The organism is Aquitalea sp. ASV15, assembly GCF_016429115.1.
GTDB classification, from domain to species: domain Bacteria; phylum Pseudomonadota; class Gammaproteobacteria; order Burkholderiales; family Chromobacteriaceae; genus Aquitalea; species Aquitalea magnusonii.
Genome location: NZ_JAELTZ010000007.1, coordinates 1 through 53,873, shown reverse-complemented (window position 1 = coordinate 53,873; position 53,873 = coordinate 1). Strand labels below are relative to the sequence as shown.

Annotated in this window: 66 protein-coding genes, 3 tRNA genes, 1 other RNA gene and 1 pseudogene (1 of these 71 running past the window's edge); 14 read left to right on the top strand and 57 right to left on the bottom strand. The window is 58.2% G+C overall.

Annotation, left to right across the window (positions count from 1 at the left end):
• On the top strand, window positions 1-486 hold the 3' portion of the coding sequence (locus tag JHD64_RS04695; RefSeq protein ID WP_199052434.1) for a dihydroorotate oxidase. It extends 453 nt beyond the left edge of the window; 486 of the gene's 939 nt are visible here — the last part of the coding sequence; its start codon lies beyond the left edge, outside the window; it ends in the stop codon at window positions 484-486.
• Window positions 487-543: 57 nt separating this feature from the next.
• Here JHD64_RS04695 and JHD64_RS04690 read toward each other — a convergent pair whose 3' ends face one another.
• From JHD64_RS04690 to JHD64_RS04680, 3 genes are all read right to left on the bottom strand, one after another.
• Window positions 544-1,323, bottom strand: a complete 780-nt coding sequence (locus JHD64_RS04690; RefSeq protein WP_199052433.1) for a class III extradiol ring-cleavage dioxygenase — start codon at window positions 1,321-1,323, stop codon at window positions 544-546.
• Window positions 1,324-1,981: 658 nt separating this feature from the next.
• A complete protein-coding gene (katG, locus tag JHD64_RS04685) occupies window positions 1,982-4,159 on the bottom strand; it encodes a catalase/peroxidase HPI (protein WP_199052432.1) in 2,178 nt (725 codons plus the stop codon).
• A gap of 509 nt (window positions 4,160-4,668) precedes the next feature.
• Entirely contained in the window at window positions 4,669-5,652 is a 984-nt protein-coding gene (locus JHD64_RS04680) for a recombination-associated protein RdgC (RefSeq protein WP_199052431.1), read from the bottom strand.
• A gap of 93 nt (window positions 5,653-5,745) precedes the next feature.
• Here JHD64_RS04680 and JHD64_RS04675 point away from each other — a divergent pair.
• The 3 genes from JHD64_RS04675 (at window position 5,746) to JHD64_RS04665 (ending at window position 6,115) form a co-directional block, all read left to right on the top strand.
• Window positions 5,746-5,822 (top strand) — tRNA-Pro (locus JHD64_RS04675).
• A gap of 79 nt (window positions 5,823-5,901) precedes the next feature.
• Window positions 5,902-5,978, top strand: a tRNA-Pro gene (locus tag JHD64_RS04670).
• A 61-nt stretch (window positions 5,979-6,039) separates the two neighbouring features.
• Window positions 6,040-6,115 (top strand) — tRNA-Thr (locus tag JHD64_RS04665).
• Between the two features lie 166 nt (window positions 6,116-6,281).
• On the opposite strand, the gene JHD64_RS04660 is transcribed toward JHD64_RS04665, so the two are convergent.
• The 17 genes from JHD64_RS04660 to JHD64_RS04580 form a co-directional block, all read right to left on the bottom strand.
• Window positions 6,282-6,428, bottom strand: a complete 147-nt coding sequence (locus JHD64_RS04660) for a hypothetical protein (RefSeq protein WP_199052430.1) — start codon at window positions 6,426-6,428, stop codon at window positions 6,282-6,284.
• Window positions 6,428-9,304, bottom strand: coding sequence for a pyocin knob domain-containing protein (locus tag JHD64_RS04655; RefSeq protein ID WP_199052429.1), 2,877 nt, complete (start codon window positions 9,302-9,304; stop codon window positions 6,428-6,430). The genes JHD64_RS04660 and JHD64_RS04655 overlap by 1 nt, the downstream gene beginning before the upstream one ends.
• Complete coding sequence (locus JHD64_RS04650; protein ID WP_199052428.1) at window positions 9,305-9,793, bottom strand: hypothetical protein; 489 nt, start codon at window positions 9,791-9,793, stop codon at window positions 9,305-9,307.
• Between the two features lie 8 nt (window positions 9,794-9,801).
• Window positions 9,802-9,972, bottom strand: coding sequence for a hypothetical protein (locus tag JHD64_RS04645; protein WP_199052427.1), 171 nt, complete (start codon window positions 9,970-9,972; stop codon window positions 9,802-9,804).
• Window positions 9,969-10,325, bottom strand: a complete 357-nt coding sequence (locus JHD64_RS04640; RefSeq protein WP_199052426.1) for a hypothetical protein — start codon at window positions 10,323-10,325, stop codon at window positions 9,969-9,971. The genes JHD64_RS04645 and JHD64_RS04640 overlap by 4 nt, the downstream gene beginning before the upstream one ends.
• 84 nt (window positions 10,326-10,409) lie before the next feature.
• Complete coding sequence (locus tag JHD64_RS04635) at window positions 10,410-11,096, bottom strand: hypothetical protein (RefSeq protein ID WP_199052425.1); 687 nt, start codon at window positions 11,094-11,096, stop codon at window positions 10,410-10,412.
• A gap of 12 nt (window positions 11,097-11,108) precedes the next feature.
• Entirely contained in the window at window positions 11,109-12,416 is a 1,308-nt protein-coding gene (locus tag JHD64_RS04630) for a hypothetical protein (protein ID WP_199052424.1), read from the bottom strand.
• A gap of 79 nt (window positions 12,417-12,495) precedes the next feature.
• Entirely contained in the window at window positions 12,496-12,813 is a 318-nt protein-coding gene (locus tag JHD64_RS04625; protein WP_199052423.1) for a hypothetical protein, read from the bottom strand.
• 5 nt (window positions 12,814-12,818) lie between these two features.
• A complete protein-coding gene (locus JHD64_RS04620) occupies window positions 12,819-13,208 on the bottom strand; it encodes a hypothetical protein (protein WP_199052422.1) in 390 nt (129 codons plus the stop codon).
• A gap of 2 nt (window positions 13,209-13,210) precedes the next feature.
• Window positions 13,211-15,439: an Ig-like domain-containing protein gene (locus tag JHD64_RS04615; RefSeq protein WP_199052421.1), complete on the bottom strand. Its 2,229-nt coding sequence runs from the start codon at window positions 15,437-15,439 to the stop codon at window positions 13,211-13,213.
• A 1-nt stretch (window position 15,440) separates the two neighbouring features.
• Window positions 15,441-15,962: a hypothetical protein gene (locus tag JHD64_RS04610; protein WP_199052420.1), complete on the bottom strand. Its 522-nt coding sequence runs from the start codon at window positions 15,960-15,962 to the stop codon at window positions 15,441-15,443.
• Window positions 15,963-15,965: 3 nt separating this feature from the next.
• Window positions 15,966-20,093 (bottom strand): tape measure protein, encoded by a 4,128-nt coding sequence (locus JHD64_RS04605; protein ID WP_199052419.1) that lies wholly within the window; start codon window positions 20,091-20,093, stop codon window positions 15,966-15,968.
• 115 nt (window positions 20,094-20,208) lie between these two features.
• Complete coding sequence (locus tag JHD64_RS04600) at window positions 20,209-20,568, bottom strand: hypothetical protein (RefSeq protein ID WP_199052418.1); 360 nt, start codon at window positions 20,566-20,568, stop codon at window positions 20,209-20,211.
• A 49-nt stretch (window positions 20,569-20,617) separates the two neighbouring features.
• On the bottom strand, window positions 20,618-21,370 hold the full coding sequence (locus JHD64_RS04595; protein ID WP_199052417.1) for a hypothetical protein: 753 nt from the start codon (window positions 21,368-21,370) through the stop codon (window positions 20,618-20,620).
• A complete protein-coding gene (locus JHD64_RS04590) occupies window positions 21,367-21,552 on the bottom strand; it encodes a hypothetical protein (protein ID WP_199052416.1) in 186 nt (61 codons plus the stop codon). The genes JHD64_RS04595 and JHD64_RS04590 overlap by 4 nt, the downstream gene beginning before the upstream one ends.
• Before the next feature lie 11 nt (window positions 21,553-21,563).
• Window positions 21,564-21,983 (bottom strand): hypothetical protein, encoded by a 420-nt coding sequence (locus tag JHD64_RS04585; protein ID WP_199052415.1) that lies wholly within the window; start codon window positions 21,981-21,983, stop codon window positions 21,564-21,566.
• Window positions 21,983-22,414, bottom strand: coding sequence for a gp436 family protein (locus JHD64_RS04580; RefSeq protein ID WP_199052414.1), 432 nt, complete (start codon window positions 22,412-22,414; stop codon window positions 21,983-21,985). The genes JHD64_RS04585 and JHD64_RS04580 overlap by 1 nt, the downstream gene beginning before the upstream one ends.
• A gap of 122 nt (window positions 22,415-22,536) precedes the next feature.
• Here JHD64_RS04580 and JHD64_RS04575 point away from each other — a divergent pair, with 122 nt between their 5' ends.
• Complete coding sequence (locus JHD64_RS04575) at window positions 22,537-22,977, top strand: hypothetical protein (RefSeq protein WP_199052413.1); 441 nt, start codon at window positions 22,537-22,539, stop codon at window positions 22,975-22,977.
• A 45-nt stretch (window positions 22,978-23,022) separates the two neighbouring features.
• On the opposite strand, the gene JHD64_RS04570 is transcribed toward JHD64_RS04575, so the two are convergent.
• The 8 genes from JHD64_RS04570 to JHD64_RS04535 all read right to left on the bottom strand — a co-directional run bounded on the left by JHD64_RS04570 (window position 23,023) and on the right by JHD64_RS04535 (window position 30,631).
• A complete protein-coding gene (locus tag JHD64_RS04570) occupies window positions 23,023-23,784 on the bottom strand; it encodes a DNA adenine methylase (protein ID WP_199052412.1) in 762 nt (253 codons plus the stop codon).
• Window positions 23,747-23,944: a Com family DNA-binding transcriptional regulator gene (locus JHD64_RS04565; protein WP_199052411.1), complete on the bottom strand. Its 198-nt coding sequence runs from the start codon at window positions 23,942-23,944 to the stop codon at window positions 23,747-23,749. Before JHD64_RS04565 ends, JHD64_RS04570 begins: the two co-directional genes overlap by 38 nt.
• Window positions 23,945-24,102: 158 nt before the next feature.
• Window positions 24,103-25,131, bottom strand: coding sequence for a major capsid protein (locus tag JHD64_RS04560; RefSeq protein ID WP_199052410.1), 1,029 nt, complete (start codon window positions 25,129-25,131; stop codon window positions 24,103-24,105).
• A 42-nt stretch (window positions 25,132-25,173) separates the two neighbouring features.
• Window positions 25,174-25,569 carry a hypothetical protein gene (locus JHD64_RS04555; protein ID WP_199052409.1) on the bottom strand — a complete coding sequence of 132 codons (396 nt, stop codon included), beginning with the start codon at window positions 25,567-25,569 and terminating at the stop codon, window positions 25,174-25,176.
• 33 nt (window positions 25,570-25,602) lie between these two features.
• Window positions 25,603-26,661, bottom strand: a complete 1,059-nt coding sequence (locus tag JHD64_RS04550) for a phage protease (protein WP_199052408.1) — start codon at window positions 26,659-26,661, stop codon at window positions 25,603-25,605.
• A gap of 480 nt (window positions 26,662-27,141) precedes the next feature.
• A complete protein-coding gene (locus JHD64_RS04545; RefSeq protein ID WP_199052407.1) occupies window positions 27,142-27,693 on the bottom strand; it encodes a phage virion morphogenesis protein in 552 nt (183 codons plus the stop codon).
• Window positions 27,694-27,801: 108 nt separating this feature from the next.
• The gene (locus JHD64_RS04540; protein ID WP_199052406.1) at window positions 27,802-29,097 is read right to left on the bottom strand and encodes a phage minor head protein; all 1,296 of its coding nucleotides are present in this window, start codon (window positions 29,095-29,097) and stop codon (window positions 27,802-27,804) included.
• Window positions 29,087-30,631, bottom strand: coding sequence for a DUF935 domain-containing protein (locus tag JHD64_RS04535; protein ID WP_199052405.1), 1,545 nt, complete (start codon window positions 30,629-30,631; stop codon window positions 29,087-29,089). The genes JHD64_RS04540 and JHD64_RS04535 overlap by 11 nt, the downstream gene beginning before the upstream one ends.
• 72 nt (window positions 30,632-30,703) lie before the next feature.
• On the opposite strand from JHD64_RS04535, the gene JHD64_RS04530 reads away from it, so the two are divergent.
• Complete coding sequence (locus JHD64_RS04530) at window positions 30,704-30,934, top strand: hypothetical protein (protein WP_199052404.1); 231 nt, start codon at window positions 30,704-30,706, stop codon at window positions 30,932-30,934.
• On the opposite strand, the gene JHD64_RS04525 is transcribed toward JHD64_RS04530, so the two are convergent.
• The 28 genes from JHD64_RS04525 to JHD64_RS04390 form a co-directional block, all read right to left on the bottom strand.
• A complete protein-coding gene (locus JHD64_RS04525; RefSeq protein ID WP_233170328.1) occupies window positions 30,906-32,537 on the bottom strand; it encodes a hypothetical protein in 1,632 nt (543 codons plus the stop codon). The genes JHD64_RS04530 and JHD64_RS04525 overlap by 29 nt on opposite strands.
• On the bottom strand, window positions 32,537-33,106 hold the full coding sequence (locus tag JHD64_RS04520; protein WP_181835004.1) for a DUF3486 family protein: 570 nt from the start codon (window positions 33,104-33,106) through the stop codon (window positions 32,537-32,539). The genes JHD64_RS04525 and JHD64_RS04520 overlap by 1 nt, the downstream gene beginning before the upstream one ends.
• A 1-nt stretch (window position 33,107) precedes the next feature.
• On the bottom strand, window positions 33,108-33,419 hold the full coding sequence (locus JHD64_RS04515; RefSeq protein WP_199052403.1) for a hypothetical protein: 312 nt from the start codon (window positions 33,417-33,419) through the stop codon (window positions 33,108-33,110).
• Entirely contained in the window at window positions 33,416-33,844 is a 429-nt protein-coding gene (locus JHD64_RS04510) for a hypothetical protein (protein ID WP_199052402.1), read from the bottom strand. Before JHD64_RS04510 ends, JHD64_RS04515 begins: the two co-directional genes overlap by 4 nt.
• A 195-nt stretch (window positions 33,845-34,039) precedes the next feature.
• A complete protein-coding gene (locus JHD64_RS04505; protein ID WP_199052401.1) occupies window positions 34,040-34,240 on the bottom strand; it encodes a hypothetical protein in 201 nt (66 codons plus the stop codon).
• Complete coding sequence (locus JHD64_RS04500) at window positions 34,240-34,398, bottom strand: hypothetical protein (RefSeq protein ID WP_199052400.1); 159 nt, start codon at window positions 34,396-34,398, stop codon at window positions 34,240-34,242. The genes JHD64_RS04505 and JHD64_RS04500 overlap by 1 nt, the downstream gene beginning before the upstream one ends.
• The gene (locus tag JHD64_RS04495; RefSeq protein ID WP_199052399.1) at window positions 34,395-35,003 is read right to left on the bottom strand and encodes a hypothetical protein; all 609 of its coding nucleotides are present in this window, start codon (window positions 35,001-35,003) and stop codon (window positions 34,395-34,397) included. The genes JHD64_RS04500 and JHD64_RS04495 overlap by 4 nt, the downstream gene beginning before the upstream one ends.
• The gene (locus JHD64_RS04490; RefSeq protein WP_199052398.1) at window positions 35,000-35,242 is read right to left on the bottom strand and encodes a hypothetical protein; all 243 of its coding nucleotides are present in this window, start codon (window positions 35,240-35,242) and stop codon (window positions 35,000-35,002) included. The genes JHD64_RS04495 and JHD64_RS04490 overlap by 4 nt, the downstream gene beginning before the upstream one ends.
• Window positions 35,243-35,407: 165 nt before the next feature.
• Complete coding sequence (locus JHD64_RS04485) at window positions 35,408-35,929, bottom strand: N-acetylmuramoyl-L-alanine amidase (RefSeq protein ID WP_199052397.1); 522 nt, start codon at window positions 35,927-35,929, stop codon at window positions 35,408-35,410.
• A gap of 110 nt (window positions 35,930-36,039) precedes the next feature.
• A complete protein-coding gene (locus tag JHD64_RS04480) occupies window positions 36,040-36,627 on the bottom strand; it encodes a hypothetical protein (protein ID WP_199052396.1) in 588 nt (195 codons plus the stop codon).
• A 9-nt stretch (window positions 36,628-36,636) separates the two neighbouring features.
• Window positions 36,637-37,095 (bottom strand): Mor transcription activator family protein, encoded by a 459-nt coding sequence (locus JHD64_RS04475; protein WP_199052395.1) that lies wholly within the window; start codon window positions 37,093-37,095, stop codon window positions 36,637-36,639.
• On the bottom strand, window positions 37,092-37,574 hold the full coding sequence (locus tag JHD64_RS04470; RefSeq protein ID WP_370540932.1) for a gp16 family protein: 483 nt from the start codon (window positions 37,572-37,574) through the stop codon (window positions 37,092-37,094). The genes JHD64_RS04475 and JHD64_RS04470 overlap by 4 nt, the downstream gene beginning before the upstream one ends.
• Before the next feature lie 89 nt (window positions 37,575-37,663).
• Window positions 37,664-38,119, bottom strand: coding sequence for a hypothetical protein (locus JHD64_RS04465; protein WP_199052394.1), 456 nt, complete (start codon window positions 38,117-38,119; stop codon window positions 37,664-37,666).
• On the bottom strand, window positions 38,119-38,367 hold the full coding sequence (locus tag JHD64_RS04460; RefSeq protein WP_199052393.1) for a hypothetical protein: 249 nt from the start codon (window positions 38,365-38,367) through the stop codon (window positions 38,119-38,121). The genes JHD64_RS04465 and JHD64_RS04460 overlap by 1 nt, the downstream gene beginning before the upstream one ends.
• Before the next feature lie 7 nt (window positions 38,368-38,374).
• Window positions 38,375-38,439, bottom strand: an RNA gene (locus JHD64_RS04455) — hammerhead ribozyme type II.
• Between the two features lie 3 nt (window positions 38,440-38,442).
• Window positions 38,443-38,823 carry an HU family DNA-binding protein gene (locus JHD64_RS04450; protein ID WP_199052392.1) on the bottom strand — a complete coding sequence of 127 codons (381 nt, stop codon included), beginning with the start codon at window positions 38,821-38,823 and terminating at the stop codon, window positions 38,443-38,445.
• Between the two features lies 1 nt (window position 38,824).
• Window positions 38,825-38,974, bottom strand: a complete 150-nt coding sequence (locus JHD64_RS04445; RefSeq protein ID WP_199052391.1) for a hypothetical protein — start codon at window positions 38,972-38,974, stop codon at window positions 38,825-38,827.
• Between the two features lie 12 nt (window positions 38,975-38,986).
• Complete coding sequence (locus JHD64_RS04440) at window positions 38,987-39,271, bottom strand: hypothetical protein (RefSeq protein WP_199052390.1); 285 nt, start codon at window positions 39,269-39,271, stop codon at window positions 38,987-38,989.
• Window position 39,272: 1 nt separating this feature from the next.
• Window positions 39,273-39,896, bottom strand: coding sequence for a DUF3164 family protein (locus tag JHD64_RS04435; RefSeq protein WP_199052389.1), 624 nt, complete (start codon window positions 39,894-39,896; stop codon window positions 39,273-39,275).
• Window positions 39,897-40,257: 361 nt separating this feature from the next.
• Complete coding sequence (locus JHD64_RS04430; RefSeq protein WP_199052388.1) at window positions 40,258-40,995, bottom strand: hypothetical protein; 738 nt, start codon at window positions 40,993-40,995, stop codon at window positions 40,258-40,260.
• Window positions 40,982-41,371, bottom strand: a complete 390-nt coding sequence (locus JHD64_RS04425; RefSeq protein ID WP_199052387.1) for a DNA-binding transcriptional regulator — start codon at window positions 41,369-41,371, stop codon at window positions 40,982-40,984. Before JHD64_RS04425 ends, JHD64_RS04430 begins: the two co-directional genes overlap by 14 nt.
• 20 nt (window positions 41,372-41,391) lie before the next feature.
• Window positions 41,392-41,706, bottom strand: coding sequence for a hypothetical protein (locus JHD64_RS04420; RefSeq protein WP_199052386.1), 315 nt, complete (start codon window positions 41,704-41,706; stop codon window positions 41,392-41,394).
• 1 nt (window position 41,707) lies between these two features.
• Window positions 41,708-42,022, bottom strand: a complete 315-nt coding sequence (locus tag JHD64_RS04415) for an XRE family transcriptional regulator (RefSeq protein ID WP_199052385.1) — start codon at window positions 42,020-42,022, stop codon at window positions 41,708-41,710.
• A complete protein-coding gene (locus JHD64_RS04410; protein ID WP_199052384.1) occupies window positions 42,012-42,644 on the bottom strand; it encodes a hypothetical protein in 633 nt (210 codons plus the stop codon). Before JHD64_RS04410 ends, JHD64_RS04415 begins: the two co-directional genes overlap by 11 nt.
• Before the next feature lie 2 nt (window positions 42,645-42,646).
• Entirely contained in the window at window positions 42,647-43,360 is a 714-nt protein-coding gene (locus JHD64_RS04405) for an AAA family ATPase (protein WP_370540931.1), read from the bottom strand.
• A gap of 25 nt (window positions 43,361-43,385) precedes the next feature.
• Window positions 43,386-45,488 carry a Mu transposase C-terminal domain-containing protein gene (locus JHD64_RS04400; RefSeq protein ID WP_199052382.1) on the bottom strand — a complete coding sequence of 701 codons (2,103 nt, stop codon included), beginning with the start codon at window positions 45,486-45,488 and terminating at the stop codon, window positions 43,386-43,388.
• A gap of 3 nt (window positions 45,489-45,491) precedes the next feature.
• Window positions 45,492-45,965, bottom strand: a complete 474-nt coding sequence (locus tag JHD64_RS04395) for a hypothetical protein (RefSeq protein WP_199052476.1) — start codon at window positions 45,963-45,965, stop codon at window positions 45,492-45,494.
• A gap of 61 nt (window positions 45,966-46,026) precedes the next feature.
• The gene (locus JHD64_RS04390; RefSeq protein WP_181834983.1) at window positions 46,027-46,344 is read right to left on the bottom strand and encodes a helix-turn-helix domain-containing protein; all 318 of its coding nucleotides are present in this window, start codon (window positions 46,342-46,344) and stop codon (window positions 46,027-46,029) included.
• A 266-nt stretch (window positions 46,345-46,610) separates the two neighbouring features.
• On the opposite strand from JHD64_RS04390, the gene JHD64_RS04385 reads away from it, so the two are divergent.
• Complete coding sequence (locus JHD64_RS04385) at window positions 46,611-47,273, top strand: helix-turn-helix transcriptional regulator (protein ID WP_255524308.1); 663 nt, start codon at window positions 46,611-46,613, stop codon at window positions 47,271-47,273.
• A gap of 197 nt (window positions 47,274-47,470) precedes the next feature.
• Here the strand turns inward: JHD64_RS04385 and JHD64_RS04380 are convergent.
• Window positions 47,471-47,956 (bottom strand): annotated as a pseudogene (locus tag JHD64_RS04380) (IS3 family transposase); the annotation flags it as partial.
• 231 nt (window positions 47,957-48,187) lie between these two features.
• On the opposite strand from JHD64_RS04380, the gene JHD64_RS04375 reads away from it, so the two are divergent.
• From JHD64_RS04375 to JHD64_RS04345, 7 genes are all read left to right on the top strand, one after another.
• Window positions 48,188-48,436: a FeoA family protein gene (locus JHD64_RS04375; RefSeq protein ID WP_059286519.1), complete on the top strand. Its 249-nt coding sequence runs from the start codon at window positions 48,188-48,190 to the stop codon at window positions 48,434-48,436.
• Window positions 48,429-50,264 (top strand): ferrous iron transporter B, encoded by a 1,836-nt coding sequence (locus JHD64_RS04370; RefSeq protein WP_370540930.1) that lies wholly within the window; start codon window positions 48,429-48,431, stop codon window positions 50,262-50,264. Before JHD64_RS04375 ends, JHD64_RS04370 begins: the two co-directional genes overlap by 8 nt.
• Window positions 50,261-50,479, top strand: a complete 219-nt coding sequence (locus tag JHD64_RS04365; RefSeq protein WP_059286521.1) for a FeoB-associated Cys-rich membrane protein — start codon at window positions 50,261-50,263, stop codon at window positions 50,477-50,479. The genes JHD64_RS04370 and JHD64_RS04365 overlap by 4 nt, the downstream gene beginning before the upstream one ends.
• A gap of 280 nt (window positions 50,480-50,759) precedes the next feature.
• Window positions 50,760-51,599: an iron uptake transporter permease EfeU gene (gene efeU / locus JHD64_RS04360; protein WP_199052380.1), complete on the top strand. Its 840-nt coding sequence runs from the start codon at window positions 50,760-50,762 to the stop codon at window positions 51,597-51,599.
• 37 nt (window positions 51,600-51,636) lie between these two features.
• Complete coding sequence (efeO, locus tag JHD64_RS04355) at window positions 51,637-52,530, top strand: iron uptake system protein EfeO (RefSeq protein WP_199052379.1); 894 nt, start codon at window positions 51,637-51,639, stop codon at window positions 52,528-52,530.
• A gap of 74 nt (window positions 52,531-52,604) precedes the next feature.
• The gene (locus tag JHD64_RS04350) at window positions 52,605-52,967 is read left to right on the top strand and encodes a cupredoxin domain-containing protein (RefSeq protein WP_059287164.1); all 363 of its coding nucleotides are present in this window, start codon (window positions 52,605-52,607) and stop codon (window positions 52,965-52,967) included.
• Between the two features lie 40 nt (window positions 52,968-53,007).
• A partial coding sequence (locus JHD64_RS04345) for a Dyp-type peroxidase (protein ID WP_199052378.1) occupies window positions 53,008-53,873 on the top strand: 866 nt, incomplete at its 3' end.

Here is a 53,873-nt window from a genome sequence, read left to right as displayed (position 1 = left end):
ACGCAGATGGCGCGTGTCTACCACGGCCCGTTCGGCGTCAAGTTGCCACCGTATTTCGATCCGGTGCATTTTGCCCGGATGGCCGCCGTGCTCAATGCCTTCCCCGCATTGCGCTTTGTCACCTGCATCAACTCCATCGGCAATGGCCTGGTGATCGATGTCGAGCGTGAAAGCGTGGTGATCAAGCCCAAGGACGGGCTGGGTGGTCTGGGGGGCAGCTATGTATTGCCGACGGCGCTGGCCAATGTCCGTGAGTTTTACCGCCTGTTGCCTGGCAAGCATGTGGTGGGCTGTGGCGGTATCAACAGTGGTCGTGAGGCCTTCATGCATATCCTGGCCGGAGCGACGGCGGTACAGATCGGCACCTGCCTGTACGAAGAAGGCGAAGGGGCGTTTGCCCGCATTCTGGATGAATTGCGGGCGTTGATGGCGCACAAGGGATACCAGCGGCTGGATGATTTCCGTGGCAAATTGAAAACGCTGTGAGCTGAGAAGCGTACTTGGACAGTAACAGGGCCATCTTGAAGATGGCCCTGCTGCATGTCAGTCGAAGCGCCAGCAGGCCATGGACAATGAGCCCATGCGCCAGTCATCGTGCAGCTTGTGCGGTGGCGTATCATCCGATGCCGCCCCCATGGCTACCAGCAGTGGATTGAAATGCTCGTCGCTGGGATGGTTTTCACGGGCGTGCGGTGCCAGCTGCTTCCAGTTGAGGATGTCCTGCGGCCGGTTATCACTCAAGGCATGGTCCATCCACTGGGCAAAATCTTCGGCCCAAGAGGGCGGGGCACTGCCATCGCGGCCAAGCTGCCACAGATTATGGGTATAGCTGCCCGAGCCCACAATCATCACATTATCATCACGCAGTGCGCGCAAGGCGCGCCCCATCCGGTAATAGGTGTCGGCTGTCGCCGCATGCGGTAGCGACACCATGACCAGGGGAATATCCGCTTGCGGATACATCAACATCAATGGTGTCCACATGCCGTGGTCCAGGCCACGCTGATCGGTGCTGCCCACACGGAAGCCAGACTGGCGCAACAGGTCCGTCGCCTCTGCGGCCAGGGTCAGATCGGTGCTGGCAGGATAGCGCAGGGTGTAGAGAATGGGCGGAAAGCCGCCAAAGTCGTACAGTGTGCCCGGTTTCTCAGCCAGATTGACCATGGGCAGCGTACTTTCCCAGTGGGCGGACAGTACCACGATGGCACGTGGGCGGGGGAGCTGCTGCCCAAGCTGCTGCAGAAAGTCACGGGTGGCGCTGTGCTCGATGGGGAGCGTCGGGGCGCCATGAGAAATAAACAGGGCGGGTTGTCGCGTGGTCATGGTGGTATTGCCTGCAGTGATTGCCATGTAAACAGCTTAACCAGCTTTCCCTGTTAAAAAAACCGTGAATTTCTCATTATATTGTTTACCAATGGTGAATAGTTTGCCAGCCTTGTGCGGCTGGATATGGCCCAGGCCAAGCGCTTGTCGCGCATTCCGCCGGGCAGCCTGCGACTAGGTGAAAACGACTGAGCCGGCGCAGTTTCCCAGGCATCCATAAGCCTGCCGCAGGCCCGGTTCACCCGGCATCACTGGCGCGCCACGGAGCAGCCACCGTTGCTCATGCTAAGCCGGGTGACTGGCAACAGGCTGCTTCGCCATGCTGTGGTGCCCTGTTGGCTGCAGTATCAGGGCCCAACCAGCGCAGACGATGGCCAGGCCAAGCAGTCGGCGGGTCATCAGGCGCAAACGGCTGCGCTGTAATGGGGTGTGCAGTTGTTTCATACGGTTCTCCCAATTAATGATGTCATTTTAATGAGAATAATTCTCAAGTAAAATTAATCTTTTAAAATTCGCGATTTGTTTTGGCAATGACAGGACAGGTGCCGGCGCCCGCAGGACCTGCCTGAAAAGCGGATAGGCTGTAAAAAAAACCGGACAGCATGTGCTGTCCGGTTGGGTTGGCCTGTTCGTGATGACGCGCCGTGCGTCAGGACGGTCAGTTCAGATCAAAGCGATCTGCATTCATCACCTTGGTCCAGGCTGCGACGAAATCCTTGACGAATTTCTCCTGGGCATCGTCCTGCGCATACACCTCGGCGTAAGCGCGCAGCACCGAGTTGGAGCCGAATACCAGATCGACACGGCTTGCGGTCCACTTGACGGCGCCGCTCTTGCGATCACGCAACTCGTAAAGATTGTGCGCAGCCGGTTTCCAGGTATTGGCCATATCGGTCAGATTGACAAAGAAATCATTGGTCAATTGTCCGACACGGTTGGTGAACACGCCGTGCTGGCTGCCGCCATGATTGGTACCCAGCACGCGCAGGCCACCCACCAGTACGGTCATTTCGCAGGCGGTCAGGCGCATCAGCTGTGCACGGTCGAGCAGCATTTCCTCGGCGCTGACCACGTAATCCTGTTTCTGCCAGTTACGGAAACCGTCGGCAAGCGGTTCCAGCACATCAAAGGACTCGACATCGGTCATCTCGGCAGTGGCATCACCACGACCGGGTGCGAATGGCACCGTGATGGCATGGCCTGCAGCCTTGGCGGCCTGCTCGATACCGACATTACCGGCCAGGACAATCACGTCAGCCACGCTGGCACCGGATTCGGCGGCGATTTTTTCCAATACCGCCAACACCTTGGCCAGGCGCGCCGGCTCATTACCGGCCCAGTCCTTTTGCGGAGCCAGGCGGATACGTGCACCATTGGCACCGCCGCGCTTGTCCGAACCGCGGAAGGTGCGGGCACTATCCCAGGCGGTGCTGACCATTTCGGCCAAGCTCAGGCCGCTGGCGGCAATCTTCGCCTTGACGGCGTCGATATCGTAGCCGGTGGGGCCGGCCGGAACCGGATCTTGCCAGATCAGGTCTTCCTGCGGCACATCGGGGCCGATGTAGCGGGCCTTCGGGCCCATGTCACGGTGCGTCAGCTTGAACCAGGCGCGGGCGAATACTTCCGAGAAGTAGGCCGGGTCCTTCTGGAAGCGTTCGCAGATGGCACGGTAGACCGGGTCCATCTTCATGGCCATGTCGGCGTCGGTCATCATCAGGCGGGTACGCTTGGACGGGTCGTTTTCCACGTCGGCCGGGTAAGCCTCGGGCTTGGCATTGGTGGGTTCCCACTGCCAGGCGCCTGCCGGGCTCTTGCGGCTCTCCCACTCATGGTTGAGCAGCATGTCGAAGTAGTCGTTGTCCCAGCGGGTCGGGTGAGTAGTCCAGGCACCTTCCAGGCCGCTGGTGACGGCATCGCGGCCAATGCCACGGCTGCTGTGGTTGAGCCAGCCAAGCCCCTGGTCTTGCAGCTCGGCACCCTCGGGAGCGGGGCCCAGTTTGCTGGCATCGCCGTTGCCGTGCGTCTTGCCGACGGTGTGGCCGCCAGCCGTCAAGGCTACGGTTTCTTCGTCATTCATCGCCATGCGGGCAAAGGTGACACGCACATCATAGGCGGTCTTGAGCGGATCGGGCTTGCCGTCCACGCCTTCCGGGTTTACATAGATCAGACCCATCATGACGGCGGCCAGCGGGTTTTCCAGATCGCGCTCACCGGAGTAGCGGCTGCCTTCGCTGCCGCTGGGGGCCAGCCATTCCTTTTCCGAACCCCAGTAGATGTCTTTCTCGGGGCCCCAGATGTCTTCGCGGCCAAAGGCGAAACCATAGGACTTGAGGCCCATGGACTCGTAAGCCATGGTACCGGCCAGCACGATCAGATCGGCCCAGCTGATCTTGTTGCCGTATTTTTTCTTGATCGGCCACAGCAGGCGGCGGGCCTTGTCGAGGTTGCCGTTGTCGGGCCAGGAGTTCAGGGGGGCAAAACGCTGGTTGCCGGTGCCGGCGCCGCCACGGCCGTCCGCAATGCGGTAAGTGCCGGCCGCGTGCCAGGCCATGCGAATCATCAGTCCGCCATAATGGCCCCAGTCAGCCGGCCACCAGTCCTGGCTGTCTGTCATCAGGGCCTTGATATCATTTTTCAGTGCTTCAACATCCAGCTTTTTCAGTTCTTCGCGATAGCTGAAACCACCACCCAGCGGATTGGTCTTGCTGTCGTGCTGGTGCAGGATGTCCAGGTTCAGGGCTTTGGGCCACCAGTCCATGTTCGACATGCTGGTCTGGGTCATTCCGCCATGCATGACCGGGCACTTGCCTGCAGAACTTGCGTTATTGTTCGCCATCACTTGCTCCTGTTGCGTGGGTTATGGATTGTTGCGGGGTGTTCCCGCGAACAGATAGAGGTTTTCAAGAATCCAGTGCAGGGGATAGTGCCCGTTTGCACTTTCAAGGCAGACTCCGGCAGGCAGCTACCAGAGGGATTGCACCTGATCGTACTATTGCAAGCCTGCGAATGCGGCCAGCATGTCGAGCAGGACTTCCTGCCATGTCTGATTGTTTTGCATGACGTTCTCCCGGTGTACTGGATTGATAGCCTAATTTGTACTGCATCACCTGTTCTTTGTTACTGGGATAATTCCTTAATATTGATAAGAAAAATCTTATCTAGTGCTAGGGCAGTAAAGTAGCCGTCAAGTTCAAGCCTTTGCTGCTCATCCCGTAGCAGGGTGATGGGCTTAGTATGGTCATGACTGATAGTTTTGTTAAATTGATTGTTGTTAATCGATTGTTAGTTTTGTGCTATCAAAAAAAAAGAGCCCGCAGGCTCTTGGTCAATCCGGATGTGATGGGCTTAGTCCCAGGGCAGCTTCTCGTCGCTGCCATGCTCTGCCGGCGCCGCAAGGTGCTGTGCCGGTGCCGGGGCAGGCGATGCCTGGCTGTCTTCCAGGCCGCCAAGCGCTTCGATCAAGGCTTCTACCAATTCCCCCAGCTCTTCACTCATCAGGGTGAAGGTGGCTTCAAACAGGCTTTCCCGGTCATCACCCGCCTGACTGGCTTCTTCTTGCAGAATATCCAGAAACTGGATGCGCTTGAGTTGCAGGGTATCCGTCAGCATGAAACGAACTTTTTCCTGCCAGATCAGGCCAACGCGGGTCACCTGCTTGCCGGTCGCGATATGCTGACGGATTTCCTCCGCGGTCAGGTCCATGCGCGTGCAGCGAATGACTGCGCCATTCTCGCTGCCATCTTTCAACTCACAGTCGGCATCCAGTTCGAAGCCGTAAGGTGCCTCGCCAGCTGCCAACCAGTCGGTCATGGCCGTATGTGGAGCCAGTTTGGTACGGGGCAGGGCGGCGGGGAAGGGGGGCAGGGCCTCGCGCAGTTTGGAAACCAGGGCTTCGGCCTTGCTGGCCGTACCCGAATCCACCATCATCCAGCCGCGGCGGCAATCCAGATAGGCGGTAGTACGATGACTGCGTACAAAGGCGCGTGGCAGCAAATCGTCGGTGACCTGCTCTTTCAGTGCCAGCTTTTCCTTGCGGCCAACCTTGCGCAGCTCCTTATCCTCGATCTCCTGCACTTTCTGTTCGACAAAATCGCGGATCACGCCAGCGGGCAATACCTTGTCTTCCCGCTTGAGCGACAGCAACTGGCAATCGCGGGCGGTAAACACCGGGCTGTCCAGATGTGAGGCAGGTGCGACCCAGCCTTCGGCAAACCAGTCCAGCCCGCCACAATGCTGAAAGGGGCTTTTCTCCAGCGCGGCGGCCAGTTTGTCGCTTGCGTGGATGGATTCGGAAGTCAGGCGATAAAAAGATAGTTGCTTAAACCACATAATTGTTCCATAATGCGCGTCCTCTGATGCCGCTGATTGTAACCCGGAAACGGGCCGCGCAGCAGACAACAGATTGCAGATATTAGTGGGAAGCGGAGTGTAGCTTAGCCTGGTAGAGCGCTACGTTCGGGACGTAGAGGCCGGAGGTTCGAATCCTCTCACTCCGACCAAAAATATCGCAAAAGTATTGTGAAATACTTGGATTTGAGTTAAATTGCTGTTCTCGCGCTGATGCGCGAAAACACAAATCGGAGTGTAGCTTAGCCTGGTAGAGCGCTACGTTCGGGACGTAGAGGCCGGAGGTTCGAATCCTCTCACTCCGACCAGATTCAAAAAAGCCTTGAATTTCTTCATAAGAGACTCAAGGCTTTTTTACCAAGTTGGTTCGCCGGTATAGCTCAGTTGGTAGAGCAGCGCATTCGTAATGCGAAGGTCGGGGGTTCGACTCCTCTTACCGGCACCATGTAAGTCAAGCACTTGAAGCCAGCCCTGCGGGGCTGGCTTTTTGCTTTTCTGTAACTTGTAAGACTGGCTAGTGTAACGGCGCGGATTCTTTTGCACAGTTTCGCGCAGACTTTTGCACTAGATAATTTTTCCGCCAGTGCAAATCACCCTGCAAATTAATCCACCTAATCACTCACTTCTGGCTGGTTGCCTGCATTAACCCACTCCGCATAAGCGGCATAGTCCGGGTCATCAACAGACTGGCAAGGTGCCACGACTTTACCGTCCGACAACCGCGTCACTTCGCCCGTACTCAAATTGATCGTGTACATCAGAACTCCGTCTCAGAATACATAGAGTGCATATCAAGCCCGACTGCGAGCGCGGTAGCGTTGTTGCAGCGCCATGCGCGAGGGGCGAGTAGTGTCGTGTTAGCCGGCAACGTAGTGCCGGCAGTGCCTGGGCCTACGGCCCCTTCCACGAAAGTACCGGTGTCCCTGCGCTCAAGGCGGTAGTACACAACACCGTTGGCACTCGACGGGCTGTATAGCGTGAAATCGTAGATCGGGCCGCCAGTGATGCCGGTACTAGCCATCGGTGGGAATCCTATGCCCAAAGCGATTGCCGTCTGTGCCGCACTGCCGCCGTACACGATGTACAGCTGCGTGGCGTCGGTGGACAGCTGCGCGAGGCCGATAGAGTTTGTAAGCGTATTTGCTTCTACGTTTGTCGGCGGCGACACGTTGCTGGACATGCCCACGAATGCACGCGCCCCAGACACAGCCGCAGGATCAGAGAAATTCAGCCGCCAAGTGAACTGGAACCCGCCATAACTTCCATTGCCCAGCGCATACTGTGCTGTCGCGGTGTATGTGCCCGACAATGAGCCGGCGGTCGTAGCGCTGGCATAGCCGAGCCGGGTAGCCATACCCACCATGGTTCCTGCTGTGACAGTGCGTGGCGTTGCTGTGCCGACGCGAGTCTGCGACGGGAAGTTGCCGGAGAACACGCCGCTGGAGTCAACATTGCCGGAAATCCAGCCACCTATCTTGCGGTCCCATTGGGCTACTTGTGATATGGCGCGCTGACCCATGCTAGGCAGGTTTGCGTCGAGCGTGCGGCCGGCTATCGTCTGCCCGTATGTAAGCGCGCTGCCGGCGGCAGGAGCTGTCGGATTCGATGCCGCAAAGCGCACGGCGGAAGTCGCCGCGCTGCCGTTGACTTGCAGCTTGTCAGTTCCGTTGTCAGTCGTGGTTCCTATCAGCACCCGACCGACCCTGATCCGCATGCACTCCGTTCCGTTGGCGTAGAAACGGATTTGGCTACCATCCGTAGCTCCGTAGCCTTGTAGGTCGATAGCTGCCTTCTGAGCCAGCGTAGTGCCGCCGCCGGCTGACAGGCGGAGGAAACCGTAATCAGCGGTGTACGAACCTACAGAAGCATTGGGGTTACCAGTTATTTCGCCGGTAACGAGAGAGCTGCTAAGAGCAGGAACTGTGTCATAGTACGCGGCAATGCCGATGCCTGACGCACTGTATATACGGCCATTGACTTGCAGCTTGTCAGTTCCGTTGTCAGTAGTAGTGTTCAGCAGCAGATTACCGTTCGCGCTAAACGAGCCGGCCCGCACCCCAGCTGTGTAGAAAACGATTTGACGACCATCAGTGCCGCCAGTGTAGCCTACCAAGTCTATGGCTGTTTTTTGGATCAAAGTTAGCGAACCGCCCGCGGACAGCCGCAGCACGCCGTAATCGGTGGACTGGTTCAAGCAGCCGGTTATCTCCCCCGCCAGCATCGATGTGGAAAGAGCCGGTAACGAAGCGGGACCGTAAAGCGCAATATAGCCTGCTGACGCGCTAATAAGCCCAGTCGTGCTGAGCGCAGCTGTTGTCGTGGTGCCTGTAAAAGTGGGGCTTGCGGTCGTAGCTACTTGCTTCCACGCGGTCCAGGTACTGCCCCCATTGGCGCTAGAGCGGGTGTAAACGGTGTTGGACGTTATTGTGTAGAATTGCTGGGCGATGATGCCGCCGCTGTTCTCTACGAGCAAAATGCCGCCGGAAACCCCAGTGGGGTTGTTGGTGGTAGCGGAAGTAAACGACACTCCGGAAGTCAGCATTGCATTAAAGTCTGTGGCGGCATTGTTATACCAGCACAGCGCATTGGCGTTCACCCATGCTGTATTAGCGGACTTGTTTGAATTGTCCAGGTTTGCCGGAGACGTGTGGTACACCGTGCCGTTTACCTGCAGCTTGTCGGTTCCGTTGTCCGCTGTGTACCCGATCAGCAAGTTTCCGGCATAGCTTAGCGACATCGGTGACGACCACGAAATAGCACTACCGGCAGTGCCCGACGCAGCAGTGTTCCAGTAGTGCCAGCCGCCATAGACAGAATACAGCGCTGCGTAAGTATTGTACTTGTACACCCAGCCGGAGGCGGTTAAAACTGCGTTCTGCGCTACTTGCATCACACCGGTAGATTGCGAAATTACCGCGCCGCCTTGAAACTCTGCTCCGTAGTTCTGACTTCCCCACGCACTGGCCGCCGCGCCAACGCTGACAAACCTTGCCGAAGTAGAGAGCGCACTTGCGTCTCCGTCGTGCGAAAGTACCCCGTCTATACCCAGCACGGCAGGGTTCACTAACGTGACGTTGCCAGTGGCCCTGGTTTCTACGGTTATCGAAACGCTGTATGGGTTAACATTGTTTGTGCTTACTTTGACAACACCGGAGCTAACTTGCAGCCGTGGTTTATTTGAATCGGTTCCGTTGTTGGCTACCAACCTGGCAACCCATGTCGAGGCTGCAGTCTGGTAGACCTGATACGTAGCGCCAGTATTGGTCCCGGTGCTGGGGACAGTTAGCCGGAATGTATAAATGTAGCCGGCGACCAGTGCGGCGTTTCCACCACTATCAAGCGGCACATTAACCCAGCTGGCACTGGACACATTTGCAACAATTGTGTTGTACAGAGCGACGCTTGCCAGCTTTGCAGTGCCAGTAATATTCAGATCAGGCAGGGTACTAGGATATGGATGAACATGGTCAGCACGAGATGCTGCCGTAGATGAACCCGGAGATGCTGCAGCAGCAAGAGAAGCCGGCGTAGTGCTAGATACTGAGGCTTTAAGTGCAACCGCCGCCAGTAATGCCTTGATATCAGCACCGACTGCTTGCGCTAGTGCAGTGACCTTTGCTGTAACGCCCGCCATTTAGGACTTCGCTGCAGTATAAGCGGCAACAAAATCTGTCGTAGGATCACCGATACCAAGATTGGTGCATGCCTGAAGCTGCTGCGCAGCCGTCAGTGACTGGGCATCGGCAAAGCTGATCCGGTTACCGACAGCGGTCAACAGGTTGGCTAGGGCAGTGTCGTCGCTCCCCAGCTTGGCTTCGATTTCCTGTAGCGTGTCATAGGCAGCTGACGCACCACCCAATATCTGATTTTTAAGATCAGCCAGTAGCCCCGTGATCTTGGTAGACGAGTATGTTTTGGTATTGCTTGCGGCAGTGTCGTCAATGGATGCGCCAGCAGCGCCTGCGGCCGCCTGGGCCAACTGCAGCACCTCGTTGATAGCTGCAACCAAGCTATTCTTGGCTGTGGTATTCAAGACGGACAAATTGCCCTGATTTGCCTTCAGCAACTTGATGTCAGCTGCGATGCTCTGAGCCAGTTCGGTAATACGTGTTTGCAGAGACATTTGCACTCCTAGAGTTTGGCGATCTGATAGATCAGGTTGAGGTCTACATCAAAGCCTGCGTCACCTGGCGGTCCCGGCGGTCCCTGCCGGGCGACTTCAACAATCGTTTCACGCTCGGTAACAACGACCTCCAGCACCTCTCGAACCGGGGTCGGGATCAGTTCAATCACCTCGGTCATACCAACACCCCTGGGCGGACCTCAATCCGGCCCGTCATGAATGGATCGACCCTGCGCGGCTCTGCGCCGGGCCACGTCACCCGCAAATCAAAAACGGCATTACGCCAGGTGTATGCGCGGGTGATGTCCTCCTCGATGCGCAGGTTGATGGCATTGCCGCTCACCGTGATGCCGGCATTATTAGTCGTGAGATGGATCAGGGCGATGCTGCTATCTGTGCTGGCTTTAGCGACCAGTTCGAACTCAGCCCCAGTCAGATCGACAGGCTGGCCACCCGCGATCCATTCCCATGTATGCAAGAAAGTGCAGCCCTGGACGATGGTTAGCGGGTCTTTACGGACATAGGGGAGCAAAGTGGCCTCTCAAAACAAAACACCGGACATTGAGTGCCAAGTGTCCGGTGTTTCTGCTGAGGAGGAACGGGGGAAAGGGTTCGGTTAACCCGCTGCGATCCGTACTTCATTTACGATGTAGGCAACGCAGTTCATCCGGTCCAGGAAAGCGTCAAAGTGCCATGTAACAAGGCCGCCAGTTCCCATAGTCGGCCAGTTGACTGCGCTGCCATCAGCCTTTTTCCAGCGGCCTGCGGTACCGCCAATCTGCACTGGATTACCGCCATTGCGAACCAGGGTCACCCGGAAACGGTCACCCGGAAAAATTGAATCAGGGGACAGCATCAGAAAGACCGGGTCCGGGCTGTCGTATGCGCTGATATCAATGGATTGTGCCGGCCAGTCGATCTGCAGATTGGACTGATACATGCCTGCCCCGACCCAGTGTGGATAACCCATGGCGGCTTGCAACATCGCGGCCGTCACCGTCACAAACACCCGGCATGGCACAGCGTCCCAGCTGATTGAATTTTGATCCACCCAGTTGCCAGCCAGCATGACGGGCTCAGCACCTCGGATGATCTGGTCTTCTGATACACGCAGCTCAATGATTTCACGCTGACTTCCGTCAATGGCTTCAATCGCTACGCGCATCGCGGTATGACCTACCAGCATTTCCCGTGTTGGGCTGGCATTCGGCCAAACGGCGGCCACAAAGTTGCTGGCATTGCCAAACGCCTGCTGATCCAGCCCGGCCAGCGTCACATCCGAGTTATTAAACATCGAAAACATATAAACCTCCCGTTAAACCCAACACAGCTGTTCTGCAAGCGTACTGCCGGCAGCTGGAACACTGACCGCAACTTGCCCGGTAACCGGGTGTTTGCTGGCGTAGACAAACTGAAACTTGTTCCCTTGCTGAAATGACAACCGCTGAGCCTCGCTGAGGCTCCCCTGGTTCAGCTTCTGACCGGTCACAACATCGACAAGCTGCCATTTTGCGGACTCATTATCCGACCACGCTGCAACCAGCAGATCCCGCGCTAGTGAGTAGCACCCCATCCATACAACGGCATCATCCCCATAATTAAGTCCGCCGCCGCCCAGCAGGGGCTTACCATTACTATCGGCATCAACACCAGTCGCGCTCATGACCACCCAGCTGTCCCAAATATCCTTATCCCACACGGCGCTGATGACCTCTGCTCCCCCAAACGTGATCCTTGTAGTCACCCGGCGATGCACCTTGTTGCTGACACGTACAGACCAAAGTTTGGTTTCAAGGTAGGAGTAAGGTACACAGGCATAGTCTTGCGTCAGAACGCTATGGGCCTCGCAGGTGATGGGCTGTGGCTGATCATCCCGGTAGGCATAGCCGACGATGCGACTATAGGTATGATCATGTGGGTAATAAGCGGTGACGTTGGTTGCCATCGGCTGGATAGCTAAGCGATTGGCCGTCATGCCGTATTGCGCATCACAGGAGCGTGCGGGCTGCGTATAGTCCCGTAGCTCAAGTCCACCGCCCTCTACAGGTACAGCTTGAGTGACCGTAAAGCTATTAAACTGCGTGGGAAGGCTGCTCGTATTCGGCAGCTCTGCCATGGATATCTGTGGCGTGCCACCGACTGGCCAGGTCACCGTCATTTCAAAAAAACGGCACTCTGCAGACCACAATTTCATGCCGATGTTATCGCCACCCAATACCGTGCTGGCCGCAAACACAGCACGGTGGCCAGCTACGTCCAACAGTTTCCAATAGAGCGGCTCATTGATTGCCGGAATACCGGTCACACTATGTATTTGTTGCGACGGCCAGATCGTCCACCAGATTGCCTTTATGCCACCACCCGGGATGGTGATCGCAAGATTCCGGTTGGTGCCAAAACTCATGAATACCGCAGCATCACCGCGATAGCCGGGCTCAGTCATCAGCTGCTGGCCATACAGCTGCCCACCCGACACGATGGCATAAGGCAACCAGTAGCGGCCGGCAGCCTGTTCAGTAGCGGCATCGGGATCGGTACCTGCAACAAAGCCAGGCACCGATACGGCATAGCAAAAACCTGTCCCAGGGAAAGCATAGCCATCCTGCTGCAGGCCATTAGCCATGGTGACCGTGCCGTTTTTACACAGCCCGTGTACGGCATGTCCGAGGCGATTAATCTGCAGCGGCAGGGGGCCGCCAAGATCAGGAGGCGGTAGGCTGGGCATAGTTAAACACCACCTCCCTGGCAGATTTATTTTTCATCACAACGCTTTTGATTGGCTGATATGCAATCTGCAGCAGCCCATCCGACGTGACTGCCTGCACAGTCGGCCAGTAGCTTCTGGACTGCTCGGTCAGCGGCGAGTCAATCCCACCGCTGCCCGCCGTACCAGCCGGCTGAGTTCCTTTTGCAGTGGCACCGGGAATCCCTCCCCGCGCCGGCAGCGCCGGTAGCCGCTTGGCTGAGGCAGCCGGCTGCTGCAGCGCCTTGCCGATAATGTCGGCGTCCTGCTTGCTCATCCCGCTCATAGCGACACCTCTTTCACTTCGCTACTGCTGATCGTCAAGCCGGCATGAGAGCCCGTGCTGAGACCAGCACAATCCACCTGCAGCCAGATAGCGACCAGGTCATCCAGTTGGGCAGCCAATGCCAGATCGGCACCCGGCACTGCGCTGCTGAGATCCGCTTGGGTTAGTGCCAGCCGAAACGCGGCAGGCTGGACGTCGCCAGTCGAGACGACAGATAAGCGGATCGGCTGGCCATCCGTCGACATTGTCCGCACGCCAGCAGCCGGGCCAACATACAGCCGCTGCTGGAGTGGACTGGCCAGGGCATCGTTAATACCAGCTAGCGCCAGCTGGGTCACTGGCTGGGTTCGGGCGGCGTCGTAATACAGTGCAAAAGAGAGCGACATAGCTACCTCAGTTCAAAAGGGTCAACCGGTATGGCCACACTGATCTCATAAGACATCGGGCGGTCAATCGGGTCGGTCATGTATGGATGGATAGCATTAGTGGTCAGGGCTACCGAGCGCGGATATTGCGAAGTCGTGTCACCGGTCGCACCCGTAGTCCAGGATGTGCCCGCGATCAGGTCACCTCGTCCTTCCCACGCGCTCGGGACCGGCACCGTGGCCGATTGCGACAGATTGGCCGCACCGGTAATGGACGGACTCTGCAGCGGCTCATCTTCGGCGGTGCCGACTCCCACCAGCGCACTGATGGCCAGCTCGATGTCCGTCTCAGCCCTGCCGCTATCGATTGCGTAGCGCTCGACAAACCGGGCAACTTTGCCGATAGCGTGCAAGTCAGCAGAGTCAACTTGCAGGCGCTGCGACAGGTCCAGCGTTGCGCTGGCCACGGTCGTGAAGGTCACCCGGCTAGCGCGGTGGCTTGCGAGTATCTGACGACGGGCCTTGGCTGCCAGGCAGACCAGAGCGGCATCGATATCGGCGCGTGAAACAGTCGGCAGACTTGTGTAATCGGTGCTGGCCTTGATGACCGGTTCGACCTTGAGGTCTTTCTCCCAGGCATCGGCATTAAAGCTGCTGGTGGCGTCGACGGCCGCAGTTGCCCCTTGGGTTTTACGGGTGCCGAGTGCCGAGACAGAGTCAGGCGCAGATACCGTGACACGCCAGCGCTCGGTCACCGGCTGAGCGATGCGCCGATGCAGCCACAGCGTTGCTGCCTCACAGCGCGGATCGGATGCCGGGTCTCCGGTGTACTCGTTCTTGAAGATCAGCATTTCAATGACGTCGGCGGCCGGACCTGGGGCACCGTTGATGATATTGCCGTTGCGGTCGATATAGCCAACGACTGCGCTACCTTGCTTGGGTGATGTGTAAGTCGTTTTGTCGACGATCCAGCCGGACTGGCTGGCGGCCGATTCGAACAGCGACCGCTCCGGGAGGATGAAGGCATGGCCATTACGGCCGAGCACCAGCTCCGGGTATGAAATGCCCATCGTCCACTGGTAAATCGTTTCGGCAAGGTGCAGGCGAGGGTAGCGGTATTCCAGCGTGCAATCGGTGCTGGCCACTTTTTCGCTGGCTGCAGACGATACCGCCCCTTCGTTCGCCTCGGCAGCCGTGGCCACGGTGAATGAGGTTCCCCATGCTTCCCACGTCCAGCTGCTGGTCACCGTGATGTGCGGGGTATGTATGCCGGGGGCCAGCGCATACGGCGGCTGTACCGCAAAATAGCCTGCACTGGATGCCGTAGTCACCACACTCTGACCACCGATGGTCAGGGTGACAGTTGCACCTGGTTCAACTGTACCGCCAATCAGCGGCCGAGCGTTCGCGGTCAGATTGTCTGTTGCCGATTTGCCGGTGTCGTTTGTACTGTCGTGAATTAGCCCGCAAATGCTAGTCGTTGATACTGCGCCCAGTCCGACCTGGTCATTGGTGACCAGGTTGGTGACATCGCTCAGCGCTACCGGCCGGACCTCAAGCGAACCATCCTTGATATCGTCGTCGGTCACCGTCGCAGCTTGGCCAGATCCGGCCCACTCGGTCAGCCGTGGATTGCCGTAGGCATCAAGATCAAAGCTGCCAGCAACAGTTTCAAGTCGGCCTTCGGCATACTGCAGGCTATTTGCTGCCTCGCTGCCGACATGGTCGGACCAGTAACCACCGATCATAGCCGCAAGGGCTGAGCGGCTGGATTGCGCCAGCAGTTCATGGCGGTTATCGGTACCGTGCAGGGTGACACGGCCGGCTTCAAGGTCAAACTGTGGCAGGGATACTTTGCCGGTAAAGCGGCGCACCCAGGCACCACCGATCATCGGCTGGACATCAATCACCAGGCTTTGTCCACCAAAGCTGGCAAGGCTGTCGCCGGCAGCCAGGCTCAGCACCACTGAAGCGATACGCGCAGCGCCTTCCTCGGCTTCAATCTCCAGCTCACCCTCGACCCGGCCGGACAGATCCACACCGCCCACCAGCACCCGGACATCCCAGCCTTCTGCCGGCAGTGATACCGGTAGCACTGCCAGGCTGATCGGAGTGAAAAGCGACCCGGTTGGCAGCGTCGATACGTCCAGCGTAATCGGCACCGACAGTTTGCTGGCACTCGGCGGAGGCGTACTGCCGCTGGCAGCATAGGCATTGATCGGTGCGCTATTGATGGCAGAGCCGTTGATCATCTCAAGCTTCTTCCAGCGTCAGCGACCATGTGTAATTCAGGCTGCGCGGGTCGCCCTGGTCCGATACGGCAGTCAGATAGCCGGTCAGGCGAGGCCAGTACCAGCAGACATAGCTGTCCGCACCCGCGACCGGATTGAGCGTCAGCACCGTGCCGGCCAGCACCGCATGCGTCGGCACCAGTTCGCCACCCACCACGGCAAAGCCACGCGGCGGGATGTCCTGGCGAAGTGCCGGCAGGGTAAGCAGCGGCAGATGGCTCTGCAGCGCACGGGCGGTCACGCAGTCCAGGGTATGGACTGCCGTCTGATCAATGCCCGCAAAAGGCATGACATTCCAGCCGCTGCCGGACAGAACGGTTTTAACCTTGGTCCAGTGGCTCTGCATCCTGGCCTTACCGGTGCGGGCCCGGAACAGCTGGCGGCCACCGAGCTGTTCATAGGTCTGGTTCACTTTCAGACCGGCCCGGATTGGAATGACCTGGCCATCCAGTGCAAAAAACTGTGCATATCGATTTGCATTCATGGTTTATTTGCCGAATTTGAGGTTGTGTTTTAACGCGGCATCGCGCAGCTGTTTAACGGAGGACTCCGGGGCCTGCACGGTGATGGGGTCGGTTGCACCAGGTAGCCAGATATTGAGTGGGCTACCGGACTGGCCCATGGCAGCACTGCCGGTGCTAGCCTGCAGGGATGGCATGGCCGATATCGCCCGGCTGACTGCCGGCAGCTGGCCCACGACACCGCCCGTGGCAAAGCGCGGCAAGCGCATCTGGTTGATGGCATGCAGCAGATCCGGGCCGTAGTAGCTTGTCGCCGCTGCACGGACCACGAATTCGCCATTGCTCAAGCGGCTGAGGATGCTGTCCGATGTGCCGGTACCGGGGCCAGAAATCGCACCGCCGCCAGCGTGTGACTGGATGTCGGGAAGGTTGAGTTTGCTCTGTGCTGCGGCAGTAAGGTCCGAAAATGCAGCCCCGCTCCGAACGTAGTTCACAGCAATCTTGAGCGGGTTTTTATCAGCGACTTTTTGCATTTCACCCAGCAACTGCCCAACATCAGCGCGGGCCGCGTTTTTATCGACCTCGGCAGGGACTGTCGCCTGCGCCGCTTTCTTATCACTGCTTCCTGCTGTAGATGGTCCTGGATTAAGTTCGGATAGAGGCTTATCTGCTAAGCCAATGGTGCTTCTGGCATCTTGCAGAAGCTTTCCATCTGGGCCGACTAGCGCGGTGGAAATCTTGACTGGGTTCAGCTTGGACGCTTGCTGGACCATGTTCTGGATGCTCTGTAGATCCGTCACCGTGGGCTTGCCATCCAGACCCACCGGGATTTCCAGCTTTTGGACATTGGCCACTGCAGCTTTGATGGCCTCGACCTGCTCCATGGCCTTTTGCAAGGCTGATTTAGCGTTCTTTTCTAAACCAGCATCCAAACCATCCTGGGCACGACCAGCCTGATCATTGAACAGCTTGAATTCACCCTCAGTGATCTTGCCGCCACTACGCAGTTGATTAATGACATCCATTACACGGCCAAAAGCTGTTTCAGCCGCAGCCGCATCGCGAGTGGCCTTTTGGAAGTCGCCATCAAGGCCAGTGGCATTAGCCGTCTTCTGGCTATCCTGCGCGGCCCGCGCGAGTGCCTGGGCTTTTTGAAGGCTGTCGTAATAGTCGGTAACGCCTTGTGGCTCAGCAGCCTTGGCGGCGGGATCTACCGCTTTATTGTTGGCCCATGCATCCTGATGTTTCTGGCGTGCAGCAACAGCCGCCTGCAGCTGTTCATTCGCCTTGTCGTAAAGGCGCTGCTCACGTGCCAGCTGGACGGCTAGATTTTCGAGTTCACCATTTTTGACTGCCTTGAGTGTATTGGCAGCATCGGTGGTTATCTTGATCCGGCCGGCTTCAAACTCATCTAGTCCTTTGAGTGCCTTTTTATAGGTAATCGCATCAGCTAGATATTTTTGGTACTCCGGGTCTTTATCAGAATCACCACCTGCACGAGTGACATCACGCGCCCGTTGAGTAGCCAGGTCAATCTGAATCCTGTGGGCGCGGTCAAGGTTCTTCCGGTAATCCTCAAGCTGCTTTTTAGTGGAGCTGGCTAGCTCTTCTGCCGAATACACTGCTGTAACAGAACCAGTTCCCGTACCATGATCTTGCTGTGCACCTTCGCGCTCGAGGCGGTTAATTTCCTCCAGTGTCCGACGCTTCTCCTCCAGAGCGTCGTTCTCCATTTTGTACATATCATAGGCGGCAGGAAGAACCTTGGTTGCAACGTCATAAGCCAGCATCAATGCAGACGTCACCAGGCTTAAGCGGGCAGCAACCGCACCAAATACCGATATTAGCCGGCCGCCACCGACGGTCATTTCTGCAGATAGACCACCCCATGCCTTGCTTGCCGCTTGAGAGGCAACTTGTATGGTCTTCCCTGCGACCTGACCGATCTTGTTTGCTGCCCCAGCCTCTACCGCTAGACCAGCACCAGTAGCCACCTTCTCAGCAGTAGATGCCCCACCTGCTACCGTAGTCGTGGCTTTCTTAATACTGCCTTTACCCGTTACTGCATTGACGATGTCGCCTACGGTCTGGGCTTCTTTCAGTGTCCGCAGTGCGGTAGCAGCTTTGGTAGCAGCCGTGGCAAAAGTCACCAGATCGGTGGCCAGTCCAGCAAACAGTTTCTTGGCAGCCAGCGCACCATAAACCGCAGCCACCGCAATGATTGCATCGTGATGCGCGGTGATGAACTTGGCCGTACCGATGGCGATCTTGCCCAAGGCCTGCAGCGCGTCTGCGATGTCGTGGGCGATCTGGGACAGCTCGCCGGTTTCCTTCATCTTCTGCAGTGCAGTCGTCAGCTGTGTGATGCTGTCCTTTGCGAACTGCAGCAGCCCGGCCTGGCCGATGCTGTCCAGGAACTCTTGCCACAAGTCGGTGGCATTGGACACGATGCCATTCCAGGTCTGCATCTGCGAAGCTGCTACACCGGCCGCATCGTTCTCCATGGCTTGCATCAGCGCGGTGATAGCATCCCGGCCGAGCTGGCCGTTCTCGGATAGCTTCATCAGCTCGGCGGCCGACTTGTTCATCGCCTTGGACAGCAGATCCCATACCGGTACCCCGGCCTCGTTGAGCTGCATGATCTCTTCGCCCTGCAGCTTCTGCTTAGTCCAGGCTTGGCCCAGTGCCAGGGTGATGCGCTCCAGCATTTCCTGACTGCCGCCCAGCTTGGCTGCCTGGTCGATGATGGCCTGCATGCTGCCGGCCGTCGGGTCCAGCCCGTAGTTGCGCAGCCGGATATAGGTCTGGGTCAGGTTGGTGACCTGGAACGGGGTATTGATCGCCTGCTGCTTGATGTAGGCGAAGGCTTCACCGCCCTTGGTGGCGGATTTTTCAACGGCGTTTAACTGGGTACGCAGGGTTTCAAACTGGCCGGCCGTAGAGAGGATGCTGCGGGTCAGTGCCAGCGCAGCATTGAGCGACACTACCGCACTGGCCATGGCCACCAGCTTGCCGGCACCGCTCATCAAGAAGCTGCTGGCCGGCATCGTGCCCTGCAGCTCGGCACGCAGTTCAGCAATCCGGGACTTGGTGGCCGTAGCCGCCCTGGACAACTCGGCCATGCTGATGGCCGGGTTCTGCGTCAGACGGGAGAAGGCTGCCGATACCTGCTGGATTTCACGTTGAATGTCGGTCTGGGAGCGTATGCCCAGGACATCGCGGGCAGCACTGGTGCGCTGTGCCTGATTGACCGATGCAGAGGGCGCGGTAAACAGCTTTACCTCGTCAGCGCCACCACGCAGTTCCTGGCGCAAGGCTGCAATCCGGGCCTTAGTCGCCGCCGCTGCCCGGTCCAGCTCGTTGTGCGAGACGGTACCGGTAGCGGCGAGGCGGTCATACGCTGCCTGCACCTGGTTAATTTCGCGGGTTATATCCAGCTCGGAACGGATGCCCAGGACATCTCGGGCGGCACCAGTACGGCGCACCTGGTTGACGGATGCAGAAGGCGCTGTAAACAGCTTGACCTCTTCGGCACCGCCACGTAGCTCCTGGCGCAAGGCTGCAATCCGGGCCTTGGTCGCAGCCGCCGCCCGGTCCAGCTCGTTATGCGAAACCGTCCCGGTAGCCGCGAGGCGGTCATACGCTGCCTGCACCAGGTTAATTTCACGGGTGATATCCAGCTCGGAACGGATGCCCAGAACATCGCGGGCAGCATTGGTGCGGCGGTTCTGGATGACGCTTGCAGATGCTTTTGCAATCGCCATGGCCATCTTGTCCTGCTCGACGGCCAGGTTGCGGGTATCGACACCGGCCGCCGCCAGCGCCTGGCGCATGGAAACTACCGCAGCCACCTGGCCACGCATGGCAGCCTCAGTCTTGATGATCGCGGCCTCAGCCTTCGCCAGTTGCTGGCTTTGCTGCAAGGTGCCGCCAGTGTCTCCCAGTGCTTTGCGTACCTGCTCAGCCGTGGTCTTCAGCCTCACCAGGGCGGTGCCTGTGCTGTCGGCATCATCCTTGGCCTGCTTGAACAGGCTGATCTGCTTGGCTTTGTCCGCCATGCCCTTGAGTGCCTGGCCATAGATGGTTTCCGCCTTGGTCACCGCAGTGACAAAGTCGGAGCTGTTGGCCTTGATCAGGTATTCCAGGGTTTTCATGTGGCGTTTCGGCTATTCAGATCATCAATGACGGCGGCAAAGAAGCGCAGCGGATACTGGGCTGCATTGGGGTGGCCTGCTTCAATCAGCCGGCCCAGATTGGTTTCCAGCTGGCTTAGCTGTTCAGCTGGGCCAGGGCGATCATCTCCGCCTGGGCCTTCGCCTGTTCCAGCCGCGCCTTCATGCCGAAAAAAAGCGGGTTCAACTCCCGGCACAGATCGCGCAGTGTCTGCAGCTCCGAGTCGGCCAGGCTGTCCAGCACGTCCTGCGCCATCGGAGCCATGGCGCGCAGCTCGTCCAAGCGCAGATCTGGCAGCAAGGTGGCATTCATGATCAGATCAGCCTGGTCCGGGATCAGCCCGACATCGCCATGCTGCTGGATCGATGCAACAAGCAGTGCGCGAATATCCGCGACGGTCAGTTCGCGGATGGTGATGACGTGGACACCGATGGGGGTGGGTTTTTCGATACGCATGACAAGCTCCAGGGCGCAGCCAGGCTGCGCCCATCGGTGGTGGGATGGCTTACTTCAGCAGGGTTTCACGTACCCACTGCGAGATGCCGTCACCGGTCTGCAAGGGGTCTGCCAGGACTTCGAACTTCAGGCCTGCACTGCGGAAATCCTTACCCAGCAGGGCATACTTGTCAGCGAAGCCGAACTTGCCCCGGAAGATCTGCACCATCACTTGTTTGCGACTGGCCTTGTTCATGCCATGGAAGATCAAAGAGCGTTCTTTCTGGGAGCCGGCCAGCCACTCGACCACATTGGCTTCTATTGCCTGATAGGCCACCTTGATCTTGGTGCCATCCGCGATGCCACCACCGGCAAGCGGGATAATGCCGGCTGCAGTCGGGAAGAAATCCTTACCGGGGATAAAGGGATCACCACCCGCATTCGGGGTAACGACATAGTCACCCGCACCGATATTTTCCAGTGGCACCAGGACGCCCTGGTAGGCGGTCTGGATTTCGTCTGAAATGGCCTGGGCAGCACGACTCTTGGCCACGCCCATGGTCATTTCGGCAATGATTTCGGGCTGGAAGGTTTGTACCTTCAAATCCAGCGTGACGGCCTTCACCGAGTACAACTTGTCGTAGTTGCCCTGGCCCGTGTATGCATCGCCCAGCTCTTGGGTTTCCTGCTCAATGGTCAAGTCAGCGGTTTCGACCATGGCAAACGGGGTGAACTTGGGTACACCGTACTCAGCAATCAGGATCTGGCCGGAGACCGAGAACGAGTGTTTTTCAGTCGTGGGGATAAAGGGTGCGTAGCTCATGCTTCAGGCTCCGAGAGAGTGGGAATAGACTGCTTGGCCGTCGCCGGCTTGGCAATATTGTTGCGGTACAGCCATTCGGCTGTGCTGGGTGATACTTCCAGCTCCTTGCCAACTGGCCAGGTAGTGCCGGCGTTCTTGTGCTCCACAATCAGCTCGACACGCTCCTTCAGGGGCGATGGCATGGGGTCTCCTTTCATGCGTAGAAATCAGCGGTAAACAGCAGCGGGAAATAGCCCCAGTCGCTCACGTAGACGGCGGCAGGCGGTGTCGAGGCTTGCAGTGGTTCATACAGCGCGGCATCCGGCGTCCAGCCCAGTAGTGCACCGCGCACCTTAGCTAGCAGCTCGCCGGCTTTGGCCAGCATCTGGTCTGCACTGCCCTGGATAGCCGCTACTACCATCCACTGCTGCAGGATGTGGTTCTGGGCTTCCTGCGACTGACCATCACCCGGCAAGACATCCCGCACGTAGATTACGTACAGCGACGGCGAGACTTGCTCGCCACCGGTGACATCACTCAGCTCACCGCGCTGCGCGATCTGGCGGACGTCACTGATCTGGGTTTTGAGCTGGGTGACGATGTGTTTGCCCAGGGCAAGATGGTCGGGACGCATCAGTAGTCCCTCATGCTGCGGCGGGTGAACTTGCGGCGCGGGCCGGACATGACCACTTTGCCGGTGGAGCTGGCCGGGGTTTCCGGAACCGGCAAGCCCAGCGACACCACGCCATTGGCTACGTCCTTGAGCCACTTCACCCCATCGTCGTAACGCTTGGTCACTTCTTCACCAGGCTGGCTGGAATAGAGGAAGTAACGCACCAGGTCGGCCGCTACCCGCTCCAGCGCACCAGGTACAAACGGCACGGGTAAGGTATAGCGCTTGCCCAGATAGGAATTGACCAGCTCGGTGGCGTCCCCGATGGCGCGGGAGACCTTTCCTTGGTCAACTTCGCCGGTATTGGTCGGGTCAGTGACGCGCAGCAGGAACTCCCGCCCGAAGCGGTCTTCCAGGCCTTGCTGGGTGATGTAGGGGGGTGAAGTAGTCATGCCCGCATTGTGCGGGCACGGGGAGTGCAAAAAACGCGGGAAGGGGTTCGGTAGACAGATGGATATGGGTACAATTTACGGCTATGCAGTGATGACAAATCCATCAACACCAAGGTGAGGCCATGTCCATCGAAATTCATAGAACTGAAAAGCCCTCGACAGTGATCGGTACGACTACTGACGATTCACAATTCTTTATCGTACACACACGGACTGGGGGCATGCTCTATAAGGGCTGTCTGAAGTCGGTTTTGGATGCGGTTCAGGAGGTCATTGATCTTGAGAAGGAACTAAAAGCATTGCTTGGCGATAGGTCTAAGGATCATGCCATCAAAGTCAGAACTGTTTATGTCGATGATAAGAGTAACGACGTGACTCTTTTCGTTGACTACTTACATGATCGCAGTGCTAATCCCTTCATTACAGATAATGAAATTATCAAACGCTTGGGACATGGATTTGTTGATCAGAATGGGTCCGGTCGTTACGTAGAGGTTAAAACCAACACAGCACTTTTTTCCTCTGAATCTTTCCACTCGATTGCAGACCACTTTTACCAGTAGCAGCCTGGCCAGGAAAACATCCTGGCCACCTCTCCTCCCTCACACCTACCAGTTGCAAATGATCAGCTCTGCGCTGGCCTTCCCCCTGTTCTGGTTCACGCTGTACTGGATCGCTACCTGCTCCATCCTGAAACCCGCAAACACGTCACGCATATCCGGGTGGTCATTGATGCTCAAGATCACCTTGCCCTTGCAGCTGCGCATCACTTCGGCCAGCGCCTGATACTCTTCAAACGGAAACGGTACCCCATAGCCTGCGGTCTTCCAGTACGGCGGGTCGGCATAGAACAGGGTATGGGGCCGGTCGTACTTCTGGATGCAGCTTTTCCAGTCCAGGTGCTCGACGTAGGTCCGGGCCAGGCGCAAGTGTGCGGCCGACAGCTCCTCCTCGATGCGCAGCAGGTTCATCCGGGGCGGACTGGTGGAGGCGGTGCCGAAGGTCTGGCCACTGACCTTGCCGCCAAAGGCCATCTTCTGCAGGTAGTAAAAGCGGGCTGCCCGCTGGATATCCGTGAGGATGACCTCCGGCGTGATCTGCAGCCACTTGTACATTTCCCGCGAAATCAGCGCCCACTTGAACTGGCGTACAAACTCTTCCAGGTGGTGCTGCACCACCCGGTAGAGATTCACCAGTTCGCCCGAGATGTCGTTCAACACCTCGACCTTGGCGGGCTTCTTCATGAAGTACAGGGCCGCTGCTCCGCAGAACGGCTCCACGTAGCAGGTATGCTCCGGGAACAGCGGCAGGATGTGTTTGGCCAGGCGGCGCTTACCGCCTATCCAGGGAATGATCGGAAGGGTTTGCATCAGACGATGTCCTGTCGGGCACGCCCTGGTGCGCTGGTGGGTGGCTCGTGGCCTTGAAATGGTTGAGTGTCCGGCAGCGCGGACACTTGATACTGAGGGTGATGTACTGGCCTTCGGCCATTTTTCGGCCGCAATGGCCACAGCGGATATCGGTATTCATGTCTCTGCAAGGTCGTTAAAACCCGTTAGAATTGCCGGGCTTTCGTGCACGAAAGTGGCAGCCTCGGGTTGGCCTGCAGGTCTCTTCTGCGGTCAGCTGTCCGGGTGGGTGTTGACGCACCCGCCCGGTCGCTGTCTCTCTATCGTCCTACGGCGTCATCAGGTCAGTTTCAACTCCACCAGCACGCCCGGACGGGCGCACAGCGGCAGCGGGTTGGACTGGGTATGGACATCTACGCCACGGTCAAAATCGGTGTTCTTGATCTTGGCGTAGTACGGCTGGCCCAGGGTGCCGACGGCTTCCATGAAGTCACCCGGTGCGTCATACATCAGGAATGTCTGGCGCGTACCCAGCGGAATGGCATGACCAGCCCCTGCGCTGATCAGGGATACGGTGCTCTTGCCATCCGCAGTCGGTACTTCACCGGTGTACTCCTCGAAGGTCACACCGCCAAACTTGAAGCCGTTGCGCACATCACCGCCGATATTCTCCTGAGCAGCTGCCCAGCCCTGGAATGCCTTTTCCACATTCGGGTGAACGGTCAGTGCATCCATGAAGTCGGCATCCACCCAAGCCTTTACCCCGGTGGAAACATCACCCAGCAGGTTCTTTTCAATGTGGCGGCACACATTCATGCAAGCCTGTTTCACATTGAATGCCGGGTCAGACAGTTTGAATTCGATCACCTTCTTCTGGATGCCGAATTCCTTGTACAGGTCGTACATCAGTTCGCCGTCACCATCCAGAATCTTGCCCTTGATGGCTCCCAGCATCATCCATTCCTGGGTCAGATCGTGTCGGACCTTCATATCCTGGAGATGGTCATTCACAACATTGGCGACGTCGGCTACCGTCAGGGTGTCGTTGCCGCCAAAGGCGCGGGAGCCGATTATCTCGGCCGCCAGAATGGTGTCATCGTGCGGGATGTGCGGCACCCCGAAGAACCGCACGTTCTTCTTGTCACGCTTTGTGCGTTGGCCCGGACTACCTACGTCCTGGTTGGACAGCAGGTGGAGCCGGCCACCGGCATATTCCAGTGCGACGGTGCGGGCATTCACGCCCTTGCGCACGAAGATGCCGGACTGGCCAACCTTGGAGTAGGTGTTCGGCAGCAGCTTGATCGACTCGGTCAGGCTGGCGATGGAGAACGCGGGATCTTTCAACAGATCAGCGATAGATTGAGGCATGGCTCAGTTTCCTTTGCTTGAGGTCGTGGCGGCTGATGACGCTTAGTCGCCGGCACGCTCGGTGATGCGGATGCCACGGGCCGACAGCTGGCGGTAAACGTGGCGGTAGTGGACGGCGGAAGAGGTTTGCGCGGCCTGCAATTCCGGCAGCGTATCCAGCGCCACCAGGCAATCACCGGCCACCGTGGCCACCTCGCGGGAGGTGACGCCGGCATCGGCCGCCGGCAGTGCGTGGCGGGTCACGCCCAGCACAAACGCCAGCGGATCATCACCGGCATGCCAGGGCACAGCCAGCTCATCGTCCAGCGTGGCCACACCGAGGATGGTGCCGGCCGGCAGTGCAGCCGGGCCGACAACAAGGGTTTCACCGCATTCGTCCGGCTCACCAACCAGCGGGATCTGGGGCGGCAGGGTCTGATTGATCGTCAGGGATTCCATGACTTTCCTTTTCTGGCCAGGGGCCGGGTTGGGTTACTTGGTGCCGGCGCGGGCCTTGGCGTTGGCAATCAGCGGGTTGTCACCAGCCTGCTGGTTGTCATGCTTGCTGTTGGCGGCACGCGTGGTGGTTTCGGTACCGGACTGGACTACAACCGGGGCGGATTTCACAAAGTCCTTGAAGGCCTTCATGTCGGTACTGCACATGGCCTGGTAGAAGTTGCGACTGGCCGGCGTGATCTTGCCAGCCGCAATGGCCTCATCCAGCGCCTTGTCGACTTCGGCGGCAGCGGTACCGGCTTGCAGCTGCTGCAGCGAGTTGGCCACGCGTTCGTACTCGGCCTTCGGTACAAAGCCGGTCATGATGCTGTTGGTCACGGCCTTGAGGTCGGCATCAGCAGCAGCACCGGTAACCTGGCGCAGGCTGTTCATGGCGGTCTGGGTCGAATTGCTGACGTCTTGCAGCGTCTTGATGGCATTCAAGGCGGCAGTCAGTTTGCTGGCGGCATCCATGGCATCGCTGATGCTGATGCCCAGTTGCTGCAGCAGCTGGTCAATCGGGTCCATGCGGTTCTCCTGTGAGTTGAGGGCACGTAAAAACAGGTTGGGTTGGTTGGTCAGTCCCACGGCTACCAGGCAGACCACGCGGCCGCTGGCATCAAAATCGAAGACGGGTGACAGGTAGCGCCATTTCTTGGCCGTAATCACCTGGACGGCGTCGGCATTCCATTCAATGCGTGCCCAGGTTTCACCGTCCCGGATTTCCAGCTGCTTGATCCAGCCCGCAGCTTCTGCTTTCTGGCCAGTCTGCAGACACACCATGCTGAGGTGGTCGTAATCGACCACTGGCTCAATACCCTTTGCCTGGTTTGCCGCAAAGTCGGCCAGCACAGCGGCGGTGTCGGTATGCCACGGTCCACGGCCATCGCGGCCCATAAACGTGCCGGCAGGAAGGACCGGGCACCATTCGGGCGGCTCACCATTCGGCCCCAGCGCCAGGGCGATGGAGAGCGCGATGGCGCAGCTTGCCCGCTGCAGGGCATCAGGCTGCAAGCTGTTCAGGGCACGGGTAACGTCTTCGGGGATGAGCTTCATGGGCTGCATTGTGCGCAGCCTGGTGGGGACAAAAACGGGGGAAAGGGTTCGGCAAATGCACAGACTGACCAGATGCAATGGGCAGCAGGCTGTCTGAGTTAGTAATTAACACGCGTTAACGGGGGTAGGTGGCGTTTTGACACCCATATACCAGCATGTGGTGGCAAGAGTAGCTGCGAATGCAGCACGGGCTGTTTTTAGAGATTTGTTGCCGTGCGAAAATTCGTGTTAAATCCATTTTGCATAAAAGCCTGATCTGCTATAGTGATCATGCTGAATTCTTCAGCGCCAGCCCGAGATTAACGTCTCGTTTATACCGCCCTCGTGGCGGTTTTCTTTTGTAGCCATCTGAGCTGAATTTTCTATGCAAAAGACATTTTTGCCTGCTATGGTTAATTACTAGGCACTAAGCTTGGTACATAGCTTCCCGCTACAAAGTAGGTCTTCTCACCCAATCCACTCTCCCGATTGGGTGTTTTTTTATTCTGGCCGGAAATGGTTGGCCAGTATGTCCAGCAACTTGGCTTCTGCAGGATCAGCCAGGGTGCCATCGATATCGACCGGTAGGTACTGGCGCATGGGAATGGTGACTTTCAGGCCACGGCCAGCCTGGCCACCAAAGTTCTGGATGGCGGCATAGGCATCAAGGCCATTGCCCCAGGGACCGAAACGCAGACTGTCGCTGGTGGCGTCATAGCTGAAGGCGGCCCGGCGCAGCGTGCCGTCCACCTGCAGGATGCGCTTGGCGGCAAGTCTCCTGGTGCCGGCAGCGCTCAGCTTGCCATCCTTCTTGAAGTTCTTGCTGCCGCCATGGTTGCGCAGATAGCTGGCAAGCGTCAGCTCGGCATTGGGTGCCCAGGGCTGGCCATGCCAGTCGGCCTGGTCGGCAAAGCGCTGGTCCGTCTCGGCCTTGGCCCATTCAGCAAAGTCCAGCAGTGCCGGCCGCAGGTTGTGGGCTTGGGCCAACAGTTGGCCCAGTGCCTGGCCAACACTGTCGTTGATAACTTGGATTTCAAAGCTGTTGTCACTCATAATCAATACAAGCCGTGCAGAAGTACGTGAAACAGCGCATTACGTACTGCAACCCCGAAAGGGCGTGCACACGCAGGGGGTGGCGTCCTGCCTGCACGGCTATCCTCCTTATATGATCCGCCGATACATCGCCGGATTATTCAGATCCCGTAAATCAACATAGCCCAAGGTCGTCAGCGTATTGGTCTGCAGTGGTATCCGTTTCCCGGTCTGGTCTTTGTCTTTCACGCGGTAATTTGCATTGATCACCGCCTTCATATAGCGCTGGCCATCCTGAGCTTTCCAGACGGCCAGGTAAACAGGCTCCGGCTGATCATTATTCACCTGCTGATAAACGCGCTCCGGCTCCCACATGCCCACGACGGTCTGCATGGCATCGTCCAGTGCAATCCGCTTGTCCGCCTTGGCCCCAGTATCGCGAAGCGCATGCTTCACTTCACTGTCATCGACCGATACCACTGCCGTGGCCAGCGGCTCGCCCGTGGCCTGCTCTATCTTGTCGACCAGCTGCGGTGAGAGTGCACCAATGTGGAAGCGCTGCTTGGTCGGCCGGTAGCCGGCAGGGTCCGGGTAGATCTGCTGCACCAGCGGCTGCCAGCGCTCCTGGATGATCTTGTCCAGGGCGTCGATGTTGTTCACAGCGGACTGGATGGCATCAGCACCGATCCGGGCCGAGGTGGTCGCGGCTTTGTCCAGTAGTAGCTTGCCGACATAGGCCTGGCCAGGGGCATAGTCCCAGCCGAAGTCGATGCCATCCGGCACATAGACCACGCTGCCATCATCCTGCTCCACACGGCGTGTCTGAATAACCGGCGCAGTGTCTGGGCCAGTTTTACCGTACTTGTCACGCAGCTCCTGTAGCGACACGGCACGCACGGTGCATTGGCAGCCCCAACCATTGGGCGGGTAATGGGTTTTCCACCAGGGATCGTCGGCGCGCAGGATCAGCCCATTCCAGGCCTGGTGCTGCGGCCGGGGGCGCAGGACCGAGTCGGAATGCACGTAGATCCAGTACGGCCGGACTTTCAGCATGTCCGGGTCGGTCAGCTGCTGGTAGCGGCCAGCGGCATAGCTGGTCTGCAGGTTGGTCTGGTAGATGACACGGGTACGCCAGTTGCGGCCACCCTTGAAGTCCCAGCCATGCGTGGCCACGATCTGGTCAAAGTCGCGCCGGAAGTCTGCCAGCGTACTGCCGCCTTCGATGGCTTTGCCCACTGCCTGGCGCAGATCCTCCAGCAAGTCACTGGCCATGGCCCCGGCGACTACAAAGGAGCGGTCATGCTGCGCCTTCATGATGTCGGTCCATTGTTCAGTTGGCAGGTTCAGCTTCTGCTGGAAGTAGTCCAACTGGGTCTGCCAGGGCTGCTTGAAGACCGCACTTAGCGGAGCCGGGCTATCGGCCATTGCTCACCTCGTAGCGGCCAGACAGCTCAGCCAGGCTGAAGGCGGTATTCATCACCCGTTGCAGCTGGCTCACCGGCAAGTCGCCAAACGCACTGGTCAGCCATGCCTGGAAGGACTCCAGATCCGGGGCATCTACCAGCGCCTGGCGAATCACCTGCAGCGTGGCTTCCATTGGGTCGGCGGTCTTGCTGGTCAGCTGCTCCAGCAGCGGTGCCATCGGGTCGGCCTGGCCAGGCTGCAGGGCATTCATCGCCCGATAGCGATTCATTGCCTGCTGGGCCGGAGAATCGACCGGCACCAGAATCGCCTCGCCAGGCTTGGGGCGTTCCAGGCCGAAACGCTCGTAGGTCGATTCCTGACCCAATGGCAGGCCGGCACGTACCAGGGTATCAACCACTCCAGCCAATGCGGCCAAGTCCTCTGCCTTGTTGATCCGCAGCTTGATGGTGGGATAAGCCGACTGCACGCCCATATTGAGGTCGACCACTGGTTTGACGTAATCGCGGGATAGCGTGGCCTCCAGCTGCTTGACGTCAGCGTCCAGGATGTCTTCCCGCACCTCGTTGTGAACCTTGCCCAAGGCATAGGCCCCGCCACCATCCGCGCCACCGGTATTGGTCGACAAGGTTTGGCCCAATACGATTTTGCTGGTCTGCTTGTCGAAGTACTCCGTCAGTCGGGCATAGATATCGACCGAGGCCGTCTTGTTGCCGGCGTCGACAAAGTCGATCTCCATGTTCTTGGGGATGGCGGCAGCCGCATCCGTGCCCAAGCTGCGCAGGGCCATCAGCAGGGTTTCAATATCCTGCGGCGTGGCTGACACATCGTACTTGCCCACCCGCAGCGGCTGGCCATAGGCCTCGGCAAAGGTCACCCAGTCTTTAATGGCGTAATTGCTGAACAGGAAAGCCCAGCAGGCCATGCGTGCCAGGCCGCCCCGGATCAGCACACCCGACTTGGCCTTGACCTTGTGGGTGATGAATTTGTACGGAGCCAGCGCATCACCATAGATATTGGTATCCGAGCGCAGGTAGAGGGTTTCCGGTTCCTCGCGCCGGATCTGCAACCAATACGGCTGCAGGTAGGACAGGCCAACTGGCATCCACTGCTTTGCGCTGGTTTCCCAGTCAATCTCGTGGACGCTGAAACCCTTGCCGATGGCGTCCAGGATATCGAACAGGTTTTCTTTGATCGGGGCCAGGGCCTGCTCCACCAGCTCGGCAGCACGCTGGCTGACGGCATCATCGCCGGCCAGCTCCACGTACAGCTCCAAGCCAACCAGGGCACGTTTACGGGTGGACAACTCCGAGCCGTAGTGCAGGTACTTCTCTTCCATGTCCTCGGCCAGGCGCAGGTAGGCGCTGGCATCCCCATTTACGGCTTGGCGCAGCATGTGGCCCAGCAGCTCCGGGTCCAGCCCGTGACTAGCCGATGCGATGATCTGACGCACCCCGGTGGTGGTCGGGGTAGCGATGGTGGTTTTTAACAGCCCAATATCAATTGGATTGCCATTCACATCGACTATTTTACCCATGTAATTTATTCCTATTCAGTACCAAATTTGGCTGCTAGCATTCAGCTCATCGCTATCAATTGGTTCTTCCCCATGCTATTCAGTACCGCAAATCTTGATGTCCAGCTTGCCAAGCGCTTGGTGAGTGATTTACTTGCTGAGAACCATGATCCTGTAACAGTCACAAAGCTGAACCGCCTGACCGCTGTTCTGGATGATCTTTACAGTCAGCTCATTGCTGCTGAACATGCCTGTGCTATGGGCAAGAGCTGCAAGAAAAGGGCAGATACCATCATTACCACGTCCCCCTCCCAAACCGACTAGACATGGCCATGCTTCCGCGAGGGATGGACTTGTAGCCCCTGGTTGCCAGCGGCGCGGCATCAATCAAGCGGGATGCATAGACGGCCAGCGCGACCGCGACTGCGACGTCACCGTGGCGTTTACCCTTGTCCTCACCGGTAGTGCGGGTGTCCGGAATACGCGGCACCCCTTTGATGATCTGCACTGCCCGCATGTCGGCCAGCACATCCTTGTCCTTTGGCAGCCCGTCCAGATCGCCGTCTTCCAGGGCGGCTTTGACCGGGGGCATGTGTTCGCGGTACCAGCTTTCCGACAGCATCACCTGGTGAATGCGATCCGCACCGTAGCGCTGCATGGCCACCTCGGCCAGATACTGGCCATTACCCCGCGCATCGAATGCGCCACCAGCAAAGCCCGGCAGGTTATCCAGTAGGTGGAAAGTGATTTGCTCTTGCTGGCGGAAGGGGACATTGCGCATTTCCAGGATGAAAGGCACACGCTTGACCAGGTTCTGCAGCTCAATCAGCGGGACATCGACTGACAAGTCACCACTACGGGCAAAGTCTTCACCGACAAAACTGCGGACATCGCGTGGCAGCTTGTCCAGCTCCGGCTGCAGCACCGACTCAATCCAGTCTTGACAGTGTCTGGCACGGACATGGTCAGACTCCAACTCAAAGCCCTGCGGACACTCATAGCGCAGCACCGGAGTATCGGCAGACATGCGCTTTTCAATCAGCAGACTGGAGAGCCAGTTGCCGCCACTATTCTTGGGGACGCAGCCGTACTCCTCGTCGGCCGACTCGGGGTTCGGGGCATTCTTGTACAGATCAGCCCGCCACTTTGCCTCAGCCTCCGCTGACCATTCCTTATTGGTGACGTAGCAGATCCGCTGGTACAGGCCATCGGCAATGGCATCGTCCAGCGTGATGCGGTGGATGCTGTAATCACGCTTACCGGCACGGGCTTCCAGGATCAGCTCATTGAACAGGTTTTCGACCCCGTTGTGGGTGCTGATCAGCCGCACCTTGTTGCCCCACATAGTCAGCGCCAGGGCAGCCTTGAGCAGCTCCTCGAGGGACTCATGGAATGCCGCTTCATCAATCACTACGTCACCTTGCAGGCCGCGCAGGTTGGAGGGCCGACTGGACAGTGCCTGGATTTTGAAACCCGACTTGGGAAAGCGGATCATGTAGGAGAGGATTTCCTCCTGCTTACCCTCATCCCAGAAGGTCTGCTCGTATACATCAGCCTTGGCCAGCTCGTTGAAGGCTTTGGCGAACAGCGCGCAGGCGGCGATGTACTCCAGCGCCATTTCCTTCTTGCTGCCCACATAGAAGGTATTGCAACCCTGGCGGCGGCGCGGCCGTGCTGCCTTCACCACATTGCGGCCGGCTTCTGCCCAGGTCAGACCAGTACGGCGCGACTTCTCCGCGATCATGATCTGGGACTCGTCTTCAAACCATCGCTGCTGGTAGGGCAGAAAAACCGGCTGCTCGGCAGGGATGGCTTCGGCCACTTCCTGCGGCACCACCACCCCGGCCAGCTCAAGCTCCTCGGTCAGGTTAATTTTGCGTGGACTGCCCAACGCTTTTAACGGGGCTTGCTGTACGGTCTCGGTCATCACTCTTTACCCAGCAAGATGCGGCGGATGCTGCTTTCCATCTGTTCGCTCATACCATCCGAGCCACGCAGCTCCTCCAGCTTCTGCTCCTGTTCTGCCAGCAGCGCAGCGCGGGCATTCTGCTCGATGCGTGCTTCCTCTTCCAGACGGAATTTCTTCTGGTTGACACTGGCTCGGCTCAAGGTGGCGATGTTCTTGGCCACCTTGGACAGAATGGCGATCCGGTCTTCATTGGAGATATCCTCGTCACTGGCTTCCTGCAGATTGACGATGGATTCAAACAGCCCGGTCTGCACCATGGCAAGCAAGGCTTCAGAGCGGGTGTCCGTGTCATCCGATGCGCCTTGGGTCAGCAGCTTGGCCGCTTCGGTACTAGCGCGGATCGCAGCAAAGCGGCGTTCGATCTTCTGGCCATAGCGGTGGATGGCGGACTTGCTGATGCTGTAGCCCTTGTCGCGCAGCAGCTCCTCCAGTGCCTGGTAGCCACTGAAATTGCCATCGACCAGGGACTGGTCCAGCCAGGCACGCACCTCGGCCGGCAGCATGGAAACGCTATTGCGTGCAGCCATGTCAGTTCCAGTATTTTTCGGGGCGGGCAATGCCAGGCTGGCAGTCGATGGTGTACTCGGCCAAGTCGACACCATAGCGGGTGATATCCGCCCACCAGCGGCCGGATGGTTCCTTGCGCAGCTTCACCATGACCCGGTCTTCCAGATAGTCCAGCTCCTTGCGTACCTCCAGCGGCGACACATCCGGGATGATGGCGCGCATGGTCTGCTGGATCACGTCTTCGGTGATTTCATTGGGCCGTGCGTTATAGATAGCCAGCACCAGATACCAACGGATGCTCTCGCGGCGGACTTTGGCGGGATCGATATTCATTGCTGCTGTCCTTTCAATTGGACGTTTTCGATTTTGAGGGCGAGGCTATCCAGCTTGGCCTCAATCACGGTCTGGTTGCGGACGTAGTCTTCCCGGCGCACGTACTGCAGTGGCAAGTCGGCTTGGAAGCGCAGGAAATCCTTTTCGATCCGTTGCCAGCCGTCAGACTCTCGCCGGTTCTGCTCCATCAGCTCGGCAAAGCGGGTGTCCCAGTGTTTGCTGGCATCTTTGTTGGCGTCATCAATCGCCTGGAAGCGCTGATCCAGACGCAACTCTGCGGCCTTGTTAGCGGCATCAATGGTCTGGAAGCGCTGGTCAAGGCGCTTTTCAATCTCGCCCAGCAACAGCTTGCCGAAGGTAAACACCACGCCCAGGAAGCCCAACAACAGACCAACCAGGTACCAAAACTCAACAGTGACCGTCACCGGCTTCCCCCATTTCGGCGCTCAACGGCGCTCTGACAACGTGTACAGCGCAGGCCCGGTGCTGCGACCTGCCGTTCTTGCGGAATCTCGCCCCCGCAATCGATGCAATGCGTGGATGGCCGACCATGCGGGACTAGTGCTTGGCGTGCAGCAATATGACCTTCGCGCTCTTCCAGCTCCTGCTTCTGGGCGCGATCAAACTGATCCATCAAAGGCCCCAATCGCCCGGTCAGCCCAGTACAGTGCTTCGGACAGCCGCTTTGCAGCCTCTTTTGCACACTCCGCATCACCACCAAGGCGGGCGATCTGGCCGACGACCGCCGCCAATTCAGCCCCCTTGATTTCCAGGGCATCCATCAGCTGGCCTTGCTGGTTTTGAATGGTCAGATCGGTCATTACTCACCCCACGCGTCAAACCAGGCCTGTTCAACAGACTTTCCGGCTTCATAGTCTTCACGCCAGGCATCCACATCGGCCGCGCTACCGCCTTTTTTCCGGGCATAAGACTTCAGCGCCTCATACCAGTCGTGAAAATTGCTGTTCTCTTTATTCATGGCGCGTCCTTGGTATGCAGAGTGATGAAGGCATCCAGCTGCTGCTCCAGCTTCTGGCACCACTGGCCGTAATCCGCAGAGTGAGTCAGGAGGTCTGTGGGTGATAGCCCGGCTTCGGCGCTGCTGGCTTGATCGGCTTTTGCAGCATCTCCGGGGTTGGCTGCGGGCAGACTCGGACTACCACTGGCGACGGTGTATCCGAGGTTTTGGGAATAGAGGCGCAGGCTTGCAGGGCCAATACCAGTCCAGCGAGGACCATCAGCTTGTACGACATGGGGAATCTCCTGTTTCAGTTGCTGCTGGGTGCGGGCGAGCTGGGCGCGGGTATCCAGCAGGGCAGCACCAACCTGGTTGGCCTGCTGCTCCAAGGCTTGCTTGTCGCGCAGGGCCGTGGCCAGCTCAGCGGCCCATTGGTCCTTGAACTTGCCCAGCTGCTTTTCGTAGTCAGCGACCAGGCCGAGACGGACTTTTTCATCCGTCTTGTTCTGGTCGGCGGCCCCGACCTCATAGCCGAGGTGATGCACCTGGTAGGTAATGAAAGCCAAGCCAGCCCCGATGGCTAGTGCCTTTGCCCATGCAGGGATAAGCGGGACAGACAGATTCATGGTGCGTCTCCTGCTGCCGGAGTGGGCAAGGCATCACGGGCAATGGCTGCCCGCTTGCTGGCCTGGGCATGCGTTACCCAAGCGGCCAGATAGAGGCCATACAGCCATTCCGTGGCGCGGCCATGCACTACTTCCCAGACCAAGGCAAAGGTGGTGGCCACCAGGGCGACCGCGATGCAGAATTTGCTCTGCGACAGACGCTGGGTAACCGGGTTGGTGAGGATGTCAGCGAGTTGCACGACGGCGGTTCCTTCGCTTGGCTGCAGCACGCCTGGTCTTGGCCACACCACTAGGGCCACGATGGCCTACCGGTGTGGACTGGCTCCCAGCCATCCGCCACCGGGATAACGGCAGATGATGGGCTGCCAAGGCGTGCAGCAGCAGATAAATGAGTGGCCGGTGCATTAGCTGGCCAGGGTGTTCTTGGCCTGCGGCTTCATGCCGGCAGCCAGCCAGTCCGCAACGGTGAAACCGGGGCAAGTCTTGGTCCATTCGCTGGGTTCCACCGTGCCGTCACCATTCAGGTCCGGGGACAGATCACGGTGGCCAACAACGGGCACGCCCGGATACTTGGCCAGTAGCGATTTCACCAGGCTGGTCAGCGCACCCCACTGCGCGGTGCTGTACTGATCAGTCCCCACCATGCAGATACCGATGGAGTTGGCATTGTGGCCAGCCACATGGGCACCGACTTCATCCAGGGCACGGCCGGTGGACTTGCTGCCATCCACGTCCAGGACGAAGTGGTAGCCGATGGCCTTAAGATCGGGGTTATAGGCGGCAATGGCAGCCGGCTGGCGGTGGAAACCGCGCTGGGCATGCCACTGGTCAATGACGGCTGCAGCCGACTTGGACGCGGAGCCGAGCACCTTGCCGTTGGGGCTGGCGGCGCAGTGAATGACAATCAGATTGATGGTACGGGACACGATTTTTCCTCATGCGAGACATGAGGCCAATCGTAGGGAATGTCGGGATGTCGGCAGATTCGGAAGGGGTTCGGTACAAATGACAAAGCCCCGCATGGGCGGGGCTTAGGTTAGTTTGATCTGACTACCACTTGTCCATTGATTGAAAGAATTGTGACCCGAAGTGGATCATAACTACCCGTACATGATGCAGACATCGGCACCCCAGATTTACTTGTAAAATTTCCGTTGGGCCAGATGAACATAAACTGATTACCTGATCCAATATCCGATACGGCTCCCGGTGTCGTGGTATCTCCGGCAAACTGAGCGATGGTCAGCTTACACAGGACTCTAGCCTCTCGAATCTTTACTGCTGTGGACTGGATTTCTTGCTCAGCCGTTGATACGGAGTCGCTGCTTTTGTCTATCCATATCCTCCACGTCACATAGCCTATAAAGTAGGTGCCTAGCAGTAAAAATACCCAAATCAATAGCGATAGAATTCCACCTTTGCTGGTTTTTTTCCTGGGGGGCTCTTTAATTTTTATATCGTACTGCTGTCTTTTTTCCTGATTCAGCAGTGTCTCCCGTGCAGCATCGAATAGCATCTGCTGACTGGTTCCTACATACTTCTCGCGGCACTCATTAATTGCAATCCGTATTTCTTCTCCGGTTGCCGATGCATCGATACCAAGAACATCGTAGAGGGTTCCCATTTTCATCCCCTAGAATAGGCTGCCCTGCGCCGTATCTATAGGCAGCAGGTCATCAGCTTTAGCCAAAATCTCTTCAATCCTGCGGTCACACAGCTTGTACTTCGGTACCAGCACGTTGTTGACAGTGGCATTATGCCCCAACTCAGCGCACGACATGTCATAGTCAGCCCGGATGCTGGCATCGCGCAAGGCACGCAGCGCTGCAGCGCACTTCGGCACATATAGCCGGGTGTTGCCATAACGCTTGACCAGTTTGGTCGCTGCATCGACCCCCACAGCCTCGGCCAGTGCAGCAAAATACTGTCCCTCCTGCCGAGCCGTCTTCGGGACCGGGAAGTGTGTACCACCGTAGGCATCTACCAGCTTCAGCGTTGTAGCCAGCGTCAGCATCTCAACGAGCTGGCGCGCATTGTCAGGCAGCAGGTGTGCAGCACGGGCCATTGCCATTTCGTGGTCATTGCGGTTCATGCAGGTCTCCCGTTGCGTTTTGCGTCATAGACAAGGGCGACCATCACCCCATTCAGCTGCTCGTAGTCCAGCCATTCCAGCTTTTCGATCTTGTACATGCGCTTGGCCATGCCCTGGGCGTACTCCCACGACCGGCCAGCAGTGGCCAGCTGTGCCTCAATCTTGGCCATAATGGTTTCGCAGGTGTCCTTGGGCTGCGGCCGGCGGCCATGTTTTTGCGCGGGCTTTTGTACAAAACCCAGGCGCTTCATTTCGGCCAGCACGTCATCCAGCTGCTGCAACGTCAGCTTTGTGCTGCTGGTTTTGCCATCTGCCAGGCGTGCCAGCATGGCGCGGTAGCTGTCATCAGCCATCTGCAGCTGCTGCTGGGCGATCTTGATCTTTGCGATCATCGCCTTGCGTCTGTCTGTCATTGTTCTTCTCCTGGTCAAACTCAATGCACGCGTGACCGGCCTGCCGGCTTTATCAGAGGACGGCACCCGCTAGTTGATCGGGGCTGGCCGGTCACGGCTGCATTGAGGGTTAAAACACGTTGCAGAGCCTGCTTTAACAGGCTCGACACCGGGTTCTATTCCGTTACAAAAGCAGTTCTTGCCTCTGTCTTCTCGGCAAGTTCAACGCTATCGCAGACCTTGCACAGATGATTAATGGCAGCTTTTCCGCTGGACCAGTCAGGCAAATAAAGCGTTACCGCACCGTTGATGAACTTGTCTTTTTGCACCCAGCGCTTGCCGAACTTTTTCTCAAGTTCCTTGCGCTTGACCGGGCTTACATTCGGTCGCACAGACTTGCGCAGGAACTTCTGCTCCGGGACTGGAGTGGCACCCTGTGCCCACTTGTATTCGAATACCCCATCAACGAAAGTGCAGACCCTGTAAGTCATGCCTTTGCTACTACGGCGTACCTCAAGCGTGATACGCCGACCATCACACATCAGATCGGCCTTGCCCCATGGGAAGGACAGATCCGAAATGAGCTTTTCCTTTTGCTCAGCCGTCAGTTTCTTCACGGTTTGCTGATCCATTAGTCTTCCTCCACTTCATCCGTGCAGGGTGTAACGCTGAAGGGGAGTTCCCCCAGTTGTGACAAAGCGATTTGCAGACCCACACGCATACCTTTGGCAATGTCGCTGCCTGCCTTGATTTCAATGTCAGCCAGTTTGATGTTGGCGTCTGGGTGATCCACGATGGCTTGCAGGGTGGCGACACGGGAGGCATGCCAGTTCTGAAGCTGTTTGGTGAATTCAATTACTGCGGGGTCGGAAGTGTGCATTGCTGTCCTTTGGCTGCTCATCAGTACCAGGCAACCACGCCTGGCAGACCGCCCTTGTGGGCGGTTTCGCACGGTTTAGCCTGCTGCTGCCTCCTTCAGACGCTTGGCCGGGGAGAACTTCGCGGCACGCTTGGCGGCAATTTGGATGGTTTCGCCGGTTTGCGGGTTGCGGCCGGCCTTGGCTGCGCGCTCCACGCTGCCGAACTTGCCCAGGTCAGTGATCTGCAGCTCGCCACCAGCACGGACGGTTTCCAGGATGGTGGTGGTCAGGCTGTTGATCACGGCTTCGGCCTGCTTGGCAGTCACTTCAGCGTGTTCGGCTACGTGTTTGATCAGCTCTTGCTTGTTCATGCTTTTCTCCTTGGTACTACGTTGTAAAAACTGCTTGAAAGGGATGTTTCCGGTTCTGAGGTTGCGGACCAGAAGTTTCCAGTTGCCAACTGTCGGTTTGCTCATGTCAGGCATCCATAGGTTTGCCAGGCTGGCTGAAAATCACGCCATAGCTCTCGCGCCGGCCATTGCTCTTGCCGCGCCATGCCAGCCACTTGTCCAGAGCTTCTGCAGCCTCGCGCTGACTTGCTGCCTCGGGAATACCTGGCACCAGCAACTGATCACGCTCCTATCCATGCCGGGCAGCAGCGGTCAATACGCCCTTTAGGAAGGCTTTAGGGCCATGTGCAACGACGATTCCACCTTCTGGCACTTGCTCTTTGTCACCCATTTCGATCAGACCCGAGGCCCAGCACCAGGCGACTTGCGGTGTCATGTCGTAGTAGTTTTTGCAGCCGCAACGCGGGCAGACAAGGGTTTTGCCAAGCTCTGATGGCATGGCAATGCGTTCTGACTCTTTGTGCTTGTTCCGGCAACGGGTGCACTGCACGAGGATGTCTTTGTGGTCTGTCATCTCACACCCCAGCCATATCCAGCGGAATCGGCTGATACTGGTCGGTATCGCCAATCCGCTCGTACACGCGGATGTAGGACTTGGAGCACTGGACCCGTACCGACTCGCTGAGGGCATTCATGGCCTGCTGCCATTTCTCATCTTTGATTTCCAGGCGGCGCAGACTGAGGATGCGGCCGGTAGAAATCTTTCCCTCTTTGTCGACGTTGAACGCATCATTGATCAGGGTGCGGATCTCGCTGCGGGCACCTTCGGTCCACTCATGCACGCACTCGTCAATCAGGGCCTTCGCGGCCTGCAGGCCTTCATCAAAAGTCAGCGTGTCGCTTACAGCACGCTTGATCATGTAGCGACCATCAAACGTGGTCAGCGACACATTGCCCTTTGCACCGCCGACCTTGGCCCCGTAGCGCTCACCGGACAGTTCAATGAATGCCTGGATGTCAGCAAAGACCGTGGCCTTGAACTGGGCCAGCATCTTGTTGACGTCCAGGGCCTTGTTGATGATTTCCATCACCAGGGAGTCCCTGGCCATGTCGATTTCCTTGATCGACTCAACCGGGATCAAACGGCCCTTGGCATCCTTGCGGTAGCCGTTCGGGGTGTTTTGCGTTGCGTTTTGCATTACCTGTTCCTCATTCCAACAATTCGTTTTACTTGCGCCAGCTGCTGCCGGTTTCGCTCTAGCCATTCCGGTGTCAGCCGGGGTTCTTCCTTTGCATCCCAAAACCGGCTGATTCTTGCCGGTGGCTCCGGGCCGGGAAGGACTGGAGCAGGGACTCGCGGTGCCGGGGGCGGTGTTTCATCCTCCGGGGCTGGTTCCGGCTCCGGTGGTGGGGCTACCGGCTGGGCGGCTGCATAAGCGGCTAACTCTTCCAGGTAGTCATCCCACACAATCCGCCGTGCCTTGGCCCGGTCATGCCCCATACTCACCAACAGATCCACTTCGGCTTTCAGCTTGGCCTTGGTGGCTTCGTCCAGCTCAATCATCGGGCTTGCACGGCCTCCGCTGTCTTGAGCAGGAAATACCCAAGTTCCTTGGCATTCGCTGCATCTACCTGCAGCTCCTGGCCGTAGCCGATGATGGTGAACACTCCACCCATTTCCAGACGGGCTGAGACCGGTTCAATCAGTTGCAGTCGCTTTCGTGGTGCTTGCTCCGACGGGCTGTTGCCGGCATCAGCAGTGACTTTCAACTTTTCTTGAGCCGGTTGGCGGATGCGGCCGACCACTTCTGCGCCGTCTTTCAGCTTTACCGGGATGTCGATTGGCGCAGTTTTGTCATCATCAGCAACCGACACCACAGGCTTGACCCAGTACCAGCGCGTGTTCTCCAGCTTGGCCAGGGTTTTCTTCTTCCAGTACTGAAGCGCTGCATGCAGTGCTGCCCTAGACCCTTGCACTTCAATTTCAGCCGGGGCAAGACCCGCATCACCAGCCTTGATCAGCAGATCACGGACTTGGGCTGGTACTGATGGCGGCTCTTCGGTCGGGCTAGTGCTGGCCATCTCAACGGCACGTTCCCCATTTACCTGGCTGCACAGGTGATACATCACCACGCTGCCGACCACAGTGGAGTTCGACACCCCGATCTGTTCCAGGCGGTCCAGGCTTTCCTGGATATCCTTACGCTCCATGCCGGTTTTCTCGACCAGGGTGCTGAACGAGGCGGCACCGGCTTCCAGGGCTTCGATCACCTTCTTCTTGGCCTCAAAGGGGAGCATGGGTAGTCTCCTGATGGCCGCTTACCAGGTTGGAAACCGAGTGGGCCAGCTCAGTCAGATCCACAGCACCGTTTCCAAGGTGGATCAGCAGATCACGGCAGCGGCTAGCGTTTTGCAGCAGAAGCTTGCTATCCAGAGTGCCAGCCAGAATGGCGCGGATCAGGTCAGCGTTTTCCGTGGTGATCAGGGCGGTATCAATTCCCAGTTCATGGCGCAGGCGCACCATTTCGTCGACGTTGGCAGGTGCCTGGCGGCCGCTTTCATAGCGAGAGCCACCAGATTGGGTCACGCGGACGGCGGTCCAGAATTGGGACTGATTCAGGCCCAGCTTGCGGCGCATTACACGGTAGTCACGGTTTACGGTTTGCTCGGTCATGTCGTTCTCCTGGTCATTCATCAGTTAGCGTTTTCGGTCCAAACCACACGGCAGCCATCCAAGCAGAATTGCCCTTGTCGATAGCGGCCAATCTCGCCAAGGCCAAACCCGTAGTAAGCGGCCTGGCCCGACTCAATCAGCTGAGCGCAACGGGCGCTGGTCTGGATCTGGACAGTGGGGCGTGACAGGGTGCTCATGTCGATGTTGACCACGGAAAAGCCACGGCGGCCCAGCTCCTGGATCACCACTTCCACTTTTTTCACGGCCTGCAGCATCAGGGTGTTGATGGGCAGGAAGGCAGGCACAGGGCGCTGCGTTGCGGCGGTTTGTTGCATGTCACTCTCCTTTGCTGCAGTTTTTGCACTTGCGGCAGGTCCGCCAGTGCGTCAGTTTCAACGGGTGGTGGGTCGGGGCACGGCTACTGCTGAAAGCGCGGCAATCAGCCATGGTCATTTCCTGGCCATTGAATGGGCAGGTCACCGTAGCCAGAACAATCAGCACCTGCTGTGCGACTGCATCGGTCTTCCCTGCGTATTTACCAGCCAAGACCAGGCTGATAGTGGTACGGGAGTAACCAAGCTCCGCAGCAACCGGCTTCTGGCCACGCTGGGCTACGGCTGAGCGCAGGATTTCCAGCCAATCAGCAGTCATAATCTGGCTCCTCTTGCCAAACGACCTGGCCCAAATTGGGGTCATACACCGACTTGGTACGCTGGATCATCGGAGGGCGTGGCCCGCTGTTCCGGGCTGGGTTAAAGCGGTACCGGGTAGAAATTCCACCAGCACCCTTGCCATGCCCTTTATCGATTTCAATCAAATAACCAGCGGTGGCCAGGTGCCTCAGATAGGTCCGGGCTGTACCTGGTGCGACTGAAACTTCTGTTGTGCTGGACAGCGCAGCGAGTTCGTGGAAATTGAAGTCGCGTACCATCCGCATGGTTCGCCACATCGCCTCATTGATTAGCCCTTGAATAACCGGCTTTCCTTCGGCCGTCAGACGCGGTGCTTCCAGGCCGTTATCCTTGACCAGGGCAAATTGCTTTGCCTCTGCTAGCTTTACGGTCACATTGCACTGCTGGATAAATCCGCCACGTTCGAGTGCTTGCACATAAGTTCTGACTGTCGCCAGATCGACCTTAGCGGTGCGGGATAGGTCTGCCAGATAGAAGCCATCACGATTGGCCCGGATGGCCTCCCAAACTCTCTGACGCCCCCCCTTACCCCCCACCATTTCCAAGTGGGCACCGCGACGTTTTTGCTTTGTCGCTGCCATGGTTAAACCCTTCTCGGTGCATCGCCGGTATACAGCGGTTGAGTGCCCCAGGTAGCACGGTCAATCGCATCCAACCCGTGCAACATGGCGTACTCCTGAACATTCACCAGGTTGACGCAGACCCGACGTACAGAGCCATGGGCGATATTGACTAGATGCGCCATCAGGTCATCTGCGATGGCAATTTCCGGGCTATAAATCTCTTTCAGCTTCAAGGCATCACTCATGGAAATCGGCTGGGCGGGCACCCATGCCAAAACACGGCCGTGGAAGCGCTCATGCTTCTTCAAATCATTGGGAAGTGTTTCCTCACCCACCAACATCAGCGGTGCCTGGCTGCCCTCATAGATATCGCGCAGCAACTCGACCATGCCGAGGCGGGAGGTAGCATGGCCAGCCTCGTCCAGAATCAGGGGGCGCTGGCTGGTCGACATCTGCTCACAGATCAGATCCAGATTGGCCGAGATGGTGTTGGCAGGACGCAGTCCCATTTCGAACGCGATCTTTTCCAGAAGGGCTTTTTTTCCCCAGGCGCTGCGCATCTGGACGTAGTAGGCACGGGTCTCGTTGGCTACAGCGACGATTGTGGTCGTCTTGCCATAACCACTAGGGCCGTAGTAAACGCCCAGGCCCGGCAGGCCGTCTTGGCGGTTGATCAGCTTGCTCATGGCGATGCTGACAAGGTCGAGGTTGGCAATCGGTGCAATGCGATTCACGTTTAGGCTCCTGTTTCTTGTGGTCTCAGCGCTGGCTGAGGGTTCGGTATTCATTGGTGCGGACGTATTTGTTCAGTAGCCAGTCCAGCTCACGCTCACCCAAGGGTTCGCCGCGCTGGTGACGGTCGCGCAGGGTGCAGAAGTAGCGGTAACGGGCATCCGGGGTATCCGGTAGGCTCAGCACGTTGCTGGGCACGGGGGCCGGCTCGACATCGATTACCCGCAGACTCGGTGTCTCAGCGGCCTGCGGCTGACGCTTGGCACGGGCAAGTGCTGCAGCCTCTGCCAGTTGCTCACGGGTTCCGCTGATCAGTCCGGGGATAACGATTTCATGTGTGGCCTCAATGGCCAGTTGGCCACGACGCTCGGCCTGGACTTCTTCCATATGCACTTGCAGACGGTTTACACGGCCTGCAGCACGACGGTCCCTGGCCTGTTCAATCACGGAAACCGGGAAGTAACTGCGCACATTGGCATTCCATTGGGCTGTGCAAATTAGCCTGCCATCGTCCGCATAAACCCAGATCTGGCTGGCGTCGTTCACGTCGTAGCCAATGCGTAGTCGCTCTCCGTGGAACTCCTCCAGCTCACGGCTGAAGTAGCGATTACCAAAAACCGAGATTTCACAGCGGCTGATGGTGCGCTCGACCTGGGGGCGGAACAGGTAAGCCTCTTCACCCGGTTGCAGGCAAGTCGGCTCCCAGCCCATGGCTACAAACTCAGCCAGCTTCATGTCTGGGCTGATGCCGTTCAGACTGCTATGCGGCCGAGCGTTGTAGTCGGCAATGCGCTGGTTGATGAATTCGATGAATTGCGGCCAGCTGATCAGGTTCACGCTGCCGCCGTCCTTGATCGCCTTACGGGTCAGCTTGAACTGGCTCAGTTTGGCTTCGCGGTCCATGTCGGTCCCGACATAGCTCTGCAGTTCACGGGCAGCACGAACAAATACTGACTTGTGCAGCCGCTCAACAGCCCCCTTAGCCTGCGAGTTGTAAGGGCGGGCGAATTTCATTTCAGCACCCAGCCGCCCCATGATCCCGGTCGACTCATTGCGCAGCATGTCGTTTTTGTAGCCGGAGCCATTGTCGACATAGAAGATCGCCATCACGCCCTCACGGGTAACCGCATGGGTAATGGCATCCAGTACCGCCAGCCCCGACTCGGCCAGGCCGACGCTCCAGCCGATGATGCGGCGGGTAGCCACGTCGATGATGGCGGTGATTTCCGGGCGGAATGGTCTGCCATGCATCGGGTGCTGCACCTCAGCGTCGAAGGTGTGGCCATCAGCGGTCCACACGTCATTCGGCTGCAACTGGGAAATATCGCGACGGACAAAGGGCTTGATGTTCTTCATCTCACGCGGCCCCATACGGCCGACTTCCCGCGATACCGCACCAAGTTTTCCGATGAAGCGGCGTACCTGGTGAATCGAAGGCAGCATTTCCGGGCTATCAGTCCAGTCCCGTGCAAACTGCTCATAGGCATGGGACACGCTTGGCTTGGATGGCAGCTGCCAGTAAGTCAGGAAGGACTTAGCCCAAGCAGGGATTTCCAACACGGTGCTGACAGCAGTTTTCGGAGCAAGCTGCCCTTGTTTTTCCAGGGCGCGCCAGCCCTTGATGCTGCGCACCGAGGGGTAGGGGCTGGCACCCTTGCGACCACGACCATCATGGGCAGCACGTAGCATCCGCTCGAGGTGCGGGTCCAGGGTGCCGGCCTTCGCCTGGGTCAGCATGGTGTGAATGGCAGCTTCACGGCTGACACCGCAACCAGCCATCAGGCGATCAATGGCAACCAGAACACCCTTGCGGGCACCTTCAACCGTCTGTTGACGGCTAGTCAAAGCCAGTTCGAGCTGTGCGGCCTTCATTGGCAAGGTAGGCACAGATACCGCAGGCGCTGAAATCATTGATGTAATAAGGCGTTCTTTGATTGCGCGCTGCGCAGCCTCGGGTAGGCTGGATAATGCGTACTCATAGCCACCGCCACGGCCTTGGCGCTTCTTTACCTCCCAGCTACCAGACTGAGCTGCACGAAAAATCCCACTTACTGACGCAGGTACACCTGGTAGCTTCATTTCTGCCAACTCTGCAGCGCTATAGTGGGTTTTGAGTTCTGCTTGGGTCATGGTTTATTCCCCAAACAGTTCAAGTTCCGGCTGTCCGGTTTTAATGACGTTCTCACGGTGGTATGCCACCTGTGAGAGAACATCGTTCAACACGCCAAGGGTTTCCGACAGTTCGGACTGGCCCCGGTAAAACTGCTCCAGCAGCATCACGGCCTTACCGAAGTTGGCTTGCATTTCACCCAGGTCGCCAGCTTTGGCCTTTTTCCCGCTTGGAATGCTGACGACCAGCTTTCCGCAGGCAATGGCGAGGTACTCAATCACATTGGCTGAACCGCAGAGCACGGCGAACTGGAGCAAGCGACCTGCAGGCATTTCACAGTCGGATACCCAGCGGGCATAGGTAGAGCGGTTGGTTCCCATCAGCTCTTCCATTTGCTTACGCGGACGGCGATGCGCTTTGAGCGCATTTGCCTCATCAAGATCGAAAGCCTCAGCAAGGCTGGTTGGTCTGCGGGATTTTCCGCTGTGGTTTCTCATGGCGTGACTTCTTGCTCAGAGAATCTGTGTTGTGGCCATTTAGTCAGTTCACCCCTACCATTCACTCAACAACAACAGCCGAGCGGGATGCCGCTTGGGTATTTGCAGATGAAGGGGGAACGGATGGGAAAACTGGCTTAAAATGGCGCTTAGCGTAGCGGCTTGGCCAGATGGTCTCCGGCGTAACGCCAATAGCAGCAGCGATGATTCCTTCTGCTTTTGGCCACGATCTATCCAAGGCATTATTCAATGCACTAGGGCTCAAACCAGCCCCGATAGATAACTTGCGAAGAGACCATCCAGCCTTACGAACGGCCGCCACAATATCCGCCCGGTGCCAATCCTCGGCGGGTTTTTTTTGGGTTGCGGATGTGCTCATTTCTTAATCTCTTGCGGTGATTAGGTGAGCACATGGTAAACGCAAAGGTTTTGCCAATCAATACTTTTGAGTGTGATTTTTGACGCGCAAAGGTATCGCAAACCTTCAAAGTTGCAACTTAGGGTTTGATTTTTCTGAAATACACATAGAAATCAAATGTTTATGCATTACCTTTGCGGGTGAGGTTCATTCTTATGAGTGTTGCAAAACTTGACGATCAAAACCTTTGCGTTGATTTGTCATCACGCATAGGCCTTGTGATTGAGATGTGTGGAGGCCCTGGAGAGACAGCCAGGAGAGTTGGCGTCTCAAACACGACGCTACAACGATGGAGGAATGACCAAGTAGATTTGTCTACCTCTAACTTGGTAAAGCTGGCCGATACAGCAGGGGTCCGTATTGAGTGGCTGGCTACTGGTCGTGGCCATATGATGAATTCCCAAGCACTGGTAGAAAGCTGCTCTCCTAGCCATGCTTGTGTCGATACGCTGGGCAATCCAGTCGACCTTTCGGAGTTCGTCTTCATTCCCCGCTACAATCTCAAGGCTGCTGCAGGGCATGGCGCGGCAGTAGCTGGTGAAAAGCCCATCTTCTCCATGTCTTTCCGGCGCTACTGGATAGATAACTTCCTGCGAATTGATCCCAAGGACCTATCAGTCCTGTCGGTAAAGGGTGATTCAATGGAGGGTGTTCTAAATGACAGGGATGTCATCCTGGTGAATCACGCAGACACGTCGCCAACAACTGGGCTGTATGTGCTGCGCATTGAGGGGGACTTGCTTGTTAAGCGGGTACAGAAGCTACCAGGTGGAAAACTGGAGATCATGAGTGCCAACGAGGCTTATCGGCCTTTTGAGATTGATCCATCTAATCCTGGTGGCGATTTTGCAGTCGTTGGGCGCGTGGTCTGGTTTGGCCGTCAACTATAACGGCTTTGGTCCAGTGCAAATAACTTGCTAAAAGTGCCATTTCTGGCCTTGCGCGGGTAACTCTTTCGCAAAATTTAAACAGCGGGTGCTTTGGGACTGTTGATTGGCTGAAACGCTTGCCTGGCGCGGCTGGTCCCGCTTCATCCCATCTGGTCCCGCTGGTTCTTCCCTGTGCAATTAACCTCACCACACCACAGCTAGGTGAATCGCCCGCCGCTTCTCTGGACACTCTTGAGCCGTTGGAAATATTGCTTCTCAAACTCTACCGGCGATAGCCCGTTTGCGGAACCATGCCGGCGTTTCGGCTTGTAGGACATCTCGATGTAATCGAAGATATCTCGCCGGGCTTCTTCTCTGTCGTGATAGGTTTTTAGCTTGATACGCGCACGCTTCAGCAACTGGAAGAAACTCTCCGCCACAGCATTGTCGTGGCAGTTCCCATGCCGGTTCATGCGGGGTACCAAGCGATGGGCCTTCAAAAAATCTTGCCAGTCGTCACTGCTGAACTGACTTCCCTCGTCGGAATGCACCAGCACCTCATGCTTGGGCTGACGTCGCCATACCGCCATCACCAGGGCATTCCGCACCAGCTCTGTTCTATTGATACGTGACTGCATCGACCAGCCAATGACCTGCCGCGAAAGCAGGTCCAGTACCACCGCGAGACGTAACCACGCTCGGTTACCTGTTTGACAGCTTCAATCTTGAACTCCTCCGCTGTCCGGCTTGGCCGCCCGCAGTTTTGCTGACCGGCTTTTCCTTGCTTGCCATCGGGCTGTTGCAGCATGAATCCTGTGGCGCAGTTGCGTGTGTCCGCAGCGCTTGTAAAAAGTGCTGGAAAAATATTGACATTAAAAAGTGGAGGGGTATTATCCGATCCAATCAAAATTGATTTTCATTTACGGGTGATGTGAATGCGGCTGAGTGAGCTGGGAAAACAACAAACAGCCAGTGTGGTCGGTGTGGAAAAATTGCAGGCAGATGACGCGATTGCCGCGCGCTTGCAGGACATCGGCTTTGTCGCTGGCGAGACGGTAAAGGTCATTACCCGTGCGCCGTGGGGAGGCGATCCGATTCTGGTACAGGTTGGCACCAGCCGCTTTGCCCTGCGCCGGGAAGAGGCCAGCCGCATCGTGCTGCAACCAGGAGTGCAACATGGCTGAGATGGCATTGCGCATTGCCCTGGTGGGGAATCCCAATTGCGGTAAAACCGCGCTGTTCAACCAGTTGACCGGCGCGCGCCAGAAGGTGGCCAACTATGCCGGCGTAACCGTCGAGCGCAAGGAGGGGCATTTCTTCACGGCGTCCGGTCACCGGATCAGCCTGCTCGACCTGCCTGGCACTTATAGCCTGGAATCGGCCAGCCAGGATGAGAAAGTCACGCTGGATGTGCTGCGCGGGCAGCATCGTGGTGAGCAGACTCCGGAAATGATTATCTGTGTTGCCGATGCCACCAATCTGCGGCTGCATTTGCGCTTTGTACTGGAGGTGCAGCAACTGGGCCTGCCCATGGTGCTGGCGCTGAATATGGTGGATGCGGCGCAGCGGCGTGGCATCCGGATTGATGTGGCGCGCCTGTCGGCCGAGCTGGGCATTCCGGTGGTGGAAACCGTGGCAGTGCGGCGTGGCGGGGTGGATGCGCTGGTGCAGCTGGTGGATCAGACCGCCAGCAAGGTCCCTGCGGCGGCGGCAGCTCGCGGCGGGGATCTGCATCAGCAAGTACGCCGCATCATGGCCGATTGCGTCAGCATTCCGCAGCTGTCCGATGCAAAAGTGGATGCGATTGATCGTTGGGTACTGCATCCGGTGCTGGGACCGCTGATTCTGTTGCTGGTGATGTTCATGGTGTTCCAGGGGGTGTATTCGCTGGGCAAGCCGGTAACCGACCTGATCGGCGACAATTTTGACCAGCTGAACAAGCTGGTGGCCGGTCTGCTGCCGGATGGCCCGCTGCGCGGCCTGCTGTGTGATGGCCTGATCAGCGGCCTGGGCACGGTGCTGGGTTTCCTGCCGGAAATCCTGGTGTTGTTCTTCTTCATCCTGGTGCTGGAGGAATCCGGCTATCTGCCGCGCGCCGCTTTCCTGCTCGACCGTGTCATGTTGTCGGTGGGTCTGACCGGCCGTTCATTCATTCCGCTGCTGTCCAGCTTTGCCTGCGCCATTCCCGGCATCATCGGCAGCCGCAGCATCAGTAATCAGCGTGATCGCTGGACCACCATTCTGGTGGCGCCATTGATGACCTGCTCGGCACGTTTGCCGGTGTATGCCCTGCTGATCGGCGCCTTCATTCCGGCGCAGAGCATTGGCGGGATATTGAATCTGCAAGGTCTGGTGCTGCTCGGTCTGTACCTGCTGGGTATCGTGGGGGCGATGGTGGTGGGCTGGGTATGCAAGCGGCTGCGGCCGCGTGATGCGCAGCAACCGGCGCTGATCATGGAGTTGCCGGCCTACCGTGTGCCGCAAATCCGCGATCTGGCACTGGGGCTGTGGGAAAGAGGCAGCATCTTCCTGAAAAAGCTGACCGGCATGATTCTGGCACTGACGGTGTTGATGTGGTTTATTTCCAGCTTCCCCAATCCGCCTGCCGGTGCGACCGGTCCGGCCATCGATTACAGCATTGCCGGCTATCTGGGCAAGTCCTTGCAGTTTCTGTTTGCACCGCTGGGTTTCAACTGGCAGGTCACGCTGGCGCTGATTCCGGCCTTTGCCGCACGGGAAACCGCCGTGGCTACCCTGGCGACGGTTTACTCGGTGGCCAATGCCGATGATGTGGCTTCGCTGGGCCATGTGCTGGCGCATCAGATCTCGCTGGCCAGCGCGCTGTCCCTGATGGTGTGGTTTGCCTTTGCGCCGCAGTGCATGTCGACGCTGGCGGTGATCCGCAAGGAAACCGGCAGCCGGCGGCAGGTGGTGTTGTCCTTCAGCTATATGTTTGTGGTGGCTTACGCCTGCTCGTTTCTGACCTATCACCTGGTGAAGGCCTTTGCATGACTACCAGCCTCTTGCTCCAGTACGGCATCATCGCCATCGTCGTCCTGTTTGCCCTGCGCAGCCTGATTCAGCGCTTTGCCCGCAAGCAGGGCGGCTGTGGCAGCAGCTGCGGTTCTTGCGGGGGCGGCTGCGCGAGCAATGGCGCCACGCCCGTGGTGATGATCAAGCCACTGCCGCCGACAAAGAAAGGCGGCGACTGCTGCGCGGGTGACTGAGTTTTCTTGTCCTTGCTGATCGCGCTCCGCAGGCCACCTGCCTTGCCATGAAAATGCCATGCCTAGTCGTGGCATTTTTCTTTTGATGTCAGACAGGCCGCCTGCACGCTGCACGGGCAGTGCTCATCGCGGAGGATGCGCCGTACGGCAAGCGGTGACGCTGGCCACGGACCTGGCCCGGCGGCAGCCGGGGAGGGCTGACGACAGCGACGACAAAATTTTGCGTTGACAGTTCAAATGCAAATGATCATGATTCTCATTTTTAATAATGGATCTGGTCATGTTGATCCCGTTTCTCATCATGTTGCGCGAAGGCATGGAGGCTGCGCTGATTGTCGGCATCATCGCCAGCTATCTGCGCCAGTCCGGTCAGCAGCGCTGGATGCCCGCCGTATGGCTGGGCGTGGTGCTGGCCTGCCTGCTCAGTCTGGCGGTGGGCGCGTTGCTGGAACTGACCCAGCAGGAATTCCCGCAAAAGCAGCAAGAGCTGTTTGAAGCGGTGGTGGCGCTGATTGCCGTCGCCATTCTCACCTCCATGGTGTTCTGGATGAAGCAGGCCGCCCGTTCCATCAAGGGGCAGCTGCACGAATCCATGGCGGCGCTGTTCCGCCGCAGCCGGGGCCAGGCTTATGCACTGGTCGGCATGGCGTTTTTTGCCGTGGCGCGCGAAGGCTTGGAATCGGTGTTTTTCCTGCTGGCGGCCTTCCAGCAGCAGGCAGAAAACCCGCTGGCCTGGCTGGCTGCTTTACTCGGTCTGTTGGTCGCCGCAGCCATCGGCTACGGCATCTACCAGGGCGGCGTGCGTATCGACCTGCGCCGTTTCTTCCGCCTGACCGGCCTGTTCATCATCTTCGTCGCGGCCGGCCTGCTGGCCGGTGCCATCAAGTCGCTGCACGAAGCCGGCTTGTGGAACCAGCTGCAGGCCGTGGTATTCGACCTGAGCCATGTGCTGCCCACCGACACCCCGCTGGGCGTGATCCTGGCCGGCCTGTTCGGCTACAACGACACCCCCACCGTCAGCGAAGTGCTGGCCTGGCTGCTGTTCCTGATTCCCGCCCTGTGGCTGTTCCTGCGTGGCAGCCAGCCTGCCGCCAGCCCGCAGCCTGCCTCCACGCGCTGACACGGCTTTCGCCCCCCATTTTTCAAGGAAAAACCTGATGACACACCGTTCCCTGTTCAAGTTGTCGCTACTGGCATTGCTGGTCTCCACCCTGGCCGCCTGCGGTAAAAGCGAAGATGCGCCAGTGGCGCAGGCCAGCAGTGCGGCCGTGGCTGCCGCCTCGGCAGCGGCGGTGGACTACAGCGCCCAGCTGGCCGGCCCGATTGCCGACTACAAGCAATACGTGAGCAGCGAGCTGGCCGGCCTGCTGACCCAGTCCAAGGCTTTTGCCGCCGCCATCAAGGCTGGCGAACTGAAAAAGGCGCAGGAGCTGTACCCCATCACCCGCCAGCATTACGAGCGTATCGAGCCGATTGCCGAACTGTTCTCCGATATGGATGGCGCCATCGATGCCCGCGAGGATGACTTCAAGCAAAAAGCCGCCGACCCGAAATTCACCGGTTTCCACCGTCTGGAAAAAGCCCTGTTTGGCGACCACACCACCAAGGGTCAGGCCGAGTATGCCGACAAGCTGGTCGCGGACATCAGCACCCTGCAAAGCCGGGTACAGACGCTGAGCATTCCGCCGGCCAAGATGGTGGGCGGCGCGGCCGGCCTGATCGAAGAAGTGGCGGCCACCAAGATCAGCGGTGAGGAAGACCGCTACAGCCATACCGATCTGTGGGATTTCCGCGCCAATGTCGACGGCGCGCAGAAGATTGTCGAGCTGCTGCGCCCGCTGCTGCAGAAAGCCAGCCCGGACTTGCTGGCCAAGGTGGATGAAAACTTCAAGTCGGTCGACAGCCTGCTGGACAAATACCGCAGCGAGGACAAGCAGGGCTTTGTCAGCTACGACAAGCTCACCGATGCCGACCGCACCGCCATGAAGGGCCCGATTACCGCGCTGGCGGAAGACCTGTCCAAGCTGCGTGGCGTGCTGGGGCTGGATTGATCCGTCACGCTACCGCCCGGCGCTGCCAGCACGCAGGCCGGGCGGGCTGGAACAAATTGTCTGAGGAATGAGCCATGTCCAGAGTATTCCCCGTAGTCCTGCTTGCCGCCTTGCTGGCCGGCTGCAGCAAGGAGGCCCCGGCACCACAGGCCACCGTCGCCGCTGCTGCCATCCCGGTGGTGAATGTCGGCATCAGCGATGAGGCCTGCCAGCCGATGCAGCTGACCGTGCAGCGCGGCAAGACCCAGTTCCTGATCAAGAACAACAGCAGCCGCACTGTGGAATGGGAAATCCTCAAGGGCGTGTATGTGGTGGAGGAGCGCGAGAACATCGCCCCCGGTTTCAGCCAGAAGCTGACCGCCAGGCTGGAGCCCGGCACATACGCCATGACCTGCGGCCTGCTGAGCAATCCGCACGGTGTGCTAATCGTCGAATGATCATGCTGCGCGGCAGCACAATACAGAAGTCCTTCACACCATGACTGAACAAGACAAGCCTGTCCTTTCCCCGCCTGTAGCGATCGCCAACCCCCAGCGTCGCAGCCTGCTGCGCGGGGCCGGGCTGTTTGGCGGCGGCCTGCTGGCCGGCGGCCTGGGTAGCGCGGCCTGGTTTGGCCAGCTGGCCAAACCGGTGGATCCGGCGCAGCAAGTGGTCCCCTACCGTGGCCAGCATCAGGCAGGCATCACCACCCCGGCAGCGCAGGAAGCCATCTTCATCGCTTTTGATGTGCTGGCGCGGGACCGCCAGGGCTTGCAAGCCACCTTGCAGTTGCTGACCGAGCGCATCGCCTTTCTGACCCAGGGCGGCCCGGCACCGGTGGATCACCCCAAAATGCCACCGCCGGACTCCGGCCTGTTGGGCAGCAATATCAGCGCGGATGGGCTGAGCATCACCGTGGCGGTGGGCGCCTCGCTGTTTGACCAGCGCTTTGGCCTGCAGGCACAGCGCCCGCGGCAGCTGAGCCAGATGCAGGCTTTTGCCAATGACGCGCTGGACGCGGCATGGTGCGATGGCGATCTGCTGCTGCAATGCTGCGCCCATTCGCGCGAAACGGTGATTCACGCCGTGCGTGACATCATCAAGCATTGCCCGGACAAGCTGGCTGCCCGCTGGAAGATGGATGGTTTTTTGCCGGCGGGAGCCGTGCGCCACAGCAGCACGCCGATCAATCTGTTCGGCTTCAAGGACGGGACGGGAAACCCCGACACGGCCGACAGCGCACAGATGAATGCGCTGGTGTGGGTGGATGACAAGGACCAGGAGCCGGCCTGGGCCAAGGGCGGCAGCTATGTCGCCATTCGCCTGATCCGCTTCACGCTGGAGCAGTGGGACCGCACGCCGCT

Coding starts and splice junctions, on each gene's coding strand:
- JHD64_RS04690 (WP_199052433.1), bottom strand. CDS start 1,323: ATGACCACGCGACAACCCGCCCTGTTTATTTCTCATGGCGCCCCGACG.
- katG (WP_199052432.1), bottom strand. CDS start 4,159: ATGGCGAACAATAACGCAAGTTCTGCAGGCAAGTGCCCGGTCATGCAT.
- JHD64_RS04680 (WP_199052431.1), bottom strand. CDS start 5,652: ATGTGGTTTAAGCAACTATCTTTTTATCGCCTGACTTCCGAATCCATC.
- JHD64_RS04660 (WP_199052430.1), bottom strand. CDS start 6,428: ATGTACACGATCAATTTGAGTACGGGCGAAGTGACGCGGTTGTCGGAC.
- JHD64_RS04655 (WP_199052429.1), bottom strand. CDS start 9,304: ATGGCGGGCGTTACAGCAAAGGTCACTGCACTAGCGCAAGCAGTCGGT.
- JHD64_RS04650 (WP_199052428.1), bottom strand. CDS start 9,793: ATGTCTCTGCAAACACGTATTACCGAACTGGCTCAGAGCATCGCAGCT.
- JHD64_RS04645 (WP_199052427.1), bottom strand. CDS start 9,972: ATGACCGAGGTGATTGAACTGATCCCGACCCCGGTTCGAGAGGTGCTG.
- JHD64_RS04635 (WP_199052425.1), bottom strand. CDS start 11,096: ATGTTTTCGATGTTTAATAACTCGGATGTGACGCTGGCCGGGCTGGAT.
- JHD64_RS04630 (WP_199052424.1), bottom strand. CDS start 12,416: ATGGCTAATGGCCTGCAGCAGGATGGCTATGCTTTCCCTGGGACAGGT.
- JHD64_RS04625 (WP_199052423.1), bottom strand. CDS start 12,813: ATGAGCAAGCAGGACGCCGACATTATCGGCAAGGCGCTGCAGCAGCCG.
- JHD64_RS04620 (WP_199052422.1), bottom strand. CDS start 13,208: ATGTCGCTCTCTTTTGCACTGTATTACGACGCCGCCCGAACCCAGCCA.
- JHD64_RS04615 (WP_199052421.1), bottom strand. CDS start 15,439: ATGATCAACGGCTCTGCCATCAATAGCGCACCGATCAATGCCTATGCT.
- JHD64_RS04610 (WP_199052420.1), bottom strand. CDS start 15,962: ATGAATGCAAATCGATATGCACAGTTTTTTGCACTGGATGGCCAGGTC.
- JHD64_RS04605 (WP_199052419.1), bottom strand. CDS start 20,093: ATGAAAACCCTGGAATACCTGATCAAGGCCAACAGCTCCGACTTTGTC.
- JHD64_RS04600 (WP_199052418.1), bottom strand. CDS start 20,568: ATGCGTATCGAAAAACCCACCCCCATCGGTGTCCACGTCATCACCATC.
- JHD64_RS04595 (WP_199052417.1), bottom strand. CDS start 21,370: ATGAGCTACGCACCCTTTATCCCCACGACTGAAAAACACTCGTTCTCG.
- JHD64_RS04590 (WP_199052416.1), bottom strand. CDS start 21,552: ATGCCATCGCCCCTGAAGGAGCGTGTCGAGCTGATTGTGGAGCACAAG.
- JHD64_RS04585 (WP_199052415.1), bottom strand. CDS start 21,983: ATGCGTCCCGACCATCTTGCCCTGGGCAAACACATCGTCACCCAGCTC.
- JHD64_RS04580 (WP_199052414.1), bottom strand. CDS start 22,414: ATGACTACTTCACCCCCCTACATCACCCAGCAAGGCCTGGAAGACCGC.
- JHD64_RS04575 (WP_199052413.1), top strand. CDS start 22,537: ATGTCCATCGAAATTCATAGAACTGAAAAGCCCTCGACAGTGATCGGT.
- JHD64_RS04570 (WP_199052412.1), bottom strand. CDS start 23,784: ATGCAAACCCTTCCGATCATTCCCTGGATAGGCGGTAAGCGCCGCCTG.
- JHD64_RS04565 (WP_199052411.1), bottom strand. CDS start 23,944: ATGAATACCGATATCCGCTGTGGCCATTGCGGCCGAAAAATGGCCGAA.
- JHD64_RS04560 (WP_199052410.1), bottom strand. CDS start 25,131: ATGCCTCAATCTATCGCTGATCTGTTGAAAGATCCCGCGTTCTCCATC.
- JHD64_RS04555 (WP_199052409.1), bottom strand. CDS start 25,569: ATGGAATCCCTGACGATCAATCAGACCCTGCCGCCCCAGATCCCGCTG.
- JHD64_RS04550 (WP_199052408.1), bottom strand. CDS start 26,661: ATGAAGCTCATCCCCGAAGACGTTACCCGTGCCCTGAACAGCTTGCAG.
- JHD64_RS04545 (WP_199052407.1), bottom strand. CDS start 27,693: ATGAGTGACAACAGCTTTGAAATCCAAGTTATCAACGACAGTGTTGGC.
- JHD64_RS04540 (WP_199052406.1), bottom strand. CDS start 29,097: ATGGCCGATAGCCCGGCTCCGCTAAGTGCGGTCTTCAAGCAGCCCTGG.
- JHD64_RS04535 (WP_199052405.1), bottom strand. CDS start 30,631: ATGGGTAAAATAGTCGATGTGAATGGCAATCCAATTGATATTGGGCTG.
- JHD64_RS04530 (WP_199052404.1), top strand. CDS start 30,704: ATGCTATTCAGTACCGCAAATCTTGATGTCCAGCTTGCCAAGCGCTTG.
- JHD64_RS04525 (WP_233170328.1), bottom strand. CDS start 32,537: ATGACCGAGACCGTACAGCAAGCCCCGTTAAAAGCGTTGGGCAGTCCA.
- JHD64_RS04520 (WP_181835004.1), bottom strand. CDS start 33,106: ATGGCTGCACGCAATAGCGTTTCCATGCTGCCGGCCGAGGTGCGTGCC.
- JHD64_RS04515 (WP_199052403.1), bottom strand. CDS start 33,419: ATGAATATCGATCCCGCCAAAGTCCGCCGCGAGAGCATCCGTTGGTAT.
- JHD64_RS04505 (WP_199052401.1), bottom strand. CDS start 34,240: ATGACCGATCTGACCATTCAAAACCAGCAAGGCCAGCTGATGGATGCC.
- JHD64_RS04500 (WP_199052400.1), bottom strand. CDS start 34,398: ATGAATAAAGAGAACAGCAATTTTCACGACTGGTATGAGGCGCTGAAG.
- JHD64_RS04495 (WP_199052399.1), bottom strand. CDS start 35,003: ATGAATCTGTCTGTCCCGCTTATCCCTGCATGGGCAAAGGCACTAGCC.
- JHD64_RS04480 (WP_199052396.1), bottom strand. CDS start 36,627: ATGGGAACCCTCTACGATGTTCTTGGTATCGATGCATCGGCAACCGGA.
- JHD64_RS04475 (WP_199052395.1), bottom strand. CDS start 37,095: ATGAACCGCAATGACCACGAAATGGCAATGGCCCGTGCTGCACACCTG.
- JHD64_RS04465 (WP_199052394.1), bottom strand. CDS start 38,119: ATGGATCAGCAAACCGTGAAGAAACTGACGGCTGAGCAAAAGGAAAAG.
- JHD64_RS04460 (WP_199052393.1), bottom strand. CDS start 38,367: ATGCACACTTCCGACCCCGCAGTAATTGAATTCACCAAACAGCTTCAG.
- JHD64_RS04450 (WP_199052392.1), bottom strand. CDS start 38,823: ATGAGCAAACCGACAGTTGGCAACTGGAAACTTCTGGTCCGCAACCTC.
- JHD64_RS04440 (WP_199052390.1), bottom strand. CDS start 39,271: ATGACAGACCACAAAGACATCCTCGTGCAGTGCACCCGTTGCCGGAAC.
- JHD64_RS04435 (WP_199052389.1), bottom strand. CDS start 39,896: ATGCAAAACGCAACGCAAAACACCCCGAACGGCTACCGCAAGGATGCC.
- JHD64_RS04430 (WP_199052388.1), bottom strand. CDS start 40,995: ATGCTCCCCTTTGAGGCCAAGAAGAAGGTGATCGAAGCCCTGGAAGCC.
- JHD64_RS04425 (WP_199052387.1), bottom strand. CDS start 41,371: ATGACCGAGCAAACCGTAAACCGTGACTACCGTGTAATGCGCCGCAAG.
- JHD64_RS04420 (WP_199052386.1), bottom strand. CDS start 41,706: ATGCAACAAACCGCCGCAACGCAGCGCCCTGTGCCTGCCTTCCTGCCC.
- JHD64_RS04415 (WP_199052385.1), bottom strand. CDS start 42,022: ATGACTGCTGATTGGCTGGAAATCCTGCGCTCAGCCGTAGCCCAGCGT.
- JHD64_RS04410 (WP_199052384.1), bottom strand. CDS start 42,644: ATGGCAGCGACAAAGCAAAAACGTCGCGGTGCCCACTTGGAAATGGTG.
- JHD64_RS04400 (WP_199052382.1), bottom strand. CDS start 45,488: ATGACCCAAGCAGAACTCAAAACCCACTATAGCGCTGCAGAGTTGGCA.
- JHD64_RS04395 (WP_199052476.1), bottom strand. CDS start 45,965: ATGAGAAACCACAGCGGAAAATCCCGCAGACCAACCAGCCTTGCTGAG.
- JHD64_RS04390 (WP_181834983.1), bottom strand. CDS start 46,344: ATGAGCACATCCGCAACCCAAAAAAAACCCGCCGAGGATTGGCACCGG.
- JHD64_RS04385 (WP_255524308.1), top strand. CDS start 46,611: ATGTGTGGAGGCCCTGGAGAGACAGCCAGGAGAGTTGGCGTCTCAAAC.
- JHD64_RS04375 (WP_059286519.1), top strand. CDS start 48,188: ATGCGGCTGAGTGAGCTGGGAAAACAACAAACAGCCAGTGTGGTCGGT.
- JHD64_RS04370 (WP_370540930.1), top strand. CDS start 48,429: ATGGCTGAGATGGCATTGCGCATTGCCCTGGTGGGGAATCCCAATTGC.
- JHD64_RS04365 (WP_059286521.1), top strand. CDS start 50,261: ATGACTACCAGCCTCTTGCTCCAGTACGGCATCATCGCCATCGTCGTC.
- efeU (WP_199052380.1), top strand. CDS start 50,760: ATGTTGATCCCGTTTCTCATCATGTTGCGCGAAGGCATGGAGGCTGCG.
- efeO (WP_199052379.1), top strand. CDS start 51,637: ATGACACACCGTTCCCTGTTCAAGTTGTCGCTACTGGCATTGCTGGTC.
- JHD64_RS04350 (WP_059287164.1), top strand. CDS start 52,605: ATGTCCAGAGTATTCCCCGTAGTCCTGCTTGCCGCCTTGCTGGCCGGC.